The sequence below is a fragment of the Prevotella sp. tc2-28 genome, assembly GCF_900107705.1.
Lineage (GTDB): Bacteria > Bacteroidota > Bacteroidia > Bacteroidales > Bacteroidaceae > Prevotella.
Map to the genome: position 1 here is coordinate 1 of NZ_FNRE01000019.1, position 50,075 is coordinate 50,075.

Sequence of the window (50,075 nt, forward strand, 5' to 3'; positions counted from 1 at the left end):
GGCACACTGACGGGAATGCGCAAATGGCAAACCCGCAAGCCCGTCACCATCGACGGCGAGCAACGCTACACCGACTGGGAGGACGTGGAACTGAGCGGCACGTTCACGGGAACATGGCAGCTGAGATACTGGAGTCCCGAGGGCAACAGCGGCGAGAAGCGCAACTGCCTGCAACTGACCGCCACCTACGACGATGCCGGGCGCGACTACATGGCCTACTCCTGCGCCCTCACCTTCGCCTACGCCGACGCCACCACCCTCCGCATCCAAGGCTATTACGTCAAAGCCCCCGACGGCTGGATCAACTACCAGCGCGGGGAGACCGAACCAATTTTCTGAAAACATTTTATCACACGATGAACCAAGCAAAACTTCTCTTTCTCCTGATTGCCACCCTCGCATTCGCCTCTTGTCGTCCAACGGCACGGCAGGCGGTGGCAGATGTGGCACAGCCGACGGACAACACCGAGGCTGCGACCAGTGCAGACACCCTGCGCCTCGTCATCATCGACAAAAGCATCTCGCGAAGCGACTCTGTGGTGCAGGCGAGGATCATCAATCCCAACGACTACGATGTGAACTACGGACAGGAGTACACCATCGAACGCGAGACTGACGGCCACTGGCAGCAAGTTCCATTCCCCAAGAACTTCGGCTTCGCCTCCGTCCTGAGCACCGTAGCCGCCCACGGCTCCGCCACCGTCTATGGCCATATCGGCCTGCTCCACCTCACGCCCGGCCACTACCGCCTGACGAAACAGATAGACGGCCGCACCCTCTCCGACGACTTCTACATCCCCGGCACCATCACCTTCCCCACACCTGTCTATAGGTAAGAAGATAATACGACCTATTTCTATAGGAAGTAGAAGGATAACACGAAAAAACCGTGTCTTTCCGTAGTAACTACGGCGAGACACGGGCTTTCGTTGAAATACAGTAATAGAGGCATAAAGCAATATAATAATAAATATGCACATAAATATGGAAATACGCCAATACAATGATATTGCTATATGCAACTATAATATATATATGTATTAATAGGAAATAGTTACTGAATATTTGAATAGTTTGAATTTTAATTTTAAATTATCTTAATTTTAGACCAATTATTGTTTGATATTTCAAAATATTCTATACCTTTGCATACAAAAATATGGAAATATTGCAATAAGATAATAAGTATTCAAATATTTAAGGTATGAAAACAAAGATTATTTCGGTCGCCAACCACAAGGGAGGCGTAGGTAAAACAACAACGGTTGCAAGTGTCGGTTCCATCCTTGCTGCTAAGGGACACAGTGTGTTGCTTGTGGATTTGGATGCCCAGTCGAACCTGACCAGTAGCCTAATGAAAGGGGAGGCCGACACTTCCATCTATTCGGCACTGTTGGGTAAGAGTGAGATGCCCATTATTCCGTTGAGTGAAAATCTGTTCTTGGTTCCAGCTACGCTTCAGTTGGCAATGGCCGACTTGGAACTGGCCTCGGCTATGGCCAGGGAGCGACTGTTGGCAGAGTTGCTGGAGAAGGTGTCTGGCAAGTTTGAGTATATTCTGATAGACTGTCCGCCATCGTTGGGACTGCTGACGCTGAATGCCTTTACGGCCAGTACTGACATCATCATCCCACTGGTGGCCGAAGTACTGCCGTTCAAAGGGCTGGCCATGATCAACAACTTCATTGTGATGGTGCGCCGTCGGCTGAATCCGAATGCGCATATCTCTGGTATTCTGATAACACGATGGGAGTCAACAAAGCTTGGTAGGGGTGTGGAAAAGCAACTGCGCGACTCCCTGGGAAAGACAGTGTATCAGACAAAGATCCGCAAGAATGTGAGTCTGGCAGAGGCACCTTACGAGGCCCAGGACATCGTGACCTATGCACCCAAAAGCAATGGGGCGCAGGACTATCTGGCATTTGCCGAGGAACTGATTGAGAGTATGAACCATTAAAACGATAAGTAGGATGAAAAAAGAGTTTGATATGAGCGACCTCGTGGAGAACCTGACGAGTGAGCCGGAGGTGGAAACGGGACGTAGAGTGAGAACAGGCTCCAAGGCAAAGAAGCAGATGGAGCATGTGTGTACGCTGATTGAGTCGGGCCAGATGGCGAAGGTGAGGGCGATTGCCGAGCGTGAGGGTATTGCGCTGAAAGACATCTTCGCTGCAGGGCTGAACATGGCCATCAGCAACTACGAGCAGAAGAACGGTGAGATCAGAGTGAAGAAAGCCAAACGGGGTAATGCCAGCGCGGTGTTCGGCATGGAGGACGAGGCATGAGCAGAAAGGAACTGGCGGTCATCCCGACAAAGAACAAGGACATCGTGACCTCGTTTGTCTATACCTGGGCGCGGCAAAAGGAGATGTCGATTCTGGAGCAGCGCGTGGTGTTGCGTATCATGGAGTATGCCTCGAATCATCTGAAGGGTATCAAATTGAAAGACCATCTGCACAAGATTGACTTGGGGCTGTTTAACGTGACCATCACCATGCCTGCCTCTGATGTGCTCTTCAACACGAAGATGAAGCACCACGACATCGAGAAGGCTCTGTATGCACTGCGCAGCCGGTCGTTTGAGTACAAGGATGAGAACCGCTATACGGTGTGCGGATTCATCAACAATGCGACGTATGTGTATCGGTCGGGGATGATTACGGTGGAGGTGGATAACCGTATCTGGGATGTGCTGTCGGACTTCTCGCTTGGCTTCAAGCGTTTTGAGTTGAACAAGGCGTTGGCACTGCCTACATCGTCGGCTCTGCAGTTCTACATGATTATGAGCGGACAGGAAAGGCCGTTTCGCCTTAGTATTGCGGAACTGAAGAGCTGGCTGGGCATACCTGCAGAGAAGTATCGGAAGGACGGAAAAGACCGTATTGACCACTTGGAGGAACGGGTACTGAGGCCTGTGAAGCGGATGCTCGACGAGACGTGTCCCTATACGTTCACCTACGAGAAACTGCGCGAGAATCCGAACAATTGCAAGAGTCCTGTAGTGGGATTTGAGCTGATGCCCGTCTATCAAGAGAAGTTCAGAGACCAAGAATTGGAGAGGGTACATCTGACAGCCAAGGTCTCGTTAGGCTTCATATCTCCACAGGTGACGAACTACATGAAGCAGCAGATGGGCTTCGACAGAAATAGTTTGAGTCCACACAAAGAACTGCTGATAAAGGCAGTAAAGCTGTTGCCTGACGTGTTGGGAACATTGGAGGACATCCAAGGTCGCAGAAGGAAAAAGAGCGGTGAGGTAATGGGCATCGGCTGGGTGATTCAAGCCATCAGAGGTGAGGTAGAGAAGGCTGAAAAGGATAGTAAGAAATCGGCCAGAAAAGGCGAATAATCCTTACTTTGTTGGCTGGTAGTCAATAAGTTAGCGGCTCGTCGAGCTTAGATGCTTGGCGGGCTACTTTCGTTTTGGGGTCATACCAAAGGTATGAAGAATCCCCACACATTAAAACTTGTTCGCGGGCGCGAATCCCCACACTTTAAAACTTACTTTCTGCGGGGGCGCGAGGGCCTGAAAAACCGTGAATCATAACGATATTTTTTATTAATCAATTCTTGGAAAGCAATTTTTGACCTTCGGCATGCCTGTTATTGGCATGGACTATTATTATGCTCTATCGGATTGGCGGAAATGGCGTTGAATCAGGCCGTTTGTGATACCGAATCCCCACACTTTAAAACCGAATCCCCACACTTTAAAACCGTCAGAAGAGTGGCATATCCCACAAGTTAAAACCGAATCCCCACACTTTAAAACTTGGTGCGGGAACTCGGTAAATGCCTGTGAATGAGTCATTTCTTCTTGGATTTAGTGGTCTTACCCTTAGTTTCGGCAGTTTCCTCCTTGGCTTCGTGCTTACGAGGAACGGCCTTTGCCTTGACATCCATCGGAGTAGGCTCCAGATCGAACACGCGGTCTATCAGCTTGTAGTTGTTCTCGTTGATAATCGAGAAATCCTTGGTGATATAGACATCGGCAATGTCGTAGCTGCCTACATGGTTGAGGGCTTCATCGACATCACTCTTACTGAACTTCATCATGTTTCGGGATAGGGTGGCGAAGGTGTGGCGGGCCTGATAAAATTGCAGTCCTGGCATGTGCAGATCATCGCCAATAGCTTTCAATCCGACATTGAGTGAACGATTGAAATCCTCTGGATGCTTGAAGCGATCATGGAATTTGAATACATAGCCACCAGTGCCTTTCCATTTGGCCATGAGGCTCTTGATGAACGGATGCACCCGGACTTCAATATACGCTTCATCACTTCGGCGGTCTTTGGTCTTAGTGCGGTTATACTTCATGATGCCATGCTCCAGTTTCTTCACGTTGTAGAGGTCAACCGAGTTCATGCCCATCAGGCAGAACGAAAGAATAAAGCAGTCGTGCGCCAGCAGTTTGCGCCCTGCTCCCTCTGGCTTATAGTTCACAACCTTCATGAAATCCTCCAGACTCAAAGCCCTCACACCTTTCTTCATCACCTGTCTTGGAGCCTTGTAACGCTGAAAGGGGTCGGTTTTGATAACCGTCTCGTCATCGGTATTGTACTCAATCATCGCCTCACGGAAAAGATGACGAATGAGGCCAATATACATCGACTTGGCTCTGGGACGATCTTTGAGATAGACCTCAAAATCTTTGAGGAAGCGAACATTGATGTCCTGAAAGAGGAGACTGCGCCTACCATTGAACGCTTCAAGCGTGTTCAACATACATCTGTAGTTCTTCGCGCTCTTGATGGTTGATCGAGTCAGCCATTCCTCAGTGAAAGTAAAGAAGTCCAGCGTCTTGACTTCCTGCTTCTTGATAATCTGACTTGTGATGAAATCACCGTCTGTTGTTTCTGCATTCACGGAGGCTTGTTCAACTGCCTCCAGATTGTCCTCAAACTCATTTCTGAGCTTTTCAACAATTCTTGCTTTTGCAGGAGACTTAATTCTGCCAGTCTCTTTCGAATACTCAGACTCAGCTAGCTTTACGCCGGTCTTAACTCTGCGTCTAGATTTTCCCTGTCTAACCAGGAGATAAACCTCTCTTGTGTTCTTGGAAGATACCTTCCCTAATTCAATTGCAATAGTGGCCATAACTTTAACTTTTTAATTGTTATTATCATGTACCGTCCTTGCGTATTTTCAATCCTGACACCGCTGTGTCATATTACATTTTTGTTTTGCGTCACTCGAACTCTTACTGCGTCAATTTTGTAAGAATTTCGAAAAATACCGTTCCTTACGTACCCCCTGAAATTTTTGCGGCTATTTTGCGGCTATTTTCAGATTTTTGAGCCATTTTGCGGCTATTTTGCGGCTATTTTCGGCTCAAATTTGGCTCTCATTTCCAAAAATGGAAACCAACTTTCTGGGCATAAAAAATCGGGAACTCCGTTTATTTACTGGAGATTCCCGCTTTTTGAAGGGAGGGTGCCCGGTGGGACTCGAACCCACGACATTCAGAACCACAATCTGACGCTCTAACCAACTGAACTACGGGCACCATCGAATGTTGCTTTCTAAAAGCGAGTGCAAAGGTACGGGTTTTATTTGAGATAACCAAATAAATCCCGTACTTTTTTTGATTTACCTATTAATTAGCTGGCTGAGCAGGAGCTGCAGGGGCTTCTGCGGCGGGTTTTTCAGCAGCGGGAGCAGCTTCCTTAGCGGGAGCAGCAGCGTCCTTCTGCTGGCTAGCACCGAAGCCAGGCAAATTGTTGGGGTTGGTAACAGGGTTCTCGATGTTCTCCATTACAGAGCTGTCGACGGTTGCGGTGGGTGCTACCCAGGCACAGACGATGCTGATGGCGACCATAGCAGCAGCGAGGCCCCATGTGGCTTTCTCGATGAAGTCGGTGGTCTTGCGGACACCGGCTACCTGGTTGTAGCCTGCAAAACTTGATGACAGACCGCCACCTTTTGACTCTTGAATCAGCACGATACCGATCATCAGTATGGCTGCAATCACGATAAGAATTACAAATAATGTGTACATGTTACTTTTTAATTTTTGTTTTTGTTGTTTATTATTAATTTTTCTAAGAATCTCATTTGGTCGGCGAAGTAGGTGTTCTTCTGCGGATACTTCAGACTGAGCCGTGCAATGATGTCGTGTGCTTTCTGATAGCGTCCTTGTTTGATGTAGATACGTGCGAGTGTCTCGGTGAAGTATTCTTCTTCTTCTTCGCCATCGTTTTCGTCGTTAGGAACATCCTCTTCGGGGGTGTCCAATGGAATATCACTGAGCAGGATGCGTCCCTGTTCTTGTTCCAGGAAATTGTCGATGAGGCTTTGTCCTCTCATCTTTGGTGCCTGCTGCTTGGTGTCTTGCTCGTCGGCTTCACATTGCAGGAGGTAGGCTACATAGTCGACGGTTGCGTCGGCAGGAGTAGGCTTACGCTTGGCTTCTTTCTTCTCGTCATTCTCGACTGGAATGGTTTCGAGGAAGTTGTCGATGAGGTCGACGGTGCGGTTTGGATTGCCTGTCGACGGTGTCGATGTGTGCTGTGATTTGCGCAACGTGTAGTGTGCCGCCTCGACGATATTGAAGATGGTCTTGCGGTCGGTGATATAAATGGCGGCTCGTCGCAGTTCTTCGTCGAACGAAGGGTCGTGCAGCAGATAGAGGTTCTGGAGCATGAGCAGGCGTGCCGTCTGGTAATAGGGATGGAGGGCCAGCGTGGAACGCAACTCGAACAGCGTATCGCGGTCAAGTCGTTCCGGGTGGTTGATGAGTGTTGTTATTTCCATATCCCTATTTTTGATTATTGCTATTGTTTTTTCTCTCTCAGTTACCAGTTGGCAACGGTGGCGTTGAATATCTGGTCGCAGAGTTCTTTGCACATCTGTGTGACGAGTTCTTCCTGTACGGAGTTGAGCGAGCGGGTTGTCTCGTAACTGGCCTGGGCCGTAAACTGGCGCTCGAAGTCTTCCGAGTGGTTGGTGTTGTTGGTGAAACGCACGTTGACGGTCATGGATAGTTCCGTTTGTGCGGAGTAGCCTTCGGCACTTACCGACTTGTTACGTTGTTGGTATTGCGTTATCTCGCCTTCCAGTTTCAGGTCGCCATTACGTTTGACCTGACTAAGTCGGGTGTGGTTGGCAAAGTGGTCTTTCAGCTCGTTGTTGAAGAGTGGTCCCATAGGTCCCCAGACATAGCTGGAACGAATGGGGAAGTCGGCTATCTGAATGGTCTTGGTCTTGGTATAGTCGATGCTGGCTCCGTTGAACTTATAGCTGACGGAACAGGCTGCCAAAAGCAGGGTGGCTGCCAGGCAGAGACCAAGGAGTAGCTTATTTGTCTTTATCGAGTCCATATTGCTTCAATCTTCTGTAGAGTGTGCGGTCACTGATGCCCAGTTCCTGAGCTGCTTTCTTGCGGTTGCCGGCATTGCGCTCAAGAGCTTTCTCAAGTGCTTGACGGCTCCAGTCGCTGACGTTGAGGTTCTCTAGTTCGTGTTCCGGCTCAATATATTCCTCTGCAACGGCATCCTCCATCGTGGAGTTGATGGGCTGGATGGGCTGGATGGGAGCCAGTTGTGATGTGGGAAGTGGTGCCGACTGATGTCCGGTTCCCTGTACGTCCTCTATTTGTTTCTTGAGTGTGCTCATCTCACGTCGCATGTCGTTGACATTGGATCGTAGTTCGAAGAGTATCTTATAGAGTATCTCGCGCTCGTTCTCAAAGGTGTGGTCGCCCTCGTTATGGATGGTGGCCAGTTGGGTGGTTTCCTGATTCTGGGGGATGAACCGTGCCAGGATTTCAGGAGTGATGAGGCGCTCGGTGCTTAGTACGGAGAGCTGTTCGGTGATGCTTTTCAGTTGTCGGATATTGCCCGGCCATTTGTAGCGCATAAGCATCTGTTTGGCTTCGTCGCTGAGCACGACTTTGTCCATACGGTATTTCTCTGCCATCTGCATGGCGAAGAGGCGGAACAGCAATACGATGTCCTCGCCACGTTCGCGCAATGGGGGCATCTGTATCTGTACTTGGTTCAGACGGTAATAGAGGTCTTCACGGAAGCGTCCTTCGCTAATGGCTTTTTGGATGTTGACATTAGTGGCTGCTACTACGCGGACGTCGGTCTTGCGTACCTCAGTGGCACCCACGGGGATGTACTCGCCGTTCTCCAATACACGAAGCAGTCGGGCCTGTGTGGCCATAGGTAGCTCACCGACCTCGTCGAGAAAGAGTGTTCCCTTGTTGGCAGCTCCGAAATAGCCTTGTGAATCGCCGATGGCTCCGGTGAAGGAGCCCTTGACATGTCCGAACAGTTCGCTATCGATAGTACCCTCGGGGATGGCTCCGCAGTTGATGGCGAAGTACTTCTCACGGCGTCTTGGTGAGTTGTCGTGCACGAGGCGTGGTAGGATGTCTTTGCCGACACCGCTTTCTCCGATGATGAGAACACTAAGGTCTATCGGCGCCACCTTGAGAGCGACGTCGAGCGCGTTATTCAATGCCTCGCAGTTGCCTACGATATTGTAACGCTGTTTGATGTTCTGCAGTTCGGAAGTTTTCATATTTGCAGTCTTTAGCCCGCAAAGGTACAATAAAAATCTGACATAATGGCATATATTGGCAGAAATTTATTTTTCTGCCTCTGTTTTCTTGTTTGCCTCTTTGTCTTTCTTGAACATATCTTTGGGTTTGGCAAAGCGTGCTTTGTCGCCATCTTCGCGTTTCTCGTGGAAAAGCTTGGGCAGTGGGTTCTGCAAAGGCTCGTCGTAGTCCTGACGATTGCGGAACACGTCGATGGCTGTATAGATAGCCTGACGCATGGAGTTTTCGTCGGCAATACCCTTGCCTGCAATGTCGTAAGCCGTTCCGTGGTCTGGCGAGGTGCGAACGATGGGCAGGCCGGCAGTGTAGTTGACACCACTCTCGAGGGCAATGGTCTTGAAGGGTGCCAGTCCTTGGTCGTGGTACATAGCCAGCACACCGTCGAATTTGTCGTAGGTGCCTGAGCCAAAGAACCCATCGGCAGCATAGGGACCGAAAGCCTGAATGCCCTTGTCGGCGAGTTCTTCGATAGCGGGGGTGATGACGGCCTTCTCCTCGGAGCCAAGCAGACCGTCGTCGCCGGCATGTGGATTCAACGAAAGCACGGCAATACGTGGACAGGAAATGCGGAAATCGCGCTTGAGTGCCTGATGGAATATGGTAGCTTTCTCGATGATGGACTCCTTGGTAATAGCCGTGGCAATATCCTTGACGGGCAGATGGGTAGTTACCAATGCCACGCGGAGTGTCTCGTTCATGAGAATCATAAGGGCTTTTTTGCCGTCTCCCACGCTGGTTTCAATGTACTCGGTGTGTCCGGGAAAATGGAATGACGGACTCTGGATGGTAGCCTTGTTAATGGGGGCTGTAACGAGTACGTCGTACAAGCCTTTACGGAAGTCTGTCATGGCACGGTCGAGTGCGACGAGTGCTGCTTGTCCGGCTTCTTGTGAGGGCTGTCCTATTTCCACCTTGATATCTTCGTCGAAGCAATTGAGTAGGTTCACACGTCCGTCTCGGGCCTCCTCTGCGTTGTTGATGGTGGAGAAGTTGGTCTCCAGATTGAGTGTTTTGCGATGGTAGGCTGCAATCTTGGACGAGCCATAAATGATAGGTGTGCAAAGTTCGAGCATCTCAGGGGCAGCAAAGACCTTGAGGATGACTTCGTAACCGACACCATTGGTATCTCCTTGTGTGATAGCCACACGAATCTTTTGTTCTTGTTCCATTGTATTGATGTTATTAATTTTTTAATTATGGGGCAAATGGGGCAAATGGGGCTGATGGGACTGATTGCTTTGGCGGGCAGTGCTGAGCAATCCGCACGCCGCAAAGATGTCTTGTCCGCGACTGGCACGGATGGTTGTCGTGATGCCGTGATGTGTCAAATAGTCGCGCAGGGCTTCCATTCGTTTCTCGTCAGAAGCGGGTAGGTCGACACCGGGTATTTCGTGGAACCTGATGAGGTTGACGCGGCATTCCAGTCCTTCTAGTAGACGGACAATCTCGCGAGCGAATGCCGGAGAGTCGTTCATACCACCGAAGCAGATGTATTCGAACGAGCATCGGCGTTGGTGGGTGAAGTCGTATTGGCGAAGCAGGTCGATGGTCTCTTGCAGCGGCATGGCTTTTTCGGCAGGCATGAGACTTAATCGTTGCTCGTGGAGTGGTGAGTGCATGGAGATGGCTACATGGCAAGGACTCTCATCGAGGAACCTTTTGAGCTTCCCGCGAACACCGACGGAGCTTACCGTGATGCGCTTCGGGCTCCAAGCAAATCCCCAGTCGGCAGTCATGATTTTGCAGACTCCCAAGACGGCATCAAGGTTATCCATTGGCTCGCCTTGTCCCATAAAGACGATGTTCGTAAGTTGCTCTATCTCAGGCAATGCGATAATTTGATTCAAGATGTCTGCGACCGTTAGATTGCCGTTCCATCCCTGCTTGCCAGTCTGACAGAAGAGGCAGTTCATCTTGCATCCTACCTGGCATGAGACACAAAGAGTGGCACGGTCGTGGTCAGGGATAAACACCGTCTCGACGAAGAGTTGGCCATTATCAGCCTCAACGGGAAAAAGGTATTTGATGGTACCGTCAACGGAGCGTTGGCAGTCGATGGGAGGCATGGTGCCCACCTCGTATTGCTCAGCCAATAACGCACGGTTTTGCTTGGAGAGATTGGTCATCTCGTCAATCGTGTTGACGTGCTTGACATAGAGCCATTGGGCTATCTGCCTTGCCGTAAAGGCAGGCATACCTAAACTGCCGACAACAGCTTTTAGTTCCGTTGGTGTCAGTCCCAAAAGTCTTTTTTTTTGCGCATTCATGCTGCAAAGGTACAAATTTCCTCCGAATATTGCGGTCATTTGGTTGGTTTTTTGTATCTTTGCACCTAATTAATTTATTATATAGCATGAAACAAAGTATTGACTGCTTTTTAGCATGTAATACACCAACTGAACTGGAATCCCTTGTTGCCCATCTGCGTACCAACAGTGATGTAAAACATGTGTTCCTGTTGGTGAATGAGGATATCGCTAAGAACCAAGAACCCTTGAACGGATGCACTTTCCTGGTAACGGAGACGCTGACTGGTACCGACCTTGTGATGAAAATAGCCGAGCATACAGTGTCAGAATATGTGTTGCTCTGTCTGAAACCCCAACCGTTGACGCTGGGTAGTACAGCTCTGAGCCGGTTGTTGTTGGTGGCAGGCGACTCCGGTGCCGCAATGGTGTATAGTGACCGATACACGATGGAACATGGTGAGCGCAAGGCTCACCCAGTCATTGACTATCAAGACGGATCGCTGCGTGACGACTTTGACTTTGGCAGTCTGTGGTTGGTGCGCACGACATTGCTGCATAAGTATGCGACGAGCGAACGTGAACGCGACTACCAATATGCCGGGCTCTACGACCTGCGCCTGTTCCTGAGCCGTGAGGGACAAATCTTGCATCTGAATGAATACCTCTATACCGAGGAAGAAACCGATCTTCGCGCCTCGGGAGTGAAGCAGTTTGACTACGTGAACCCAGCCAATCGTGCCGTACAGATAGAGATGGAACAAGCCTGCACCGCACATCTGCATGAGGTGAACGCACTGGTCGACACGTCCCAGTACGGTGAGGTGGACTTCGCTGAACAGGAGTTTGACATGGAGGCCTCGGTGGTCATCCCCGTTTTCAATCGTGCCAAGACTGTGCGTGATGCTGTGGAGAGTGCCTTGTCGCAACAAACCACCTTCAAATACAACGTCATCGTCGTAGACAACCACTCAACGGACGGCACTACTGATATCTTGCATGAGCTGGCTCAGAAGGATAATCGTCTCGTGCATATCGTGCCTGAGCGCACTGATTTGGGTATCGGCGGATGCTGGAACATGGCCATCAACAGTCAGCAGTGTGGACGCTTTGCCGTGCAGTTGGATTCTGATGATTTATACTCTTCCCCCAAGACCTTGCAGACCATCGTTGATGCCTTTTATGAACAGAAGGCAGCTATGATGATTGGCTCGTACCGCATGTGTGACTTCGAGTTGAATACGCTTCCTCCAGGACTGATAGACCATAAGGAATGGACCGACGAGAACGGACCCAATAATGCACTGAGGATTAACGGTCTCGGTGCTCCAAGAGCTTTCTTTACTCCGTTGCTCAGACAGGTGCAGTTCCCCAATACTTCCTATGGAGAAGACTATGCCCTTGGACTGATGTTCTCTCGCCGCTACCGTATCGGCCGCATTTTCACCGAATTGTATCTCTGTCGTCGTTGGGGAGGCAACTCCGACGCAGCCCTGTCGGTAGAAAAGATTAATGCCAATAACCTGTATAAAGACCGTTTGCGCACATTGGAGCTGCATGCCCGTCAACAGATGGTGCAGGGTAGGGCCGACGTGATGAGCGAATCACCACTGATGCGCTTCTTCCATCGTCAGTTGCAGACATGGGAAGATGTGCGCCAACGCTATCGTGAACTGGAAGATGTGGAGACGCGCGAGCTGATGACTGACGACATTGCGATGGCGGTGCAGTGGAATCCTGCCCGTATTCGTTCTACGGGAGCCAAGATCGATGCCAAATCGATTGCCGAGCGTCCGTGTTTCCTTTGTGCCAAGAACCGTCCGAAAGAACAGATGCACCGCGTGGTAGACCGTGCCTATGAGTTGCTGGTCAACCCGTTCCCCATATTGCCCGTACACATAACGCTGCCAACGCTGGCCCACCAGCCGCAGCGCATATTGCCCATGATAGGCGAACTGCTGCACTTGGCACGCCGCAATCGTGACCTTACCATATTATATAATGGTCCACGATGCGGGGCATCAGCCCCCGACCATGCCCATCTGCAGGCCGTGAGCAGCGGCGAGTTGCCTTTGCAACGCTCTTGGCAGCGACTCAGTAGAAATCTCGTCGAAGTGTATAAGTGTGAGGACGACGAAGGCATCTGGCACATTGCTGGCTATCCCGCCGCCGCATTGGTTATCAAGGGCCATAGCGTAGAACGATGCGAACAGCTGTTCAAGTTGCTGTACCGCTGTCTGCCTCCCTCGGAAGACCATACCGAGCCGATGATGAATGTCATTGCATGGAGCAGCGGCGACGATTTGCTGTGTGTAGTGTTGCCTCGTAAGAAACATCGTCCTGACTGCTATACCGCTACAGGCGATGCACAATACATCATCAGTCCGGGAGCTGTTGACATGGGTGGTCTGATTATCACCCCACGTGAAGAAGACTTCCGACGCCTGACCCCCGAAGTTGTGACCGGCATCTATCGCGAGGTTTCCGTCAGCGAGGAGCAGTTGCAGGACATCATCAAGCGCATTAAGACCGATGGCTTGAAGTCGCAGGCGGCTCATGCGAAGGAGGAACAGCCCATGGTGACCGTCGGCATTGTGAGTGGTCAGAAGATACAGTTCTCATTGAACGGCGCCTACACCGCCAAGGGTGAGACCATCAAGGGCGATCAGACCGTAGAATTCTCGGAGGGTGGCATCCTGTGGAATGGTAACCAGTACCGTGAACTGACGTTTGCGCCCCAGTCGAGCCAGTCGTCATTCTCGCTCTACGACGTTACTATCGGTGTCAACTTCCATTGGGAGCGCAAGGAGACGCAGGTCTTCCTGGGCACGCTGAAACTTGTGGTTGAGGCCGATAAGATAACCGCCATCAACGAATTACCTGTGGAACTGTATCTGGCGAGTGTCATTTCCAGTGAGATGAAGGCTACTGCAGGGCTGGAGTTGCTGAAGGCTCATGCAGTCATCTCCCGCTCATGGCTGTTGGCGCAGATACGTCGCCGCAAGGACAACCAAGAGCAGAAGAACGGTTTCTTCTCGTTTGTCAAGAAGGATGACGAGATGATTCGCTGGTACGACCGTGAGGACCATACCATCTTCGACGTGTGTGCCGACGACCATTGCCAGCGATACCAAGGCATCACTAAGCAGACGAGTCCGGCTGTCGAGCAGGCGCTGAAAGCCACACGCGGCCAGATTCTGTGCTATGGTGACGAGATTTGCGACGCCCGCTTCTCGAAGTGCTGCGGCGGCGTGACCGAGGAATTCCAGTATTGCTGGGAAGATACGCCGAAGCCCTATCTGGTATCCGTTGCCGACCCGTTCTGCAATACCAACGACAAGGCCGTGCTGTCGCAAGTGCTCAATGATTACGACCAGGAGACCAACGACTTCTACCGCTGGACGGTGGAGTATACGACCGACGAACTGTCACGACTCGTCAGTGAGAAGCTGAAGGAAGACTTCGGTCAGATTACCGACCTCATTCCGTTGGAGCGTGGCAAGAGCGGCCGTATCTGGAAGCTCAAGATTGTGGGTACGAAGAAGACACTGACCATTGGCAAGGAACTGGAAATCCGTCGTGCGCTCAGCGAGAGTCACCTCTACAGCTCGGCGTTCGACGTGGAGAAGACCGCTACGGGCTTCCGTCTCCATGGCAAGGGCTGGGGCCACGGTGTTGGTCTCTGTCAGATTGGTGCCGCCGTGATGGGTCAGCAAGGCTATAATTATGAACAAATTCTGCTTCACTACTATCGTGGAGCTGAAATCAAACGTATCTATTAAATGAAACAAAGAAATCCGTGGGCTTGGGTGCCCACACTTTACATTGCCGAAGGATTGCCCAACGTCGTTGTGATGACCGTTGCGGTAGTGATGTACATGCAGTTAGGACTTACCGACACCGAGATTGCGCTCTATACGGGATGGCTCGGTCTGCCTTGGGTCATCAAGCCCCTGTGGAGTCCGTTCGTCGACCTCTACCGGACGAAGCGCTGGTGGGTCATCAGTATGCAGTTGTTGTTAGGATCGTCGCTTGCCGGCGTGGGATTCACGCTGAATGCGCCGTTCTGGTTCCAGGGCTCGATGGCCTTCTTCTTCCTGATGGCCTTCTCGAGTGCCACGCACGACATTGCAGCCGACGGCTACTACATGCTTGAGCTCGACGACCACCAGCAGGTGTGGTTTGTGGGCATCCGCAACACGTTCTACCGTCTGGCCGTCATCTTCGGAAACGGTGTGCTGATACCTGCAGCTGGCATGTTGCAATTGATGTTCCGCGACCAGAAAGCCTTCACGTGGAGCCTGGTGTTCTACGGTATGGCGGCGCTGTTCATCGGCATCTGGCTGTATCATGTGTATGTCATGCCACACTCTGCTGCCGACCAGCGTCACAACACCAGCGCCCATGAAGTGGCCACCGGTATTGTGACCGCCTTCCGCACCTTTTTCCAGAAGTTGCCGCCGAAGGAGATGATGTATGCCATGCTCTTCCTGTTGTTCTACCGTTTCCCCGAGGCACTGCTTGGCAAGATGAGCGTGACGTTCCTGATGCGCCCGAACTCGGCAGGCGGCCTGGGACTGTCGCCTCAGGAGTTCGGACTGGCCAGTGGCACGATTGGTGTCATCGGCTTGACGTTAGGCGGCATCCTTGGCGGACTGCTGGCAGGTCGCGACGGTTTCAAGCGCTGGCTGTGGCCGATGGTGTGTGCCATCACGCTGCCCGACATCGTCTATGTCTACATGAGCTATGCCATGCCCGACAACCTGGTGCTCATCAGTTCGTGCATCTTCATCGAGCAGTTCGGCTATGGTTTAGGCTTTACCGCGCTGACGCTCTACATGCTGTATTTCTCGAAGGGCGATTTCCAGACGTCGCACTATGCGTTCTGCACGGCGTTCTCCTACCTCGGCCTGATGCTTCCGGGCATGCTGTCGGGATGGATGAAGGACCAGCTGGGTTACAATGCTTTCTTCATCATGGTCATGTTCCTTTGCGCCATCACGTTCGCCGTGACAGCCTTTATCAAGGTTGACCCTGAGTTCGGCAAGAAGCAGGACGAGAGCGGGGAGCCGACAGCGGCATAAGGTGTCTATACGTATCGAGGCGGCAGGATTTCACAATCGTGCCGCCTCATGCTTTGATGATAGTATTAATAATGGAAAAGAAATCATTTTGTTCCTTAACGCGATGTAAAAGTAAGGTTTTTTCCTGACATGGCAATGACTTTTCCTGTTTTTTTACGTTTTTTGCATGAAAAAACTACAAAATCCCCTTGAAATAGGAAATTCCCTATGCCAAATTAGGAAATATCTCTTGTCAATTGAGGGGAAATGCCGTACCTTTGCAACATCAAAAACAATTAAACGATACGACTATGAAGAAGATTTTCACTTTCCTCGCTTTGTCAGTCATTGCACTGACCACCTTTACCAGTTGCGACCGCGATGCCTACGAGGCCAACACGCTCAACGGCCAGTGGAGCGGATATATCAGCGCTTACTATGTGGACCGTTGGGGACTGGTGGGTTCCGACTACCGTACCACCATCAATTTCGCTCAGCGTGACACCTATGGCGGCACCGGTTACGAGGTGGACTACGATTTGAACGACCCTTACGGCAGCTATTACTATTCGCCGATAGAGTGGGAGGTCAACCGCGGCGTTATCCGCATCTATTATCCGTACGACGACTATTATGTTGAGATTTACGACTACCAGTTGAATTCCAGCTATTTCCGTGGTTTTATGTACGACGGCACGCGCCGCGACATCGAGTTCTCGCTGGCTTACGACGGCAATTTCAACTGGGATCCCTACCGTGGTGGCAGCTACTGGGGGCGCCGTGCCGCCGGTGCTGACGATGACGCTGCCGTCAATGGCGAGCGTGTGGCCCGGGGTGCCTTTGCGAAGGTGCTAAATGCCCAGTCCGCCGCTGAATGAGGCGTCGACGGCTTTCGACTGAAGGATTCGCGAATGGGGGGGAACATCATGGGTGAGCCAGATGTTTCCTCCTATTGTTGAGTGGTGGCCGATGGTGATGCGGCCCAGGATGGAGGCGTTGCTGTAGACGGTGACGTAGTCTTCGAGTATGGGGTGTCGCGGCACGTTGAGCATGTTGCCGTCGGCGTCGTATTTGAAGCTCTTTGCGCCGAGTGTCACGCCCTGGTATAGTGTGACGTGGTTGCCGATGATGGTGGTTTCGCCGATGACGACGCCTGTGCCGTGGTCGATGGCGAAGTACTCGCCGATTTGTGCGCCGGGGTGTATGTCGATGCCGGTCTTTGAGTGTGCCAGTTCGGTGATGATGCGCGGTATGACGGGCACTTTCAGCTCGTGCAGCTTGTGGGCCATGCGGTAGTGCGTCATGGTGTTCATGCTGGGGTAGCAGAAGATGACTTCGCCGTAGTTGGGTGCCGCGGGGTCGTTGTCGAACATGGCCTGCACGTCGGTGTATAGGAGTCGCTTGATTTCGGGCAGCGCGTCGATGAACGCCATGGTGAGCCGCCCGGCCTCGCGGTAGACGTCGTCGCGCGTCTGTATGCACTCGCAGTCTTCACAGAACTGCAGTCCGTGGGCTATCTGCTTGGTCAGGAGCCGCACCAGTTCCTGCATGTGTACGCCGATGTAGTACGATCGGATGTCCTCGTCGGGCTGTCGTTTGTTGAAGTAGTCGGGGAAGATGATGTTCTTCACCAGCGTGACGATTTGCTTCACTTTCTCCACCGACGGCAGGGGTGCCTCGGTCTGCGGCATCATGCCGCGCTCGTGGTCGCCCATGACGGAGAGCAGCCTGACGTTCTTCAGCAGTATTTCGTTCTTGTTGTCCATAATGTGTTCGTTTTTTTGTTTTTGAATGCGCAAATTTACGAATATCTCATAAAAGGCGGGGCATATTTCCCGGTCTTTAACTTTTTTTTTCCTATAAAAATCGACCACTCGGTGCGCCGAGTGGTCCAAAAAAGACGTTGGCACGACCACTCGGTGCGCCGAGTACCGCAAAAAAGTCGTTGGCACGACCACTCGGTGCGCCGAGTACTCGCAAAAAAGTCGTTGGCACGACCACTCGGTGCGCCGAGTGATGCTCCCAATGTCTTTTTCTGGCCACTCGGGCGTCGAGTGATGGCCACAAAGTCTTTATCTCCTGCAAAACTGTGCATAGGGACAGCTGCGGCAGAGGGTGGCGTCGTCCGTGGGGCGGAAGTCGACGGCGGGGTTGAACAGCTCGTCGACGGTCTGGGCCAGCAGCTCGTTGAAGCGCTCGGAGTATCGCGCCACGTCGGTGATGAGCTCCTTGCCCAACTTCAGCGTCGGGTCGTAGTCGGCGGCACCGGCATGCTGGATGAACAGCAGGGCGGGCGAGACGGCCTTGCGGCGCTGGCGGCTGACGATGTCGGCATAGAGGATGGTCTGCAGGTAGTAGTCGCTGTGGTTGTGAACCTGCGCGGGGTCGAAGATGGCATCCACGTCGGCCATGGCCTTCAGCCGGCTGCCGCCCGTCTTGTAGTCGACCACGCGGATGCGCTCCTGCGGCGTGCCCTCGCCAACCAGGTCGAGCCGGTCGATGCGCCCGCCGATGCGCCTGCCGCCGATTTGGTCGTAGACGTCGCACTCCAGCCCCAGGATGGTGAACGGTGCCAGCCGGCGGTCAATCTCAAGCAGTTGCCTGAGATAGTGGATGATGACCTCGCGGTTGATGATGTGCAGTCCGCCAGCCGGCATGTCGGGCAACTGGCGGTGGAACGCCTCGTCAACGGCGCGCTCTATCTCCACCTTCGACTTCAGCAGATGCGCCAGCACGTCGTCCGTCACGCGGCTGGGCAACTGGTGGTAGATGATGTCGGCAGCCTCGTGGAACACGTTGCCGAACACGCGGTTGTCCAGCTCCTGCTCGTCATCGGGCACTTCCGGTTCCAGTACGCCAGCCACGTAGCGGTAGTAGAACTGCAGCTGGCAGCGCAAGTAGCGGTTGATGGCCGACGGGCTCAGCGTCTGCAGGCCGCTGTTCATCAGTGACATGACGCGCTCCGTCTTGCTCACGGCCACGGGCACCCAGCGCTCGGTCTGCTTGCCGGCCTGCAGCGTGTGCTGCGTGATGCGGTGCCCGCTCTCCACCATCATCTGCAGCATGAACCGGCTCATCTCGCCGCGCTGACCGTCCTCCGTCGAGTTGTTGTACAGCACGGTCACGTCGCCGGCGCGCTGCAGCAAACGGTGGAAATAGTAGGCGTAGATGCTCACCTTGTTCTCGACGGTGGTCAGCTGGTAAGCCTGACGGATGCTGTGCGGGATGAAAGAGCTGTCGTTCACACCCTTGGGCATGTTGCCCTCGTTGCACGACAGCAGCAGCACGTGGTCGAAGTCAAGGTTGCGCGTCTCCAGCACACCCATGATCTGCACACCCTCGGCAGGCTCGCCGTGGAAGGGGATGCTGGACTGCTGCATCAGTTGCACCGTCAGCCGCTGCAGCGTCTGGTCGCTCACCACGAGGTCCCCGCTGACGATGAGGCCGTCGAGCCTGTTGACCAGCGTGTAGGCCCTGAACAGCGACTCCTGGAACAGCGGGTCGTCGCTCTCGGCACCGCCCTGGCGCGCTATCTCCTTGAGCATCTGTAGCAGCGGCGCACCGTCGTCGCTGACGAAACGGGCGTAGGGATGGCGGTGGAAGGCGCGCAACAGACGCGCCGAGCGGCCGCCAACCACCAGGTCGTAGTATCGCTGGATGAACGACGCCACGGGGGTCTGCCACAGCGGATAGCCCGTGGTGACGTTCACCTTCTCCACCTCGTCGGGCAGACAGTGAATCACCGTGGGCAGCAGGCCCTCGTTGCACAGCACGATGGCGGTGCGGCGCCCGTCCTCGTAGCGGCGGTTCTCGCGCAGCCAGTTGCTGACGTAGCGGGCCTGGATGTGCTCCGTGGGCGCCGCCATGTACCGCACCGTCTTCGGTTGGCGGAACTGTCGGTAGATGTCGTCGTCGGTGATGTCCAGCTCGTTGGGGAAAGCCCCCAGATACTGGCTGATATACCGGCCGGCCTCATGCTCACCCATGTAGTAGTGGTCGAAGTCCCAGTAGAAGCGGGCCTTCCCCTCGCGCTGCAGGTGGCTGAACAGTTGCTGTTCCACACGCTGCACCAGGTTGAAGCCCACGAACAGGTAGCGGTCGTAGGGAAACGCGACGCTGCCGGCATCGGTCAGCCGGCTGCACACCTCGCGGTAGAGCGCACCCTCGTAGGCCAGTCCCTGCTCGCGCAGCCTACTGTTGAATTCGTGGTAGATGTCGGCAAAGCGGCTCCACAGTCTGAGGAAACGCTCCTTCAGCTCCGACTCGTGCTCGTCGGTGAAGTGGCTGAAGAAGCGGCGCAGCAGCTGCCGCTGCTCGTCGGTGAGGTAGCTCAGGTCGTCCAGCTCGTGGATGTCGCGCAGGTTGGCAAACACCTTGTCGGCGTCGGCCATGTTCTTGTCGATGTCGTCGAAGTCGCTGATGAGCAGCTGACCCCAGCCGTAGAACTTGTCGAGCGACTCATCCGAACCCGTCTGCTCGCAGAACGACCGGTGCAGGTCGCACACCAGCTTCACCGGGTCGGCAACATCGAGCGTACTCTGCTGCCGGAACAGTTCGCTGATGGTGATATACGCCGGACTCCACAGCGGCTCCTTTGCCGTGCGTGCCAGCCACTCGTTCAGAAACAGCGACGCGCGCTTGTTGGGGAATACCACCACCGTGCGCGACAGGTCAGTGCCATACTTGCCGATAATATCCTCGGCCACATATCTCAGAAATTCCTTCATAGTCTTATATTCTCACCTCTCACCTCTTCAATCTTATTACTATACACATACCACAGCCACCCCGTCACACCTGGCATGCCCATACGCCGCAGCAACTGCATATACCCGCCGACCTGCTCGATGTACTCAGCCTTCGGACTGCCAAACTTGAAGTCGATGACGCGCGTCTCGGTGCCGTCGGTGATCACACGGTCCGGACGGCGCTCAACCACCTGGCCGTCAGCATCGGTCTGCAGGATGGTGCATTCGTTGAACACCTGCCAACGGTCGCTGTACCATTCGCTCACACGAGCGTCCTCCAGTCGCTTGCGAATCATGGACGTCAGTCGCTCGCTGGTCACGTCGTCATTGTATAGAATACCCTCCGACTGCATCTGCTGCAGGGCGCGCGGGATGTCGGCGCTGGTGCGGATGTGCGAGAATACCTCGTGGAGCACGCTGCCCATCTTGATGTAGCTCAGCGGTGCACCCTCCTCGTCGTCACCCTCGATGAACTCGCGGCTGCGGTTGCTCTGGCGGAACTCCGTCTTCACCGTGAAGCTCTCCATGCTGACAGGGACGGGCGTCGATGACTGCAGGAACACATTGTCCGTCGGCGCACCGGACTCCTTAGCCGCCTTCAGCGCAATGCCTTCCGCGTCGCCATATTCAAACACGATGGCTGCGTTCTCGTCCTCCATGCCGCTCACCACGCTGCCGTCGAGCGTCAGCGCGGGCAGCACGCTCTCGATGAGTGCCGACCGCGTCTTCGTGTTGCGTTGTCCTATAACATATAATGTGTGTACGGCACGGGTGAAGGCCACATAGAGCAGGTTCAGGTTGTCCACCGTGTTCTGCAGGTGCTCGTCCTTGTAGTCGTGCTCGTAGATGGTGCCCATCATCTGCTTCTCGCTGTAGTCGATGGGCGCAATGGGCAGCGCGTCGAACGGCGCCTCGTGGGGTTCGCACCACAGGATGTCGGGCATCTCAAGGCGCCAGTCGCAGAAGGGAATCAGCACGTGGCGGAACTCCAGTCCCTTCGACTTGTGTATCGTCAGGATGCGCACCCCGCCGGACTCGTCGCTCTGGATGGTCTTCCCGCTGATGGTCGATTCCCACTCGCGGACAAAGGCGTCGATATCGGTGGAATAGTCTTGCGTAAACTGGTTCAGCTGGTCGTAGAATGCGCAGAGATACGCACTCTGGTCGTTCAGGCGCTGCAAATCGAAGATGGCGTACAGACGCTCGGCCAATTCGTAGAGCGGCAACTGCAGAAGCTCCGTAGTCTGTCCGGTAAACGCGGCAGGCAGCAGGTCGTCCAAGGGTTGGTCGCGTATCAGCAAATCCTCTTCGGCACGCGTGTCGCCCAGCACCGAACGGTGATATAGCTTGGCGAGCGTGGCCTTGGCCAGAAGGTCGTCGGGATGGGTCAGCAGGTGCATGGCCTGTATCAGCAGACAGACGGAAACGGACGCGTCGAGGCGGAAGGCTTCGTCGCTGACTATACGGACGTCAGGCAAGTGGGCGGCCATGTAGTCGGCTATCTGAGGGATGAGCTTGTTGCTGCGCACAAGGATGGCTATGTCGCCCGGCGCAGCACCGCAGGCCAGCAGACTGCCTATCTCGTCGGCCAGACGCTCGAAGGTCGCCTCACGGTAGCCGTCGGCAGGCAACAGCTCGATGCTGACGCGACCCGCCGACTTGCGCTTGGCAGGCACTTGTTGCTCCACGTCGGCGTAGGCATGGCGCAACTGGTCGGCACCCGACGGGTTCTCTTCGCTCAGCCGTTCGTACTCCTGGCGCGCGGCCTCGGTAAAGAAGGCGTTGTTGAACAGGATGATGTTGCGCTCGGAACGGTAGTTGGTCTCCAGGGGCTTCACGGTGACCATCTCCTCAGCGTTTGCAAACTCGCGGTCGATGGCGTTGAGCAGTCGCCAGTCGCCCGAGCGCCAGCGGTAGATGCTCTGCTTCACGTCGCCCACGATGAGGTTTTCGGATTGCTGGTGGCTCATGCATTCCTGCAGCAGCAACTTGAAGTTCTGCCACTGCACCGTGCTGGTGTCCTGGAATTCGTCAATCATGATATACTCCAGCTGAGTGCCTATCTTCTCGAAGATAAAGGGGGAGTCGCTGTCGCTGATAAGTGCATGCAACAGCTGCTGCGTGTCGCTGAGCAGGAAGCGGTTGGACTCGTCGTTCAATTGGCGAACCTTCTGCTCGATGCTGTCCAGCAGGCGCAACTGGCTGAGGTGGCGCAGCGTCAGGTCGGCCGACTGGTACAGCCGGTATTGGCGGGGGCGCTCGTCGATGGCATAGCGCAGTATCGGCATCAGGGTTGTCTCGGCCAGCATGTGTATCTGCTCGGCGTGCTCGCTCTTCTTGCCGTACCATTTCGTCGGGTCGCCCATGCAGTCGAGGGCGCGCTTGCCCACGGAACCCTCGTCCATCTGCCCGTTGCGCAACTTCAGGAAGAAACTGGCCACGCCTGTCTTACCGTAGTTCAGGTCGTCGACCGTCAGCCTTTCGCCGTCGAGGGCGTCGAAGAACGTCTCGGCAATCTCCTGCATCCGTTCACGGGCATCCTTGCGTATCTGGCGCAACTGCTCACTATAGGCCTCGATGAAGCCGGCTGTGCCTATCTTCTCCTTGAGCGACTGGCTATGTTCCTTATAATAATCGCGGAAGATGGTCTTGCCGAACTGCTTCACCTGTCCGATGATGTTCCATGAGCGGTCGTCGCTAATCTTTTCCATGATGTAGCTCAGCAGCCACTGCAGCATCACATCTGTATGGGTGAGCGAGTCGATCAACTGGTCGACGGCTTGTTCTTCCACCTGTGTGTCGTTTAACCCGATGCGCAGGTTGGCCGTCAAATCCAGTTCGCGGGCAAGGTTGCGCAGCACACTTTGGAAGAAGGAGTCTATCGTCTCCACGCGGAAGTAGTTGTAGTTGTGAAGCAGCAGATGCAGGGCTTCTCCTGCACGGCGGCTGACCATCTGGGCGTCGAAACTGGTGTCTGCCATGATGCGCTGGAGGTAACTCTCGGAATCGGGCAACCCTTTCCATACGCCATAGAGTTGCGACAGAATGCGCATCTTCATTTCCTCCGTCGCCTTGTTGGTGAACGTCACGGCGAGGATGTGGCGGTAGTTCATCGGGTTTTCTACAAGTAATTTGATGTATTGAGTGGCCAGTGTGAAAGTCTTTCCGCTTCCGGCACTGGCCTTGTAAACAGTGAGGGGTTTTACCATCTTCTGAATAGTTCTATAGTGAATTTGCAACCGAAGCCTTGATGCCTGCCTCCGAGGAAATTGGCGAAAAAGCCGGTGGATAGATATCGTGTCTTGAAACCGTAGCCCAGTTCGTAGTAGGCACGGTGATGCTCAATGGAGAGTGCGCTGAGGTAGAGACGCTCGGTCTCCACGATGCGGCCAATGAGGGGTATCCAGGTGAGCGCGAGGAGAGGTGACTCGAACGAGAGATGTCCGCGGAGGTAGTAGTTGGATTCGTTGTACCAGCGGGAGTCCAGCAGTTGGAACTGACCGGTCCAGTCGTCGTCCCAACCGGTGGCAAGGTTGTTGTCGCGGAAGTTGGCGAAATCGACGAAGTAGTCGGTACTGCGCTGTGTGTAGAAACCTGTGCCAACACGCATGTTTAACAAGCGCATGGTCTTCAGCTTCTGCTTGTAGGACATGTCAAACTCCCAGCGCTCGTAGTCAAGATTTGATTGGAAGGCACCCTTCATACCGCGCTCGTAGTTGGCGGTAAGCGTTGGACCTCTGTCCTGCCACGGCTTGAAGTGAAGTGTGAGCAGTGGGGCAAAGCTTCGGTATTCATCGGGGAATCCTATGGAGCGCATCAAATCTCTGTCTTTTGAACGACGAAGGTGATACACCAAACCTGTCATAATCTCTACCCAATCGAAGGCTTCCACGTTGTTCACCAACTGAACATACTCGTCGCGGAACTCGGGAACCTCGAAGTTGGGACCCATCTTCGCTTGGATGTCTTCTACAAGCGAGGCGTGATTGATTCGGTTGCCGTTGGCCCAGGTAATCTCCGCATAGCCGTTGCGCTTGGGATTGTATGTCATGCGCAAAGGGGTGATGTAGTAGAACATCTTCTGTTTGAAGTTGTAACCCATTTTGGGATTTAGCGTTAGATATCGGTGCGTGTTGAAGTTATACTGCAGACCGATGTCCAGTTTGTAGGCGAAACCGCGGTTGCCGCTGTAGCTGAAGTAGAGCGGATTGAACAGTGGTGAGATACGCATCGACGCAGGGCCGGCATCGGCATAGGTCGAGTTGATGAGGTTGTAGCCAATTTTCTCCCATAGGAAGTCGACGATACTGCTGTGGTGCTCAGTGGTGTCAGCTTCTGCGTTTATGGTTTTCTCCTCGTTCTTGCGCTGTTCCTGGTCATAGATCTCCTCTTCTTGCAATGTTAGCGGAGTGGGACGAAGCGTCTTCATCATCTCCAAATCTTCGACATTCTCAACTGAATCGGGTAGTGTAGTCGGACAATTATAGAACGCACGTGTCATCGCACTGATGTTATTGCCGAGAAATTTGAATTTGGCTTCTGTGACGCATCGGTCGGGAAGCACAATGTTCTCGGCGGTCATATCCATTGCAGCTGTTACATTGAATGATATCATGTCGAACTCACCTTCAAAGGATACGGAGTTGATACGCCCGCTCTCGAGGTCGACAAATGCTCGCCCCTTGACAAGTTGCGTATTGTTCGTGCGTGGACGGAAGCGGACAATGAACAATGAATTGGTGATGGGGATGATGCGGTATTTGTAGAAGAAGCGATTCCCGTAATAAAAAGGGGAAAGCATCTTGTCGGGATAGAGCGTCTCATCGTACAGGTTGGGTGTCATGTATTGTAGCATGGTGGGCATGACGGTCCTGTTATGCGGGATTGTACTGCTGAACACCTGACGGCTAAGGTCGTACTGGAAGGCGTCGCGAAATTTCATCTTATAGTATGACTCGACGACGAACTGCCTTTCTCCTTTGGCAATGCTATACATCGTGGGGACGAGGAACAGGGTGGGGTTGCGACGGTTGGTCTTGAACGTACATGCCACATATACGTTACGCTGAACACCATTGGTGACCAATCGATGTTCCTTGGCGTAGTTCCATATACGGAAAAGCACTAAGGAGTCAACGGACGTATCGCGTGAAAAACAAATGCCAGGCATGGAAATCAACATGCCCAGCATCAGTAATATGATGTGTAGCTTTTGTTTCACGCCCCCAAAATTACAAATAATTTTCGGAGCTGCAAAACTTTTAGCCCAAATATTTCATGAGAATGCGAGCATTACCGGAGTCGCGCAATTTTGCAATACTCTTTTCGCGAATCTGACGTACACGCTCACGGGTAAGACCCAGCTGGTCGCCGATCTCTTCAAGTCCCTTCTCGTGGCAACCAATGCCGAAACACTCACGGATGATGGTTATCTCGCGCTCTTTCAACACTTTCTGAAGTACGGTGTTTAGTTCCTGAGCCATTGATTCGTGGTCTACCTGACGGTCTGTACGAGAATCGTCGCCAGAAGCCATAACGTCAAGCATGCAGTTGTCTTCGCCATCCTGGAAAGGGGCGTCAATGCTTACGTGGTGGCCATCTGCCATCATTGACTGCGCAATCTTCTCTTCGTCCATATTTGTGGCATCACTCAATTCAGATACGGAGGGGTGACGTTGGTTTTCCTGCTCGAAACGGTTAATCTCGTGACTGATCTTATTCAAACTGCCTACCTGATTGAGTGGAAGACGAACGATACGGCTCTGCTCGGCAATAGCCTGTAAGATAGACTGGCGAATCCACCATACTGCGTAGGAAATAAACTTAAAGCCACGTGTCTCATCGAATTTCTGTGCGGCCTTAATCAGGCCAATGTTACCCTCGTCAATCAAGTCGGTCAGCGTCAATCCCTGATGCTGATACTGCTTGGCAACGGATACTACGAAACGCAGGTTTGCTGTAACCAGTTTGTCCTTGGCTCGCTCGCCTTCTGGTCCGCCTTTGCGTATCTTCTGTGCAAGTTCGATTTCTTCATCGATACTAATCAGCGGTGCACGACCGATTTCCACTAGATATTTATCCAGTGCCTCACTTGAGCGATTCGTAATACTCTTTTGAATCTTTAATTGTCTCATCTTAAAAACCTTCTCTAATAACCTTAACTACTTGACAATCAATTGTATAATATATAATACTTTTAAAAGCGGTGCAAAGTTACAAAAAAAATCCATTCGTTGTTCTCCTGACACCGAATATTTTACTTAAAAAAGTTTAATTTCTTTTCTGCTTGCTGTTATGTTGATGCTGCTTTTTGCCTCCATGACCTTTTCCGCCTCTTTTCCTTCCGCCTCTTCCGCGACTGTTTTTCCGGGGGGCAGTAGGCTTGTATTCAGGGCCTTCACCCAATCCTTCTGGGAGTGCATTCTTGGGGATGTCTCGCTCAAGGAATCGCTCAATGTCGGCAAAGTAGCGGATGTCCTGGTCTGATACAAATGTGATAGCAATACCATCGCGCTGGGCGCGGGCTGTACGTCCAATGCGATGGACGTAGTCTTCTGCGTCACGCGGTACATCATAGTTGATTACCATTAAGATATCGTCAATGTCTATTCCGCGGGCTACGATGTCTGTTGCCACTAGCACGTCAACTTGTCCTGACTTGAATCGGTACATCACGTCATCGCGCTCAGCTTGTGAAAGGTCGGAATGCATAGGGGCACAGTTGATATGCATATGCTGAAGTTCTCGGGTGATATCCTTCACTTTGTCTTTTTTTCCTGAGAATATTATCACGCGCTGCAATTCACCTGCTTTGAACAGGTGACGGATGATTCCTTGCTTCTGGGGCTCATAACAGATATATGCTGACTGTTGAATCTTCTCTGCTGGTTTAGATACGGCAATCTTTACCTCTACAGGATTAGTTAATAATGTACGCGCGAGATGCTGTATCTTTGTTGGCATTGTAGCCGAGAACATGATTGTCTGGTGATTTTGGGGTAACAGCTTGGCTATTTGCAGAATGTCATCTGAGAATCCCATGTCAAGCATACGGTCTGCTTCGTCAAGAACAAAAAAGGAGAGGCGTGAAAGATCTAGGTGCCCCATGCGGATGTGTGATAAAAGACGTCCGGGAGTGGCAATCACCACGTCTGCTCCCATTTTCAGTCCTTTCATCTCCTGATCGAAACGGTTTCCGTCGTTACCACCGTAAACGGCAACACTTGATATGCCGTCTAGATAGTAGCCGAATCCCTGCATGGCTTGATCAATTTGCTGGGCCAGTTCGCGTGTAGGTGACATGATAATACAGTTTACTGCATCTTTCGGAAAGCCACCGTCATCCAGCATGCTTAGGATCGGTAGTAGGTATGCTGCAGTCTTACCTGTTCCTGTTTGCGCAACTCCAATAAGGTCACGATTATCCAGTATTTCCGGTATGCATCGTTCTTGTATAGGCGTCATTTCCTCGAAATGCATGTCATATAGCGCGTCGAGGATATTGTCGTTCAAATAAGTCTCTTCAAATGTCATAATCAGTTCGGGGCTTGTCTATAACAGAAATAGGCGATGAATGAATATAGAATATTGGGAATCCATGCAGCAAGCATGGGTGGCGTATCTGCATTAATGGCAAAGGTTGCACTAACCGTTTGCAATAGAATATAAGTGAAGGATAGTGCTAAGCCGATGCCAAGATACATACCCATTCCGCCTTTACGCTTTCTAGATGACAATGATACGCCAATAATTGTCAGGATGAACGAGGCAAACGACGAGGCTATACGTTTGTGATATTCCACTTCATATTGGACGACGTTGCTTGAACCACGTTGCTGTTGCTTGGAAATGTAACGAAGCAATTCTGGGGAGGTAAATGTCTCTTGCTGACCTTTTGAGAAGACAAGGTCCATCGGTTCCATCTGGATGAGCGTGTCGATTTCTGAACCGCTGGTAATCTGTTCACGCATTCCTTTCAAAGTACGAATCTTGTAGTTGCGGGCTTTCCAGTGATAGCGGGCATCTGAGATGGTGTCATATTGAATGACGTTGGCATTCATTTGTGATACCATCTTCTTATTCTCAAACTTGTACAGGGCAAAGCCATATCCCGTTTTTCGGATGTCATCATACTGTGAGATATATGCTACCACTCCTTTGTCAACCATCAACTGGATGTTTGATGCCGACGTATTCTTCTTGTTGTTCTTGTAAAGCGACTCGAAGTCATGTCGTACTACGGTTCCTTTTGGGATAATGTATGAACCCAAGTAGAAGTTGAGCAGGGCAATAAAAGCAGCAGAAATGAGGTATGGACGCAGTAGTCGCTTAAAGCTCATGCCGCATGCCAGCATGGAAATGATTTCCGAATTGCCTGCCAGTTTTGACGTGAAGAAGATGACTGCAATGAAAACGAACAAAGGAGAGAAGAGGTTGGCAAAATAAGGTACGAAATTGGTGTAGTAGTCGAATACAATCGCTCGCAATGGAGCGTGGTTATTCGTAAACTTAGCCAGGTTCTCGTTGACATCAAAGACGATGGAAATAGAGATAATCAGAATGATGGAATAGAAATAGGTACCAATGAACTTGTTGATGATATACCAGTCCATTCGCTTGATGAAGCGGAATGGGTTGATTTTCTTTAACCATACCAGTTTCCTCCATGGAATTCGGTTCCACAGATTCCTAGCCATGGAAATCATGTTTCTGATTGTCTTTCTCATCTTCTTCGTCCTAAGTCATCAATCACAGAGCGCTTCCATTGAGTGAAGTCACCTTGTTCTATATGCATACGGGCATCTGTTACCAGGCGTAGGTAGAATGCCAGGTTGTGGATGCTGGCTATTTGCATGGCTAATAGTTCTTGGGCTTTGAACAGGTGATGCAGGTAAGCCTTGGTATGGATGCGGTCAATGTCGCAACCGTCAGAATCGATGGGAGAGAAATCGTCTGCCCATTTCTGGTTGCGCATGTTCATGGTACCTTGATAAGTAAATAACATGGCATTACGTCCATTGCGAGTAGGCATCACACAGTCGAACATGTCAACGCCACGTTCAATACCTTCAAGGATGTTTTGTGGTGTACCAACCCCCATTAGGTAGCGTGGCTTGTCCTTGGGTAGAATCTCATTGACTACCTCAATCATCTCATACATTACTTCTGTAGGCTCACCCACAGCCAAACCGCCGATAGCATTGCCGTCGGCACCTTTGTCTGCAACATGCTTGGCGGCCTCTTGGCGCAAGTCTTTATAGGTACAGCCCTGAACAATAGGAAAAAGACTTTGCTTATAGCCATAGAGAGGCTCTGTCTCGTTGAACCGTTTGATGCAGCGGTCGAGCCATCGCTGTGTAAGTCCTAATGATTTTTTCGCATATTGATAGTCGCTCTGACCAGGAGGACATTCGTCAAGGGCCATCATGATGTCGGCACCGATGATACGTTCGGTATCCATGACATTTTCTGGGGTGAAGATATGCTTAGACCCATCGATATGTGAGCGGAACTCACAGCCCTCTTCGCGTAATTTGCGGATTCCAGTCAGCGAGAATACTTGAAAACCGCCAGAGTCCGTCAGAATGGGACGCTCCCAGGTATTAAACTGATGAAGTCCACCAGCCTTGCGGAGGATTTCCAATCCTGGACGTAGATACAGGTGATAAGTGTTTCCTAAGATAATTTGAGCTTTCACTTGCTCGCGCAGTTCAGAGAAATGAACACCTTTCACCGTGCCGCAAGTTCCCACAGGCATGAAGATGGGAGTCTTTATCTGTCCGTGGTCAGTCGTAATAAGCCCTGAACGTGCATCGGAGGCATTATCTGTATGTTGTATTTCAAAGGTCATTTCTTTTCGTCGTTATTATCAGGGATTTCAAACTTCAAAGGGTTGTCAACGACCTCATCTGTCAGTGCAAAATTCCATACGTCCTGTACGTTTTCTACATAATGGAACGTAACCCCTTTAAGGTAAATAGCAGGAATCTCGTCGATGTCTTTCTGATTCTCTTGACACATGACGATGTCAGTGATCCCGGCACGCTTGGCTGCTAATATCTTTTCCTTGATACCACCAACAGGCAGGACTTTTCCTCGTAGGGTTATCTCACCTGTCATAGCGGTGTTCTTGCGAACTTTACGCTGTGTCAATGCGGATGCTATTGAAGTTGCTATCGTGATACCTGCCGATGGACCGTCCTTGGGAGTTGCTCCTTCTGGGACGTGGATGTGGATATTCCAATTGTCGAAGATGCGGTAGTCGATGCCCAGCAAGTCTACGTGAGCCTTAACATATTCTAGGGCGATAACGGCCGACTCCTTCATCACGTCTCCCAAGTTTCCTGTCAGTGTTAGTTTCGCACCTTTGCCTTTTGATAGAGAGGTCTCGATGAATAAGATCTCACCGCCAACACTTGTCCATGCCAAACCGGTAACAACGCCAGCATAGGAATTCCCTTGATAGATGTCACGATAGAAAGGAGGCTTGCCTAACAAGTCTTCTATCTCAGGGGGAGTGATTTTCTCATAGGGTAACTCACCTGTCTCAGCTTTCTTAAACGCCATTTTGCGAAGCGCTTTGTTGATCTGCTTTTCTAATTGACGGACACCACTTTCGCGGGTGTACTGTTCGATAATCTTTTCAATGGCAGGCTTCGTGAAAGTCAGTTTCTTGTCATTAAGACCAGTGTTCTCCTTTTCTTTGGGAATCAGATGACGCTTGGCAATCTCGTATTTCTCCTCCGTGATGTAGCCGCTTACCTCGATAATCTCCATACGATCCAATAGTGGACGAGGAATCGTACTCAGATTGTTTGCAGTGGCGATGAACATCACTTTGGACAGGTCGTAGTCAACATCTAGGTAATTATCGTGGAAAGCACCGTTCTGTTCTGGGTCCAGTACTTCTAGCAGTGCCGAGGCAGGGTCTCCGTTATGTGTGTTCTGTGTTACCTTGTCAATTTCATCCAGTATGAAGACGGGATTGCTTGAACCTGCTTTCTGGATGTTCTTAATGATTCGACCAGGCATGGCACCAATGTAAGTGCGACGATGACCGCGAATCTCGGCTTCGTCATGGAGTCCGCCTAAGGATACACGGACGTACCTGCGTTTCAATGCGTCGGCAATAGATTTTCCTAACGATGTCTTACCAACTCCCGGAGGACCGTAGAGGCAAAGAATAGGGGATTTTAGGTCACCGCGGAGCGACAGTACGGCGATATATTCCAAGATGCGTTCTTTTACTTTTTCCATGCCATAATGGTCACGGTCAAGAATCTTCTGAGCACGTCTTAAGTCCATATCGTCATTGGTGTATTCACCCCAAGGAAGTCCAACAAGTGTCTGAAGATAGTTTAGCTGTACGTTGAAATCGGGCGACTGTGGATTCAGCTGATCTAACTTGTCAACCTCTTTATAGAAAAACTTGCCAATGTCCTCTGGCCATTTCTTGTTCTTGGCCTTCTCCAGTAGTTCTTTTTTCTCCGGTGAGCTTTCATTTCCCATCTCAGCCTGCAAGTTTTTAATTTGCTGCTGAAGGAAATAATTACGCTGCTGTTCGTCAATATCGTCGCGCGTTTTGTTGCGTATATCTAATTTTAGCGTCTGCAAGTTGATTTCGCGGTTTACGATGCGCATTACGTTAAATAGACGCTCCTTGATAGAATCAAGTGTTAATAATGCCATCTTTTCTTTCACCGAGAAGGGCAAATTAGAACAGATGAAGTTCAGAGCCATGATGTTGTTGCTTACATTTTTGATGGCAAAAGCAGCCTCTTCTGGAATCTCATCGCTCATCTTGATATATTCCGATGTCTGATTGCGAAGATCTTCCATACCTGTTTGGAACTCTACGTCACGGTGTCCAGGCTCGTCTTCGGGGGCTGGCTCGGTATGTCCAATCAGATACGGTTTGTATTTTAGTAATTCCATCAAGTGCAGACGGCCTAATCCCTGAATGATAGCTGTGATGTTACCATTTGGCAATGTTAGAATTTTCAAGACTTTCGCATATACGCCCATATCGTATAAGTCTGCTCTTATAGGCTGTTCTACCTCCGGGTCGCGTTGTGCAACGACACCAATCAGTCCGTTACTCTTTTCTGCCTTACGAATCAGCGACATGCTCGATTCGCGTCCTATCAGGATGGGTGATACAACACCAGGAAACAATACCAGGTTGCGTACAGCCAAGATGGGCAACGTGTCTGGCATTTCCATACTCGTCAGGTCGCTGTAATCGCCTTCAACATCGGCAATCATTGAGAACGACCTGTTCTTATTATCCATATACATTGTTATTTTCTCTTCCATAATGAGATGCAAAGGTACGATATTTTTTTGATATAACGCGCATGTTATAAGATATTTTAATATCTTGCATGAAAATATTTGGGCAATTCAAATTTTCTTTTTATCTTTGCGGTCAGATAATTTATCTTCAATCAATAAGTAAAATGAACAAGAACGAAAGATTTGTCATCACTGTGAATCGTGAGTTGGGTAGTGGCGGACGTACCGTCAGTGAGAAGTTGGCTGCAAAGTTGGGTGTTCCCTTTTATGATAAGGCTCTTATTGAGGGATTGCGCGAGAAATATCATCTGAACACTACCGAGATAGAACGTTTGAAAGGGCAACAGCACAATTGGTGGGCGGATTTCAAACGTGTCATTGGTATTGGTGGCGAATTACTTAATCCGAAATATTACACAGTTGAACAGGGTGAAGAACCAAAACTGTTGACTTCTGACGACTTGTTTAACAGTGAACAGGAAATCTTGAAAGGCATCGCTGAGGAAGGCTCTTGTGTCATTGCTGGTCGTCTGGCTTTCTATGTGTTCCGCGATCATCCTAATCATTTTAACGTGTTAATCCAGGCTCCGGAGAAATTTCGTAGGGAACGTTTAATCAAGAAAGGCCGTAGTGAGGCAGAGGTAGATCGCTTGATATGTGAGGTTGACAAGATGCGTGCTAACTATGTGGACTATTATACCTCGACAACACGTTACGATGCTCGTAACTATGACCTGGTTATCACGATGGATGGTAGGTCTGAAGATGAGATAGCAGACTTCATTCTAAAATTCATCTAGGTGAACGGAACAGAGGGTCATGTTTAAGTTCAGACATTTCTCGATACAGCAGGATTTATGTGCCATGAAGGTTGGTACAGATGGCGTACTACTGGGGGCTTGGGCTAACGGTGGCGATGTTATTCTAGATGTCGGAACCGGTACGGGATTAATTGCATTAATGATGGCTCAGCGTTTCCCCAAAAGTCAGTTGACGGCTCTCGATATAGATGAGGGAGCCGTCAAACAGGCTTTGCAGAATGTGATAAATGCCGGTTGCCAACAGCGTGTCGCGGTGTTGCAAGAGCAAGTCCAGCAGCATCAGGGATTGTATGATTCTGTGGTAAGCAATCCTCCTTATTTCGTTGATTCTTTGAAAGCTCCCAATGCTCAGCGCAATATGGCTCGTCATGTCGATACTCTTCCGTATGCAGAATTGATGCAGGCAGCATGGCGCCTGTTGAAAAGTGACGGAGAACTGAGTCTAGTTGTGCCTTTCGATTATCGTAAGCGCATGGAGGATGAGGCTACGTTTGTAGGTTTTTTCCCTAGCCGCGTCTGTGCGGTAAAGACGGTGGAAAACAAACCTGCACGAAGATTTTTGCTTGCATTCCGAAAGCATCCTTGCCCGGTGGAGCGTAAAGAAATGACCATCGGAGACGATTGCTATCGTCAGTTGACCAAAGATTTTTATTTATAGAATCCCATTTGTTTGAATTCTTCGTATTGAACCTGATATCCGTTAAATACGTTGATGTCAACAGGGCCATTTATTCCCTCAACTCTTCCATCGGCAGACAGTTGCCAATAGACGAGCTTTACGTCAGGTCGATATTGTCCGTAGCGGGCTATCCATACATTATATTTTTGCTTGATGTCCGACGCATTGGCCATGTGCTGCTTAATAAAGTTCTGGCTGACGTATAGAATCGGTCGCATTCCAGTGCGGCGCTCTACGATACTCATAAATGTGCGAATGCGTTCCATGAGGACATCGTCGCCACCGATTTTCTTGATTTGTCCGTCGGTTGGTTCTACGTCCATAACAGGAGGGAAGTCTCCTTTACGGAAAAGCGTATGATTAACGAAATAATTAGCTTGTGCTGTGGCCGACGACTTCAGTGAGAAGAAATGATAGGCACCCACCCGGATACCCTGCTTCTTGGCATTTATGTAGTCGCTCAGGAAATAGCGATTACGAATGGTCGTTCCCTCTGTCGACTTGATGTATACGAAGGATACAGGGAATGTCTGTCCTCCGGCATTGTGGCGTGTTCCTAATGATGTTATACGTACTTTATGCCAGTCAATAGCATAGCGCTTTCTGCCTTTCTCGTGCTGATGCCGCGAAACATCGATTCCATAGATGCGCTCTGCAGTGTATTTCATGCGCTCACCTAAGAAACGACCGGCTTTCCATTCTCCGACTTGTATAGAATGGCTGGGCGATGAATGAAAACCGAAGCCGTGAGGCTTGTTGTCAGACCAGAATCCTTCGTGGTATTCCCCGTTGTTAGCTTCATAGGTTCCTTGCCCTCTTGCTTGTAACAGCGTGTCCATTTGACCTCTATAGATACCTTTGGAGTCTATGCGGATGGCGGAAACGACAGTGTCAGCTTTAAAGAAGGCGGAAACGACGCGTCCCTGCAAGTCGCAAACTATAGCTTTGCCTGTTAGCGGAGAAAGGTAGAAATGTCCTGCTCGCCAATAGCCATAAGGCAATTTTACAGCTATGTATGGTCGTTTTTTTGCTGGAATATGCACCGTTTTGCTTTTGACTCGCTGCTGAGCAGAGTCTTCATATACTTTTGACAGATAGGATACCTTGTCCAAGAGATAAGTCCGGTAGCGGGCAACCTGGTTATATCCCTCGTCCGTTACGTTATGCACCTTGAAATAATAGTTCATTTCGTTTAGCTGCTCCTTTGCCTGACGGATGAGTTGAAGGGTAGAGTCAGGCGACAGGGGTCGTGTGTAACGTATCTCTACCTTGTCTGGGATACAAGGATGCGTCGACGGACGATAGGGCGTCAACGGACAAAGTGGGTTTATAAGAACGGCGAAAGCCAACACTAAGATGTTGGCGATGGTAGCCGTGCTGGGTGTCTTTTTCATGAGGCATTCTCCTTTTCCTCTTCTTCCATCCAAGCGTCTATCAGATGGCGGGCGATGCTGAGTTTTTCAGGGATGTGGGGTAGGTGGTCTTTGTCAAACCAGGCTCCTTTTGATAGCTCGGTACGTTGCAGATGAATCTTTCCGCTGTCGTAGTCTGCAGTGAATCCGACCATCAGTCCGCAAGGATATGGCCACGGCTGTGAACCGAAATAGCGTAGGTTGGTGATGTGAAGCCCTGTTTCTTCCATGACCTCGCGGTACACTGCTTCTTCCAAGGTCTCACCAGTTTCCACGAAACCGGCAACTAGTCCATAGTGGTCGTCACGGAAATTATTGGCGTGAACCAGCAGTATCTCGTGCTCCTTGCGTATGAGCACGATAATGGCTGTGGCCAGTTGGGGCCATATCTCCTTGCCGCATTGTTCGCATTTCTTTGAGATGGCTGTGTCGAAGCGCATGAGCCCACCGCAGACACCGCAGTATTTGGTGTTCTGGTTCCAGTATAGTAGTTCATGGCACTTGCCGGCTTTCAGATAGTCTTCTTGTGTCAGTTTATAGTAGCTTTGCCGCAGGGGACACATCTCGTAGTGCTCTGAGGTCGCTAATGGTTGGTCAATGCGATAGGCTTTTGCCCCATCGATATCCATGACACTCGTCCAGGGTTTGATTTCCACTGGTGGTTCTGTAGGTATCCGATAGGTGTTGCCTTCTTTTGCAAGTACCAGGTCGCTCTGGCAAAAAACATAGTATTTCATGTTTTTATCTGAGGCTATTTGTTGTGTTGGGGGAAAAGGTATTGACGGTCTCTTTCGATGGCTGGCTTTGTCCATGATTCAGGTATGAAGCGCCAGTTGTTCAGTGCTTTTGCCTTTACTTTGCCATCGTGGATAATCTTTTGTGTTAAATAGTAACGCTGGTCATGTTCGCTCATCCATTCAATGCGGTCTGGAATGGAATCCATGGGAATGCCTGCTCCTCGTGTCAGGAGTTCGCCTCCACCGTTGCCCCGGTAGCTGTTCATGGCAACGCGGTACCATGCGGACTCGTCAAAGGGTCGCCCGTCAGTAAAACGCAGGATGTTTACTTTCTGTCCGTCAGGCTTGGTGACATCCACTTCGTAGTCGATGCCGGCAGCAGAGTCGAAATTGAAGGTCAGGAACTTAAAGCCCATTCGTTGCTTGTCATTCCATGTGCGGTCGGTGAGCAACATGATGTGGTCCTCAGGACTTTTCATGGTGTTTACCCACTGGTCGTAGCTCATTTCCAGGAGTTGACGTATTTCCCGTCCTGTCATCCGCAATACGTAAATCTGGTTCTCAAAGCGGTATAGCTTAAACATATCACTCATATATACCGGACCAGCCTTGATTTCGGTGTCAAATACCAGTGGTGCATTTAGTGACACGTCGGCATGCGTCTCTTCTAACTGCAACTGGTGAATGTAATCCGTAAATGGTGCAGAGCCAAAGAAGGCATCGCGCGACCGGATGGGTGTCAAGAATGTGCCAATTTGTCGCTCTACATATTGCTTGATGCTGTCTGTCTGTGGCTGGAAGTGGTTTACGAAGTCCTGGTCGATGGTTTCTTTCGTCATGTCAGGCAGTTGTCCTTGCTTCTTCGAAACGGTCCACCTGCCATCCTTTTGGGTACATTCTAGGGTGGCTTCTGCTACCTTCATCGCGTTGCATGACGGGTCAAGGCAGAGCACACCGTTAGGCAGTTGGACATTACGCTCAGTATGGTCGTGTCCGAAGAAGATGACGTCGAATCCATCCACCTGCTCGGCAACCTTCTTGGTGGCGTCTTCGTCGTAGTGCATCGTGGCGATACCGCCATCCCATCCGCTATGAAACAAGCCGACGATAATATCGGCCTTCTCAGATTCTTTCAAATGCTTTACCCATTTCTTGGCGCAAGAGATCATTTCTTCGAAGCGTAATCCGCTCCAAAGGCTTTGGTGCAGCCAGTTGGGAATAGCCGGTGTAAGCATACCGAGAATGGCCACCTTGACACCCTCGCGCTCAATTATTAGGTAGGGTTTGACATAGGGCTTTCCCGACTGGACGTCAATTATGTTGGCTCCAAGAGTGGGGCAGTTCAGTTCGCGAATCCATTTGTCGTAGACGGCATGTCCTGTCTCTACATCGTGATTTCCAAATGTCTGTGCATCATACTTTAGGTAGTTGATAACCTCTGCCGCTACGTTGGGCAGGTCTGTCTTAACATAATTCGTATAATAGCATGTTGGCTGTCCCTGTAGTATATCTCCGTTCTCCAGCAGTATGAGGTTCTTTCCGTATTGTTGACGTTGTCTTTTCAAATAAGTGCTAACGCGAGCCATAGTGCCCTGCATGGGTGTGCGCTCTATGAAGTCGTAGGGGAAGAAAGCCCCGTGTACGTCGCTGGTTTCTACCAGTTGTAGGGTGACGGTCTTGTATTTCTTGGCCATTGTCATGGTTGTCATGCACAAAAGTGCGAAAAAGATGGTCGTTGTTTTTTTCATAGGCGCAAAGGTAATGAAAAAAAGTGAGTCGTGCAAATTGTTGGTATGATTTTTGCTGGAAAAGTAATAGAAGATAAAAATTAGGAGGATTAGATATGGCATTTATTGATTATTACAAGATTCTAGGCGTCGACAAGACGATAGCGCAGAAGGATGTTAAGCGTGCCTATTTGAAGCGCGCCAAGCAGTTCCATCCCGACTTGCATCCTGATGACCCGAAGGCCAAGGCCAAGTTCCAGGCTCTGACGGAAGCCTATGATGTGATAGGTGATCCGGAGAAGCGTGCCAAGTATGATAAATACGGGGAACAATGGAAACAGGCTGAGGCTTATGAGCGTTCTGGTGCAGGTGGGTTCGGAGGCTTTGGCGGTGGCGGTGGCGCTGGCGACTTTGGCGGCTTTGACTTTTCTCAGTTTACGGGGGGTGGTAACTTCTCGTCGTTCTTCCAAGACTTGTTTGGTGGCGGCGGTGGAAGTCCGTTCCGCTCGCAACCGCATGACACGGAAGCCAATATTACCATAGATATGTATACGGCCCTCTTGGGTGGCGATGTGGTGGTGACTACTGGAACAGGAGGACGGTTGAAGTTGAAGGTAAAGCCTGAAACGCAACCTGGCACGAAGGTACGACTGCGTGGCAAGGGTAGGGAAGGACGAGACCTGATTTTGACTTATCAAGTGAAGCTCCCCACCAGGTTGTCTGAACATCAGCGCCAGTTGTTACGAGAAATGCGGCAGGGCTAAAACCTACCGCATTTTATGAATTCCTCGGCCCGACGCAGGTCCTCAGGGGTATCTATACCTACTGTTTCTACATCTGTCAGTCCCACGCGAATGCGGTAGCCGTTTTCCAGCCATCGCAACTGTTCCAGACTTTCTGCCATCTCCAACGGAGACTGTGGCAGCTGGGTTATCTGGCGTAGGACGTCACGTCGGTAAGCATAGAGTCCGAGGTGTTTCAAGAAGGGGAAATGTTGTAGCCATTCAGCCTGTTCCTTGCCACGAATATATGGGATGACAGAGCGGCTGAAATAGAGAGCGAAGCCGTTCTTGTCCGTCACGATTTTGGGTGAGTTGGGGTTGGTTGCAGCTTCGATACTTTCAAATTTCTTTCCCAGTGTACCTATTTGAGTCTCAGAGTTTTCAAACAGACTCTTTAAAGTTTCTATTTGCGACTTCTGAATGAACGGTTCGTCGCCTTGGATGTTGATGATGACATCTGCCTGCGTGCCTATTTTTTCAGCAGCCTCTTCGATGCGGTCCGTACCGCTTTTGTGGTCCTGACGAGTCATGACAACTCGTCCACCAAACTCCTCAACGGCCTTGAAGATGCGCTCGTCGTCGGTGGCGACATAAGCCTCCTCCAGGACAGCGGCAGCCTGTTCGTAAACTCGCTGGATGACGGTGCGTCCTCCCAGCATGGCTAATGGCTTGCCCGGGAAGCGTGTAGAGGCATAGCGGGCAGGTATGATTCCTATAAATTTCATTTGTATATTTCTTTAATGTGCTGCAAAGTTAGTGAATATTTTTTAAAACACTTGGTTGTCTCGTATTTTTTTTCTACCTTTGTCAAGTTAAAAATCAAAACGAAGTAATGAAGATTCGAAATATACTCCTAAATATATTAATAGGTACGGCATTAACCGCCTCTGCTCAAAAGATAACACTTGGCTCGTGTGTGACCAAGGATGGAGGAGAATACAAGGGCGAGATGCAGTCCGGAAAGCCCCAGGGAAAAGGTAAGACAACGTGGAAAAACGGCAACGTTTATGAAGGCGAGTACGAGAAAGGCAAGCGCCAAGGCTATGGTGTCTATACCTTTACCGATGGTGAGAAGTATGAGGGACAGTGGTTCCAGGATCAGCAGCACGGACAGGGAACCTATTATTTTTCCAATAATAATAAATATGTAGGATTGTGGTATCGTGACTATCAGCAAGGTCATGGTGTCATGTACTATTATAATGGCGATGTCTACACCGGCGAATGGAAGCAGGACAAGCGCCATGGTGTCGGTCGCTATGCTTTTAAGGGAGGCGCCTGGTATGAAGGCGACTGGGCAAATGACCAGAAGAACGGCAAAGGTACCTACGACTGGGCTGATGGCTCGTCCTATGAAGGGCAGTGGAAAGATAATCTCCGTTTCGGCAAGGGCACGTTCCGTTATGCCTCTGGCGATGTGTATATTGGTCAGTGGGCTCGTGATGTGCAGAACGGTAAGGGCATCTATAAGTTCCAGAATGGCGATGTCTACGAAGGCGATTATGTGGATGGCGAACGAACCGGACAGGGCTTGTTCCGCTATGCCAATGGTGACAAGTACACCGGTCAGTTCTACAAGGGCGACAAGCAAGGCCAGGGCATGCTGGTCTGGAAGAATGGCAATACCTATCAAGGTGAGTGGAAACAAGACAAGCCCAATGGGCGTGGCAAGCTGACCATGAAGAATGGCGATGTCTTTGAAGGACAGTTCCTTAATGGACAGATACATGGCGAGGGCATTGCCCGCTATGCTGACGGTTCCAAGTTTAAAGGACATTTCAAACATGGCAAGCGTCATGGACCAGCCATAGAAGAGGACAAAGATGGTAACCGTTTCGAGGGAAGCTATGAAGAAGACCGACGAGATGGCCGCTTCATAGAGAAAGACCGTAACGGCAAGATTACTGCAGAAGGCACCTACAGCCGAGGACGCAGGACATTAGACAGGAACTAATAATGGTATCAATATTTAAAACAACAAAAGCATTATGATTATCGACAAACTTGAAAATCTGAAGATGTATGAGTCGGTGAACCCCTTGTTCGCCAAAGTAGTTGAGTTTCTGCAGCAGAACGATTTGAATGCGTTGGAGGCAGGAAAACATGAGATTGTCGGAAAGGACCTTTTCGTGAATATCCAGATGGCGAAGGGAAAGACCCCCGATGAGGCCGTCATTGAGACGCACGACAAGATGATTGACATCCAGATTCCCCTTACCGCTGCTGAGACCTTCGGCTACACCCAACGTGACCAGTTGCCTAAGGCTGAGTACAACGCCGAGAAGGACATCACCAAGATTCCCAATCTGGCAGCCGACAGCTATGTTACTTGTCAGCCAGGCATGATGGCTATCTTCTTCCCGCAAGACGGACATGCTCCTTGCATTGCCGGTGTTCCCGAACTGAAAAAAGCAATATTTAAGGTAAAAGCGTAAATCCTATGGCAACGACAAAGAAGACTACGGCAGCAACGAAGAAGACTGCCACCCAGAAGGCTCCGGCAAAGAAAGCCCCTGCTAAGAAGGCTACCGCCAAGAAGACTGTTAAGAAAGTAGAGGAACCCCAGCATATCGGACTGGTTCGCAACGACTCTTGGCTGGAACCCTTTGAGGGAGCCATCCGCGGTCGTCATGACCATGCGCTATGGAAGATAGGTCAGCTCACCCGCAACGGCAAATCTACATTGTCGCAGTTTGCCTCGGGCCATTTGTATTTCGGACTCCATAAGCTGGCTAAGGGATGGGTGTTCCGTGAGTGGGCGCCTAATGCCACCGAAATCTATCTGATTGGTGATTTCAACAACTGGCAGGAGAACGAGAAATACAAATGCAAGCGCATTGAGGGAACCGGAAACTGGGAACTGAAACTCTCGGAAAAAGCCCTGAAGCACGGCCAGCTCTATAAGATGAAGGTCAAGTGGAACGGTGGCGAGGGAGAACGCATCCCTGCCTGGTGCCGTCGTGTGGTACAGGACGACCAGACCAAGATATTCTCGGCACAGGTATGGAATCCCGAGAAGCCCTATGTCTGGAAGAAGAAGACCTTCAAGCCCAATAAAGCTCCCCTGTTGATCTATGAGTGCCATGTTGGTATGGGTCAGGATGCCGAGAAGGTAGGTACCTACAAGGAGTTTACCGAGAACGTTCTCCCCCGTGTCAAGAATGACGGCTATAATGCCATTCAGGTGATGGCCATCCAGGAGCATCCCTACTACGGATCTTTCGGCTATCATGTCAGCTCGTTCTTTGCCCCGTCTAGCCGTTTCGGAACACCTGAAGACCTGAAGGAGATGATTGACACGGCTCATAAGATGGGCATAGCCGTTATCATGGATATCGTACATTCCCATGCTGTGAAGAACGAGGTCGAGGGCTTGGGCAATCTATGTGGCGACCCCAACCAGTTCTTCTATCCGGGTGATCGTCACGAACATCCCGCCTGGGATTCCCTTTGCTTCGACTACGGCAAGGATGACGTGCTCCACTTCCTGCTCTCTAACTGTAAGTACTGGCTGGAGGAGTTCCATTTCGACGGTTTCCGCTTCGATGGTGTCACCTCGATGCTTTATTATAGTCACGGACTGGGCGAGGCTTTCGGTGGCTATGGCGATTACTTCAACGGTCATGAGGACGATAATGCCATCTGCTATCTCACGCTGGCCAACTGCCTGATTCACGAGGTCAACCCACAGGCCATCACCATTGCCGAGGAGGTTAGTGGTATGCCCGGACTGGCTGCTAAGTTCGAGGATGGAGGCTATGGCTTCGACTATCGCATGGCCATGAACATTCCCGACTATTGGATCAAGACTATCAAGGAGGTGCGCGACGAGGATATCAACGTTTGTAGTATCTTCTGGGAGGTCAAGAACCGCCGTCCTGACGAGAAGACCATCTCTTATTGCGAGAGTCACGACCAGGCATTGGTAGGCGACAAGACCATTATCTTCCGCCTCATTGATGCCGATATGTATTGGCACTTTGCCAAGAAGGATGTCAACGATATCGCCCAGCGAGGCATTGCCCTCCACAAGATGATTCGTCTGGTGACCGCCGGCGCTATCAATGGCGGTTATCTGAACTTCATGGGTAATGAGTTCGGACATCCCGAGTGGATTGACTTCCCGCGCGAAGGCAATGGTTGGTCGTACAAATATGCACGCCGCCAGTGGAACCTGGTAGACAATAAAGACCTTTGCTATCATTGGCTGGGTGATTTCGACCGTAAGATGTTGGAGGTCATCAAGTCGCAGAAGAACTTCCAGGCAACCCCCGTTCAGGAGATCTGGCACGACGATGGCGACCAGGTGCTCTGTTATAAGCGAGGCGACCTCGTCTTCGTCTTCAATTTCTCACCCACGCGCAGCTACACCGACTATGGATTCCTGGTTCCGACGGGTTCCTACGAGGTGGTACTGAACACGGATGCCAAAGAGTTTGGTGGCAATGGTTTCGCTGACGACACCGTTACTCATGTCACCAACTACGATCCCCTCTATGTACAGGACCGCAAGGAGTGGCTTAAACTCTACATTCCAGCCCGTTCTGCTGTTGTTCTGAGAAAGATATGATAGTAAATTTCCGCCGTTTGTGGCATTATTCTCTTGCAGTGGCTATGCTGATGTTCCTCATCGGCATAGCCATTGATTCTACTGATGTGACAACTTACACCCGTCAGGTTAGAGACTGTATGGCAGAGGGCGACTATGCCGGAGCACTCCGGATTGGTGAGCGCTCAGACAAAACCGATCGCCAACTGATGATGCTTCGCATGGAGGCACTCCGTCATGAGCATCTGATGGGCGAACGCTTGTTCGGCTATCCCATAGTGGGAGAGGGGAAACCGCTGGTCGGCAAGGGAGGCGACTACGAGCTTTGTGCCTATCTGATAGACCGTGACCTGAACCGTTTTGCAGTCACGCTTCCCAAGTACTATACCGTGAGCCAGCTGTTGCCACGCCACTATCGCGAAGCCCTAGTGCTCTACAACCACCTGCGAGCCAACCCCGTTGTCGTCTATCATGATAATGTGATGGACACGGATTTCAAGGACTTGCAGAAACTGCGACGCACTTTTGCTGACAAGAAAGCAGCCCAAGTGGCTATTTCGCGTAATTATGGTGGCACTTATTGGTATTATTACTACTATTTGAATAATTTTTCGGCAAATAAGTGACATTTTACAATTAAAATGTGTAATTTTGCACCATAAAAGATAAGAATTCTTAATTACTATATGGTACATAATATCTTCAAGGGTTTAGGTATTGCGCTGATAACCCCCTTTCAGGAAGACGGGTCGGTGGACTATAAGGCATTGATCCGTTTGGTGGAATATCAGCTCGACAATGGTGCTGATTTCTTCTGTATTCTCGCCACAACGGGTGAGACACCTACATTGACAATAGAAGAGAAATCAAAAATCAAGAACTTAATCGTTGATTTGGTAGGTGGTCGCGTGCCCATCCTGTTAGGATGCGGAGGCAACAATACGGCTGCTGTGGTTCAGGAGTTACAGACAGGCGACTTCAAGGGCATCGACGGTGTGCTGAGTGTATGTCCTTATTACAACAAGCCGTCGCAGGAGGGACTCTATCAGCACTTCAAGGCTATTGCTGCGGCTACCAAACTGCCCGTCGTGCTTTATAACGTTCCCGGTCGTACTGGTGTCAACCTGAAAGCCGAGACCACGGTGCGCCTGGCTCGCGACTGCCAGAATATCGTAGCCATCAAGGAAGCCTCAGGCAACTTGGAGCAGGTTGACGAGATTATCAAGAACAAGCCTCAGTCGTTCGACGTCATCTCTGGCGACGATGCGCTGACCTTCCCGATGGTTTCTTGCGGAGCCGTGGGTGTCATCAGCGTCATAGGCAATGCACTGCCCCGTGAGTTCTCCAAGATGATACGCCTGCAGATGAAAGGCGAGTACGATGGTGCCCGTAAGATTCACCACCGCTTCACCGACCTCTTCTCGCTGCTTTTCGTCGACGGCAACCCCGCAGGTGTGAAGGCCATGCTCCACGAGATGGGATATATCGAGAACGTGCTGCGACTCCCCTTGGTACCTATGCGTATCAAAAACATGCAGCGCATGAGCGAGATACTGAAAGAACTAAAGATATAGTCTGAGCGATGGAAGATGTCAGGGTTATTCATGAGATTACGCCATTGATGGGACGCGACTCCCTCTATATTGCCGACCGCAAGAAGAAGGAGTTCACTTATCCCATTCATAATCATGAGGTGTTCGAACTCAATTTCGTGGAGCATGCTGCTGGTGTGCGCCGCATTGTGGGTGACTCTAACGAGGTGATAGGTGACTATGACCTGGTGCTTATCACCAGTCCCGACCTGGAACACGTCTGGGAGCAGAATACCTGCACTAGCGAGGATATCCGGGAGGTCACCATCCAGTTTCATGTCGACCTGAGCGAAGAAGGATTCCTCATGCGAACCCCTTTCCATTCATTGCGGAAGATGATGCTCGAAGCCCGCAAGGGACTCAGTTTCCCGTTGGACGATATCATGCGCGTCTATCCGCAGATTGACTCGCTCAGCTCCGTCAAGGATGGCTTCTATGCAGTCATGCAATTCTATTCTATACTTTACGAACTGTCCAAGAGCACCAAGGCCCGCACGCTGGCCACATCCAGTTTTGCGAAGGTTGAGGTGGAGAGCGACTCACGCCGTGTGTTGAAAGTCAAGAACTATATTGCCAAGAACTACCGTGACGAGATACGCCTCTCCACGCTAGCCGACATTGCAGGCATGAGTCCTTCGGCATTCAGCCGTTTCTTCAAGCTGCATACAGGCCGCAACCTCAGCGAGTACATTATCGAGATGCGACTGGGCTATGCCAGCCGACTGCTAGTCGATACCTCGAAAGGCATTGCCGAGATATGCTACGACTGCGGATTCAACAACCTGAGCAACTTCAATCGCATCTTCCGCAAGAAGAAGAATTGCTCGCCGTCCGAGTTCCGCGACAACTACCACAAGACACGCATTGTCGTGTAATCATAATGACATGATGAGAAAACAACTGAAATTCAAGAACCAAGTAGCCGAGTTGCAACACGTCAACTTGTTCGTCGAGGAAATTTGCGACGAACTGGGACTCGACATGGAACTCCAGATGAACCTGAACCTGGCCTTGGAGGAAGTCGTCAGCAATGTCATTTTCTATGCCTATCCCGAGGGGACAACAGCCGACATCGAACTCCTTGCCGAATACGACGGCAAAGTGCTCACCCTCGTGCTCAGCGACCAAGGGAAACACTTTGACCCCACGGCAAAAGAAGACCCCGATCCTGATGTCCATCCCGCAGACCGCGAACTGGGAGGCATGGGCATCTATATCGTCAAGAACATCATGAACGAAGTGACCTACCAGCGTCTCGAGGGCAGAAACCTCCTGACCATGAAGAAGGAAATTACAGAAACCAGACAATTATAAAATATACTATTATGACACAGATTATCAAAGAAGATGGCAAGACCATCATTAAGACAGGTGCACGCATCGACACCATGAATGCCACACAGTTCGAACAGGACATCCAGCCGGCTTTGGCCGATGGCGGTGTGGAAATCGTCATGGACTGCTCAGACCTTACCTATATGGCCAGCTCAGGCTTGCGTGTCATCCAGAAAACCATGCGCACCGTGATGCAGCACAAAGGCGAATTCAAAATGATCAACGTGAACCCCGAAATCTACAAGGTGCTCGCCATGACAGGCTTCACCAAGTTCATGAAGGTAGAAAAGAAAAACGACTAAAAAATCTTACCCATTATGGTTTATGCATTTATCATCGTACTCGTTATAGCCATCGGATTGGCCATCGGACTCTACTTCCAGATGAAAACCAGCCACGCACAGGCCGACGAGCAAGTACAGTTACTCTGTGACTACCAGCGTCGTGTGGATGAACAACAGAAACTGCTGGATGACTATCGTGCCCTCGAGAAAAACTTCCACAGTGTAGGCGAAGGCTACGAGCAAGCCCTGCTGACATTCGAACAGATGGAGGCCGAACTGAAGACCACCAAGGCAGCCAACGAGGCCTTGCAGCAGCGCTGTCAACAATTGGAAGCCCAGCTTGCCGCCAAAGAGTAATAGTGGATAATTACACAAAACAACAAACAGCAGGCTCTCGATTTGGGAACCTGCCGTTTTTGTTCTTTATGTCGGCAGTTGTTTTATAACTGTCATTTGTCATCTGTCATCATTGTCATCACTTGATCTTCTTGTATTTGCCGCCTGGCAGGTCTTCAAGGAAACCACGTGTCTTCCACTGTGAGAGCGTGTTCTTAATCTTTTTCTCGTCATTGCCCTTGCCCTCGGCGGTATATACGCGCACCACTTCTTCAAAGGCAAACACACCCTGCTCGTCGGTGTTAATCTTATCCAAAAGGCTTTGCGGGCCACGTGTGACCAGTTTGACACTCTCGGTAGCCTCGCGGATATCATCAGCAAAGAGCTTGTATTTGAGGTACAAGTCCATTTGCATCGACCAGCGGCAATAGTATTCTATCTCGGGTTCCCAGACCATTCCGTTGGCAGCATAGATGAGACAGGCGCGGCGGAAGGCAGCCACCAGACTGCGGTGTGAGAGCGTATCAAGCACACGGTCCTGGGTCTTCGACGTAAACTCGTCAATCTCCTTTTTTAATTTCTCGGCCATCTTCTGAGCCTGTTTGCACACGATGGTACCAGTGGCTTTTTTCAGGTTCTCAATGAAGGGACGTATCGACTCGTCATACTTCTTGTCGTGGCTGCCAAAGACGGGTATGGGAGCACCTATCTCCACGGTTGGGATACCGCCTAAGACGAGACGCGAGATTGGGCCTTCGCCGTGGATATAGCGGAAGTATTTTTTCAACTTGGGCTCTGTCGTATCTGCTACATAGTTCAGTCGCAGACAACCGTCGGCATTGACCGATTGTGCACCTACGCGGTCCTGTCCGAAGTCGTTATCCTCATCGTCCACGAGCTTCATCAGCGAGAACGAGTTCGACCTGCCTTTCTGTCCTTCCAGCTTATCCCAGTCTTCCAACTCGTTCAGCTTCAGGAAGAGGAAGCCATTCTGCGCATCCTCCATAGCCTGCCCCAGTCTTGGGCGCGTGATGTCGGGGAACAACCAGCGAATATCCAGATCGTCGGGGCGCTTGGGTTTCTCCTCGTCCTGACGCGTGCGGTTATACTTGTCGTTATACTCCTTCAGACGGCGGCGGTCACGTTTCGAGGTCTCCTTCACCTCTGCCAGAATGTGCTTGATGGGTAGCGTGATACACTCCTTACCGCCACCTTCCTTGGCCACCAGCAGACAATTCATGCGGAGCTCACGGGTACGGCCGTCGATATAGACGAAGCTCAAGCCGCGCGGATAGATGGAGTAAGCCACAGGGATGGTCTGTGCCACGGTACCCTTCAGCAGGTCGGGAGTCTGCGAGATGCTCGTCTCAACCAACTTGGGCAACTGTGAGGGCAACGGCGGCAGCTGTTCGCTGGCAAACACCTCGTCCCATGACAGCGGCGTGAATTTCTTAACCTGCTTCTTCGTAGAAGCCTTCTTCTCAATGGCCTTTTTGGCCTTCTTGGTTTCTTTTGTCATATTCCTAATAATTAAAGTGATTTTTACGATATTGCTTTGTAATAGCGCTGATGTCCACTCCGGCCTGTCGGGCCATGTGATAGAACGTGGCTATCGAGGTGCGCCCGTCGGTCTGACGCAGACACTGCTGCCACTTGCGTTCACAGTCCGCCTGACGATACTTCGTGCTGTGGGCACACAACTGATGGTACAGGTCGCGTCCGGCGCTGCCAAGACCATTGGCAAGGGCAAAGCCCAGACGCACATAGTCATCATACGACTCGGCGATGTTGGCATTACGGACTATCAGTTCACGGGTGACCGCCGTAGCCAGCGCCAGCTCCTCCGATGGGGAGAGAGGCTGGCTGACTGTAGGTTGCTGACAGGCTGAGGGCGTTGCGCCCTGGGCGTCGGTTGGCTGTTCCAGCCAAGCCAGAGGGTCGAATGCTAATGCTTCCATCTTTCTTACTGTCATTTGTCAACTGTCAACACCGGATTCACATACACCTCAGGGTCGTAGCAAAGGAAACAGGCGCGAGACTCGTTTCTGACCGACGGGTCAGCCTGCTTGGGGCTAAGGCCGTAGAGAGACATCAAGTAGTTCCTGACCGCGTCGAACCATTGGCGGTGGTTACACCTCGTGAGGTCAATCTCGATGAACCACTTCAGTCCGTCGCCCGAGGGAGAGCGGAATGCCATCAGCGTCTTGAAATGAGGGTCGGCTATCAGCTTCTGCTTCAGTCCGTCCACATCCTCAACGTGGTCAAGGTCCATACAGAGCACACTCGAATGCCTCACCAGCGAAGCATCAGAACAATAAGAGAACACACCCGCAGGCGTCACATAAGGGAAATTAGAGCCCTTGTACTGGCGGGCAGCCTCATGGTCAGTAATGGTTCTCAGAAGCATTGTCTGAGGTTCCAGTTCCTTGCTCTTGACGATGGCAGCCACCTCTATCAGACCCAGCGTGGTCAACGGCACCTTGTTCGTAATTGGTCCGTTGAAATACGACATTTCATACATCTTGTCCATAGCCTTACAGTTTAACGTTGTTAATCAGTTCCATAGCCTCACGCAACATGGTTTCCTTCACGTCCAACCCCTCACGCTTAAATATCTTCAGCGTCAGCTGGTAGGCTCCATCCCTAGTGGCAGAGATACGGCCGTGAGCAGCCTTGAGCAGCAGCGTCGAGTTGGCTCTTATGCGCGGCTTGTTAGGTACATAGTCGAACGTCGCATTGCGCATCAGCTGCAACTGCCCGTTGGTCTTACTGCCCTGCTCCAGAACGGGGTTGAACTCATCGTCCGGCAGGAACTGAATGTTACTTACTCTGTTGTTCTCGTCTGTGGTGACAACAGCAACACCGTTGATAGATAATGTCTCCATAATCTTTTTTGTTTTT

Annotated in this window: 43 protein-coding genes, 1 tRNA gene and 1 pseudogene; 20 read left to right on the forward strand and 25 right to left on the reverse strand. The window is 51.0% G+C overall.

Translation table 11 applies throughout. From position 1 onward, the window contains the following. From BLU47_RS14900 to BLU47_RS13375, 5 genes are all read left to right on the forward strand, one after another. On the forward strand, positions 1–339 hold a 339-nt coding region (locus tag BLU47_RS14900; protein WP_218131551.1), incomplete at its 5' end, for a hypothetical protein. A 17-nt stretch (positions 340–356) separates the two neighbouring features. Next, positions 357–836: an immunoglobulin-like domain-containing protein gene (locus tag BLU47_RS13360; RefSeq protein WP_091963856.1), complete on the forward strand. Its 480-nt coding sequence runs from the start codon at positions 357–359 to the stop codon at positions 834–836. Between the two features lie 368 nt (positions 837–1,204). After that, the gene (locus BLU47_RS13365) at positions 1,205–1,957 is read left to right on the forward strand and encodes a ParA family protein (protein WP_091963859.1); all 753 of its coding nucleotides are present in this window, start codon (positions 1,205–1,207) and stop codon (positions 1,955–1,957) included. 13 nt (positions 1,958–1,970) lie between these two features. After that, complete coding sequence (locus tag BLU47_RS13370; protein ID WP_091963861.1) at positions 1,971–2,285, forward strand: hypothetical protein; 315 nt, start codon at positions 1,971–1,973, stop codon at positions 2,283–2,285. Beyond that, positions 2,282–3,349 (forward strand): replication initiation protein, encoded by a 1,068-nt coding sequence (locus tag BLU47_RS13375; RefSeq protein ID WP_091963864.1) that lies wholly within the window; start codon positions 2,282–2,284, stop codon positions 3,347–3,349. The genes BLU47_RS13370 and BLU47_RS13375 overlap by 4 nt, the downstream gene beginning before the upstream one ends. Positions 3,350–3,807: 458 nt before the next feature. On the opposite strand, the gene BLU47_RS13380 is transcribed toward BLU47_RS13375, so the two are convergent. The 8 genes from BLU47_RS13380 to rlmN form a co-directional block, all read right to left on the reverse strand. Further along, positions 3,808–5,100 carry a site-specific integrase gene (locus tag BLU47_RS13380; protein ID WP_091963869.1) on the reverse strand — a complete coding sequence of 431 codons (1,293 nt, stop codon included), beginning with the start codon at positions 5,098–5,100 and terminating at the stop codon, positions 3,808–3,810. 335 nt (positions 5,101–5,435) lie between these two features. After that, a tRNA-His gene (locus tag BLU47_RS13385) sits at positions 5,436–5,509 on the reverse strand. 90 nt (positions 5,510–5,599) lie between these two features. Beyond that, positions 5,600–6,001, reverse strand: a complete 402-nt coding sequence (gene secG / locus BLU47_RS13390; RefSeq protein WP_091963874.1) for a preprotein translocase subunit SecG — start codon at positions 5,999–6,001, stop codon at positions 5,600–5,602. An 8-nt stretch (positions 6,002–6,009) separates the two neighbouring features. Further along, positions 6,010–6,756, reverse strand: a complete 747-nt coding sequence (locus tag BLU47_RS13395; protein ID WP_091963878.1) for a hypothetical protein — start codon at positions 6,754–6,756, stop codon at positions 6,010–6,012. A 41-nt stretch (positions 6,757–6,797) separates the two neighbouring features. Then, on the reverse strand, positions 6,798–7,322 hold the full coding sequence (locus BLU47_RS13400; RefSeq protein WP_091963883.1) for an LptE family protein: 525 nt from the start codon (positions 7,320–7,322) through the stop codon (positions 6,798–6,800). Next, positions 7,300–8,529, reverse strand: a complete 1,230-nt coding sequence (locus BLU47_RS13405; protein ID WP_091963887.1) for a sigma-54 interaction domain-containing protein — start codon at positions 8,527–8,529, stop codon at positions 7,300–7,302. The genes BLU47_RS13400 and BLU47_RS13405 overlap by 23 nt, the downstream gene beginning before the upstream one ends. A 66-nt stretch (positions 8,530–8,595) precedes the next feature. Then, complete coding sequence (gene pdxA / locus BLU47_RS13410) at positions 8,596–9,738, reverse strand: 4-hydroxythreonine-4-phosphate dehydrogenase PdxA (RefSeq protein WP_091963890.1); 1,143 nt, start codon at positions 9,736–9,738, stop codon at positions 8,596–8,598. A 21-nt stretch (positions 9,739–9,759) separates the two neighbouring features. Beyond that, a complete protein-coding gene (rlmN, locus tag BLU47_RS13415; protein ID WP_091963893.1) occupies positions 9,760–10,836 on the reverse strand; it encodes a dual-specificity RNA methyltransferase RlmN in 1,077 nt (358 codons plus the stop codon). Positions 10,837–10,922: 86 nt separating this feature from the next. Between rlmN and BLU47_RS13420 the strand changes: the two genes are divergently transcribed. From BLU47_RS13420 to BLU47_RS13430, 3 genes are all read left to right on the forward strand, one after another. Beyond that, positions 10,923–14,597, forward strand: a complete 3,675-nt coding sequence (locus tag BLU47_RS13420; protein ID WP_091963896.1) for a DUF4922 domain-containing protein — start codon at positions 10,923–10,925, stop codon at positions 14,595–14,597. Beyond that, positions 14,598–15,899, forward strand: a complete 1,302-nt coding sequence (locus tag BLU47_RS13425; protein WP_091963903.1) for an MFS transporter — start codon at positions 14,598–14,600, stop codon at positions 15,897–15,899. A 290-nt stretch (positions 15,900–16,189) separates the two neighbouring features. Beyond that, a complete protein-coding gene (locus BLU47_RS13430) occupies positions 16,190–16,756 on the forward strand; it encodes a hypothetical protein (RefSeq protein ID WP_091963910.1) in 567 nt (188 codons plus the stop codon). On the opposite strand, the gene BLU47_RS13435 is transcribed toward BLU47_RS13430, so the two are convergent. The 9 genes from BLU47_RS13435 to lon form a co-directional block, all read right to left on the reverse strand. Next, positions 16,730–17,644 (reverse strand): serine O-acetyltransferase, encoded by a 915-nt coding sequence (locus tag BLU47_RS13435; RefSeq protein ID WP_091963915.1) that lies wholly within the window; start codon positions 17,642–17,644, stop codon positions 16,730–16,732. The two genes, BLU47_RS13430 and BLU47_RS13435, sit on opposite strands and share 27 nt — an antisense overlap. A 306-nt stretch (positions 17,645–17,950) precedes the next feature. Further along, positions 17,951–20,605 carry a PD-(D/E)XK nuclease family protein gene (locus BLU47_RS13440; protein WP_091963918.1) on the reverse strand — a complete coding sequence of 885 codons (2,655 nt, stop codon included), beginning with the start codon at positions 20,603–20,605 and terminating at the stop codon, positions 17,951–17,953. After that, positions 20,602–23,835: a UvrD-helicase domain-containing protein gene (locus tag BLU47_RS13445; RefSeq protein WP_091963921.1), complete on the reverse strand. Its 3,234-nt coding sequence runs from the start codon at positions 23,833–23,835 to the stop codon at positions 20,602–20,604. Before BLU47_RS13445 ends, BLU47_RS13440 begins: the two co-directional genes overlap by 4 nt. Next, the gene (locus BLU47_RS13450; protein ID WP_091963924.1) at positions 23,829–25,847 is read right to left on the reverse strand and encodes a DUF5686 family protein; all 2,019 of its coding nucleotides are present in this window, start codon (positions 25,845–25,847) and stop codon (positions 23,829–23,831) included. Before BLU47_RS13450 ends, BLU47_RS13445 begins: the two co-directional genes overlap by 7 nt. A gap of 40 nt (positions 25,848–25,887) precedes the next feature. Next, on the reverse strand, positions 25,888–26,760 hold the full coding sequence (locus tag BLU47_RS13455; RefSeq protein WP_091963927.1) for a sigma-70 family RNA polymerase sigma factor: 873 nt from the start codon (positions 26,758–26,760) through the stop codon (positions 25,888–25,890). A gap of 136 nt (positions 26,761–26,896) precedes the next feature. Continuing rightward, complete coding sequence (locus BLU47_RS13460; protein WP_091963930.1) at positions 26,897–28,159, reverse strand: DEAD/DEAH box helicase; 1,263 nt, start codon at positions 28,157–28,159, stop codon at positions 26,897–26,899. Between the two features lie 2 nt (positions 28,160–28,161). Beyond that, entirely contained in the window at positions 28,162–29,322 is a 1,161-nt protein-coding gene (locus tag BLU47_RS13465) for an LptF/LptG family permease (RefSeq protein ID WP_255402222.1), read from the reverse strand. A 26-nt stretch (positions 29,323–29,348) separates the two neighbouring features. Beyond that, positions 29,349–30,476, reverse strand: a complete 1,128-nt coding sequence (tgt, locus tag BLU47_RS13470) for a tRNA guanosine(34) transglycosylase Tgt (RefSeq protein WP_091963936.1) — start codon at positions 30,474–30,476, stop codon at positions 29,349–29,351. Next, the gene (gene lon, locus BLU47_RS13475) at positions 30,473–32,917 is read right to left on the reverse strand and encodes an endopeptidase La (protein WP_091963996.1); all 2,445 of its coding nucleotides are present in this window, start codon (positions 32,915–32,917) and stop codon (positions 30,473–30,475) included. The genes tgt and lon overlap by 4 nt, the downstream gene beginning before the upstream one ends. Before the next feature lie 167 nt (positions 32,918–33,084). Between lon and BLU47_RS13480 the strand changes: the two genes are divergently transcribed. Together BLU47_RS13480 and BLU47_RS13485 are read left to right on the forward strand one after the other, a co-directional pair. Then, a complete protein-coding gene (locus BLU47_RS13480) occupies positions 33,085–33,720 on the forward strand; it encodes a cytidylate kinase-like family protein (RefSeq protein ID WP_176780596.1) in 636 nt (211 codons plus the stop codon). A gap of 19 nt (positions 33,721–33,739) precedes the next feature. Next, a complete protein-coding gene (locus tag BLU47_RS13485; protein WP_091963940.1) occupies positions 33,740–34,399 on the forward strand; it encodes a tRNA1(Val) (adenine(37)-N6)-methyltransferase in 660 nt (219 codons plus the stop codon). Here BLU47_RS13485 and BLU47_RS13490 read toward each other — a convergent pair. Genes BLU47_RS13490 through BLU47_RS13500 form a run of 3 tightly spaced genes read right to left on the reverse strand, consistent with a single transcriptional unit; the run spans position 34,390 to position 38,317 of the window. Next, positions 34,390–35,814: a GH25 family lysozyme gene (locus BLU47_RS13490; protein WP_091963943.1), complete on the reverse strand. Its 1,425-nt coding sequence runs from the start codon at positions 35,812–35,814 to the stop codon at positions 34,390–34,392. The two genes, BLU47_RS13485 and BLU47_RS13490, sit on opposite strands and share 10 nt — an antisense overlap. Next, positions 35,811–36,569: an NAD(+) diphosphatase gene (gene nudC / locus BLU47_RS13495; protein WP_091963946.1), complete on the reverse strand. Its 759-nt coding sequence runs from the start codon at positions 36,567–36,569 to the stop codon at positions 35,811–35,813. The genes BLU47_RS13490 and nudC overlap by 4 nt, the downstream gene beginning before the upstream one ends. 14 nt (positions 36,570–36,583) lie before the next feature. Beyond that, positions 36,584–38,317 (reverse strand): bifunctional metallophosphatase/5'-nucleotidase, encoded by a 1,734-nt coding sequence (locus BLU47_RS13500; protein WP_091963948.1) that lies wholly within the window; start codon positions 38,315–38,317, stop codon positions 36,584–36,586. A 95-nt stretch (positions 38,318–38,412) separates the two neighbouring features. On the opposite strand from BLU47_RS13500, the gene BLU47_RS13505 reads away from it, so the two are divergent. Next, complete coding sequence (locus BLU47_RS13505; protein WP_091963952.1) at positions 38,413–39,060, forward strand: DnaJ domain-containing protein; 648 nt, start codon at positions 38,413–38,415, stop codon at positions 39,058–39,060. On the opposite strand, the gene kdsB is transcribed toward BLU47_RS13505, so the two are convergent. Beyond that, on the reverse strand, positions 39,057–39,803 hold the full coding sequence (gene kdsB / locus BLU47_RS13510) for a 3-deoxy-manno-octulosonate cytidylyltransferase (RefSeq protein ID WP_091963955.1): 747 nt from the start codon (positions 39,801–39,803) through the stop codon (positions 39,057–39,059). The genes BLU47_RS13505 and kdsB overlap by 4 nt on opposite strands. Before the next feature lie 107 nt (positions 39,804–39,910). On the opposite strand from kdsB, the gene BLU47_RS13515 reads away from it, so the two are divergent. The 9 genes from BLU47_RS13515 to BLU47_RS13555 are packed head-to-tail and all read left to right on the forward strand — an operon-like array spanning position 39,911 to position 47,195. Then, positions 39,911–41,032 carry an MORN repeat-containing protein gene (locus BLU47_RS13515; RefSeq protein WP_091963958.1) on the forward strand — a complete coding sequence of 374 codons (1,122 nt, stop codon included), beginning with the start codon at positions 39,911–39,913 and terminating at the stop codon, positions 41,030–41,032. 34 nt (positions 41,033–41,066) lie between these two features. Continuing rightward, complete coding sequence (locus tag BLU47_RS13520; RefSeq protein WP_091963961.1) at positions 41,067–41,513, forward strand: NanQ anomerase/TabA/YiaL family protein; 447 nt, start codon at positions 41,067–41,069, stop codon at positions 41,511–41,513. Positions 41,514–41,518: 5 nt separating this feature from the next. Beyond that, on the forward strand, positions 41,519–43,648 hold the full coding sequence (locus BLU47_RS13525; RefSeq protein WP_176780597.1) for an alpha amylase C-terminal domain-containing protein: 2,130 nt from the start codon (positions 41,519–41,521) through the stop codon (positions 43,646–43,648). Further along, positions 43,645–44,253, forward strand: coding sequence for a DUF6057 family protein (locus BLU47_RS13530; RefSeq protein ID WP_143025581.1), 609 nt, complete (start codon positions 43,645–43,647; stop codon positions 44,251–44,253). The genes BLU47_RS13525 and BLU47_RS13530 overlap by 4 nt, the downstream gene beginning before the upstream one ends. A 60-nt stretch (positions 44,254–44,313) precedes the next feature. Then, positions 44,314–45,201 carry a 4-hydroxy-tetrahydrodipicolinate synthase gene (dapA, locus tag BLU47_RS13535; protein ID WP_091963967.1) on the forward strand — a complete coding sequence of 296 codons (888 nt, stop codon included), beginning with the start codon at positions 44,314–44,316 and terminating at the stop codon, positions 45,199–45,201. Between the two features lie 8 nt (positions 45,202–45,209). Next, positions 45,210–46,094, forward strand: coding sequence for an AraC family transcriptional regulator (locus BLU47_RS13540; protein WP_091963971.1), 885 nt, complete (start codon positions 45,210–45,212; stop codon positions 46,092–46,094). Positions 46,095–46,104: 10 nt separating this feature from the next. Then, positions 46,105–46,533 carry an ATP-binding protein gene (locus tag BLU47_RS13545; RefSeq protein WP_255402221.1) on the forward strand — a complete coding sequence of 143 codons (429 nt, stop codon included), beginning with the start codon at positions 46,105–46,107 and terminating at the stop codon, positions 46,531–46,533. 11 nt (positions 46,534–46,544) lie between these two features. Beyond that, positions 46,545–46,856 carry an STAS domain-containing protein gene (locus BLU47_RS13550; RefSeq protein ID WP_091963975.1) on the forward strand — a complete coding sequence of 104 codons (312 nt, stop codon included), beginning with the start codon at positions 46,545–46,547 and terminating at the stop codon, positions 46,854–46,856. Between the two features lie 15 nt (positions 46,857–46,871). Then, positions 46,872–47,195, forward strand: a complete 324-nt coding sequence (locus tag BLU47_RS13555; RefSeq protein WP_091963978.1) for a hypothetical protein — start codon at positions 46,872–46,874, stop codon at positions 47,193–47,195. 118 nt (positions 47,196–47,313) lie between these two features. Here BLU47_RS13555 and BLU47_RS13560 read toward each other — a convergent pair whose 3' ends face one another. The 4 genes and pseudogenes from BLU47_RS13560 to BLU47_RS13575 all read right to left on the reverse strand — a co-directional run. Beyond that, the gene (locus tag BLU47_RS13560) at positions 47,314–48,693 is read right to left on the reverse strand and encodes a hypothetical protein (protein WP_091963983.1); all 1,380 of its coding nucleotides are present in this window, start codon (positions 48,691–48,693) and stop codon (positions 47,314–47,316) included. A gap of 4 nt (positions 48,694–48,697) precedes the next feature. Further along, positions 48,698–49,147, reverse strand: a complete 450-nt coding sequence (locus BLU47_RS13565) for a PriCT-2 domain-containing protein (RefSeq protein ID WP_091963986.1) — start codon at positions 49,145–49,147, stop codon at positions 48,698–48,700. Continuing rightward, entirely contained in the window at positions 49,144–49,704 is a 561-nt protein-coding gene (locus tag BLU47_RS13570) for a BT4734/BF3469 family protein (protein WP_091963988.1), read from the reverse strand. Before BLU47_RS13570 ends, BLU47_RS13565 begins: the two co-directional genes overlap by 4 nt. Positions 49,705–49,708: 4 nt before the next feature. Next, positions 49,709–50,075 (reverse strand): annotated as a pseudogene (locus BLU47_RS13575) (hypothetical protein); the annotation flags it as partial.

Excerpts from the sequence above, each read along its gene's own strand:
- BLU47_RS13360 (WP_091963856.1), top strand. The coding sequence starts at position 357 with ATGAACCAAGCAAAACTTCTCTTTCTCCTGATTGCCACCCTCGCATTC.
- BLU47_RS13365 (WP_091963859.1), top strand. The coding sequence starts at position 1,205 with ATGAAAACAAAGATTATTTCGGTCGCCAACCACAAGGGAGGCGTAGGT.
- BLU47_RS13370 (WP_091963861.1), top strand. The coding sequence starts at position 1,971 with ATGAAAAAAGAGTTTGATATGAGCGACCTCGTGGAGAACCTGACGAGT.
- BLU47_RS13375 (WP_091963864.1), top strand. The coding sequence starts at position 2,282 with ATGAGCAGAAAGGAACTGGCGGTCATCCCGACAAAGAACAAGGACATC.
- BLU47_RS13380 (WP_091963869.1), bottom strand. The coding sequence starts at position 5,100 with ATGGCCACTATTGCAATTGAATTAGGGAAGGTATCTTCCAAGAACACA.
- secG (WP_091963874.1), bottom strand. The coding sequence starts at position 6,001 with ATGTACACATTATTTGTAATTCTTATCGTGATTGCAGCCATACTGATG.
- BLU47_RS13395 (WP_091963878.1), bottom strand. The coding sequence starts at position 6,756 with ATGGAAATAACAACACTCATCAACCACCCGGAACGACTTGACCGCGAT.
- BLU47_RS13400 (WP_091963883.1), bottom strand. The coding sequence starts at position 7,322 with ATGGACTCGATAAAGACAAATAAGCTACTCCTTGGTCTCTGCCTGGCA.
- BLU47_RS13405 (WP_091963887.1), bottom strand. The coding sequence starts at position 8,529 with ATGAAAACTTCCGAACTGCAGAACATCAAACAGCGTTACAATATCGTA.
- pdxA (WP_091963890.1), bottom strand. The coding sequence starts at position 9,738 with ATGGAACAAGAACAAAAGATTCGTGTGGCTATCACACAAGGAGATACC.
- rlmN (WP_091963893.1), bottom strand. The coding sequence starts at position 10,836 with ATGAATGCGCAAAAAAAAAGACTTTTGGGACTGACACCAACGGAACTA.
- BLU47_RS13420 (WP_091963896.1), top strand. The coding sequence starts at position 10,923 with ATGAAACAAAGTATTGACTGCTTTTTAGCATGTAATACACCAACTGAA.
- BLU47_RS13425 (WP_091963903.1), top strand. The coding sequence starts at position 14,598 with ATGAAACAAAGAAATCCGTGGGCTTGGGTGCCCACACTTTACATTGCC.
- BLU47_RS13430 (WP_091963910.1), top strand. The coding sequence starts at position 16,190 with ATGAAGAAGATTTTCACTTTCCTCGCTTTGTCAGTCATTGCACTGACC.
- BLU47_RS13435 (WP_091963915.1), bottom strand. The coding sequence starts at position 17,644 with ATGGACAACAAGAACGAAATACTGCTGAAGAACGTCAGGCTGCTCTCC.
- BLU47_RS13440 (WP_091963918.1), bottom strand. The coding sequence starts at position 20,605 with ATGAAGGAATTTCTGAGATATGTGGCCGAGGATATTATCGGCAAGTAT.
- BLU47_RS13445 (WP_091963921.1), bottom strand. The coding sequence starts at position 23,835 with ATGGTAAAACCCCTCACTGTTTACAAGGCCAGTGCCGGAAGCGGAAAG.
- BLU47_RS13455 (WP_091963927.1), bottom strand. The coding sequence starts at position 26,760 with ATGAGACAATTAAAGATTCAAAAGAGTATTACGAATCGCTCAAGTGAG.
- BLU47_RS13460 (WP_091963930.1), bottom strand. The coding sequence starts at position 28,159 with ATGACATTTGAAGAGACTTATTTGAACGACAATATCCTCGACGCGCTA.
- BLU47_RS13465 (WP_255402222.1), bottom strand. The coding sequence starts at position 29,322 with ATGGCTAGGAATCTGTGGAACCGAATTCCATGGAGGAAACTGGTATGG.
- tgt (WP_091963936.1), bottom strand. The coding sequence starts at position 30,476 with ATGACCTTTGAAATACAACATACAGATAATGCCTCCGATGCACGTTCA.
- lon (WP_091963996.1), bottom strand. The coding sequence starts at position 32,917 with ATGGATAATAAGAACAGGTCGTTCTCAATGATTGCCGATGTTGAAGGC.
- BLU47_RS13480 (WP_176780596.1), top strand. The coding sequence starts at position 33,085 with ATGAACAAGAACGAAAGATTTGTCATCACTGTGAATCGTGAGTTGGGT.
- BLU47_RS13485 (WP_091963940.1), top strand. The coding sequence starts at position 33,740 with ATGTTTAAGTTCAGACATTTCTCGATACAGCAGGATTTATGTGCCATG.
- BLU47_RS13490 (WP_091963943.1), bottom strand. The coding sequence starts at position 35,814 with ATGAAAAAGACACCCAGCACGGCTACCATCGCCAACATCTTAGTGTTG.
- nudC (WP_091963946.1), bottom strand. The coding sequence starts at position 36,569 with ATGAAATACTATGTTTTTTGCCAGAGCGACCTGGTACTTGCAAAAGAA.
- BLU47_RS13500 (WP_091963948.1), bottom strand. The coding sequence starts at position 38,317 with ATGAAAAAAACAACGACCATCTTTTTCGCACTTTTGTGCATGACAACC.
- BLU47_RS13505 (WP_091963952.1), top strand. The coding sequence starts at position 38,413 with ATGGCATTTATTGATTATTACAAGATTCTAGGCGTCGACAAGACGATA.
- kdsB (WP_091963955.1), bottom strand. The coding sequence starts at position 39,803 with ATGAAATTTATAGGAATCATACCTGCCCGCTATGCCTCTACACGCTTC.
- BLU47_RS13515 (WP_091963958.1), top strand. The coding sequence starts at position 39,911 with ATGAAGATTCGAAATATACTCCTAAATATATTAATAGGTACGGCATTA.
- BLU47_RS13520 (WP_091963961.1), top strand. The coding sequence starts at position 41,067 with ATGATTATCGACAAACTTGAAAATCTGAAGATGTATGAGTCGGTGAAC.
- BLU47_RS13525 (WP_176780597.1), top strand. The coding sequence starts at position 41,519 with ATGGCAACGACAAAGAAGACTACGGCAGCAACGAAGAAGACTGCCACC.
- BLU47_RS13530 (WP_143025581.1), top strand. The coding sequence starts at position 43,645 with ATGATAGTAAATTTCCGCCGTTTGTGGCATTATTCTCTTGCAGTGGCT.
- dapA (WP_091963967.1), top strand. The coding sequence starts at position 44,314 with ATGGTACATAATATCTTCAAGGGTTTAGGTATTGCGCTGATAACCCCC.
- BLU47_RS13540 (WP_091963971.1), top strand. The coding sequence starts at position 45,210 with ATGGAAGATGTCAGGGTTATTCATGAGATTACGCCATTGATGGGACGC.
- BLU47_RS13545 (WP_255402221.1), top strand. The coding sequence starts at position 46,105 with ATGATGAGAAAACAACTGAAATTCAAGAACCAAGTAGCCGAGTTGCAA.
- BLU47_RS13550 (WP_091963975.1), top strand. The coding sequence starts at position 46,545 with ATGACACAGATTATCAAAGAAGATGGCAAGACCATCATTAAGACAGGT.
- BLU47_RS13555 (WP_091963978.1), top strand. The coding sequence starts at position 46,872 with ATGGTTTATGCATTTATCATCGTACTCGTTATAGCCATCGGATTGGCC.
- BLU47_RS13560 (WP_091963983.1), bottom strand. The coding sequence starts at position 48,693 with ATGACAAAAGAAACCAAGAAGGCCAAAAAGGCCATTGAGAAGAAGGCT.
- BLU47_RS13565 (WP_091963986.1), bottom strand. The coding sequence starts at position 49,147 with ATGACAGTAAGAAAGATGGAAGCATTAGCATTCGACCCTCTGGCTTGG.
- BLU47_RS13570 (WP_091963988.1), bottom strand. The coding sequence starts at position 49,704 with ATGGACAAGATGTATGAAATGTCGTATTTCAACGGACCAATTACGAAC.